39 protein-coding genes and 5 pseudogenes are annotated in these 42,132 nt (G+C 71.3%); 27 read left to right on the forward strand and 17 right to left on the reverse strand.

The features are described from left to right. Nucleotides 1-125: 125 nt before the first annotated feature. Nucleotides 126-785, forward strand: a complete 660-nt coding sequence (locus CR470_RS09750; RefSeq protein WP_257138535.1) for a sigma factor-like helix-turn-helix DNA-binding protein — start codon at nt 126-128, stop codon at nt 783-785. 76 nt (nt 786-861) lie between these two features. On the opposite strand, the gene CR470_RS09755 is transcribed toward CR470_RS09750, so the two are convergent. Together CR470_RS09755 and CR470_RS09760 are read right to left on the reverse strand one after the other, a co-directional pair. Then, on the reverse strand, nt 862-1,077 hold the full coding sequence (locus CR470_RS09755) for a DUF4287 domain-containing protein (RefSeq protein WP_018489599.1): 216 nt from the start codon (nt 1,075-1,077) through the stop codon (nt 862-864). A gap of 57 nt (nt 1,078-1,134) precedes the next feature. Next, nucleotides 1,135-1,803 carry a DUF998 domain-containing protein gene (locus CR470_RS09760; protein WP_097867174.1) on the reverse strand — a complete coding sequence of 223 codons (669 nt, stop codon included), beginning with the start codon at nt 1,801-1,803 and terminating at the stop codon, nt 1,135-1,137. A 156-nt stretch (nt 1,804-1,959) separates the two neighbouring features. Here CR470_RS09760 and CR470_RS09765 point away from each other — a divergent pair, with 156 nt between their 5' ends. From CR470_RS09765 to CR470_RS40410, 4 genes and pseudogenes are all read left to right on the forward strand, one after another. After that, on the forward strand, nt 1,960-2,208 hold the full coding sequence (locus tag CR470_RS09765; protein ID WP_097867175.1) for a type II toxin-antitoxin system CcdA family antitoxin: 249 nt from the start codon (nt 1,960-1,962) through the stop codon (nt 2,206-2,208). Next, nucleotides 2,205-2,363: pseudogene (locus CR470_RS41460) on the forward strand (DNA-binding protein); the annotation flags it as partial. The gene CR470_RS09765 and the pseudogene CR470_RS41460, both read left to right, overlap by 4 nt. Beyond that, nucleotides 2,364-2,711, forward strand: coding sequence for a transcriptional regulator (locus CR470_RS09775; protein WP_097867202.1), 348 nt, complete (start codon nt 2,364-2,366; stop codon nt 2,709-2,711). Next, nucleotides 2,708-3,321: pseudogene (locus CR470_RS40410) on the forward strand (nucleotidyl transferase AbiEii/AbiGii toxin family protein); the annotation flags it as partial. The gene CR470_RS09775 and the pseudogene CR470_RS40410, both read left to right, overlap by 4 nt. A gap of 63 nt (nt 3,322-3,384) precedes the next feature. Here the strand turns inward: CR470_RS40410 and CR470_RS41465 are convergent. Then, a pseudogene (locus tag CR470_RS41465) lies at nt 3,385-3,681 on the reverse strand (hypothetical protein); the annotation flags it as partial. Between the two features lie 139 nt (nt 3,682-3,820). Here CR470_RS41465 and CR470_RS09785 point away from each other — a divergent pair. Beyond that, nucleotides 3,821-4,471: a hypothetical protein gene (locus tag CR470_RS09785; RefSeq protein WP_257138537.1), complete on the forward strand. Its 651-nt coding sequence runs from the start codon at nt 3,821-3,823 to the stop codon at nt 4,469-4,471. An 803-nt stretch (nt 4,472-5,274) separates the two neighbouring features. Next, nucleotides 5,275-6,654: an FAD-binding oxidoreductase gene (locus tag CR470_RS09790; protein WP_218923760.1), complete on the forward strand. Its 1,380-nt coding sequence runs from the start codon at nt 5,275-5,277 to the stop codon at nt 6,652-6,654. A 201-nt stretch (nt 6,655-6,855) separates the two neighbouring features. Here the strand turns inward: CR470_RS09790 and CR470_RS39465 are convergent, their stop codons facing one another. From CR470_RS39465 to CR470_RS09810, 5 genes are all read right to left on the reverse strand, one after another. After that, a complete protein-coding gene (locus CR470_RS39465; RefSeq protein WP_179892197.1) occupies nt 6,856-7,029 on the reverse strand; it encodes a hypothetical protein in 174 nt (57 codons plus the stop codon). 316 nt (nt 7,030-7,345) lie between these two features. Continuing rightward, nucleotides 7,346-8,902, reverse strand: coding sequence for a PQQ-dependent sugar dehydrogenase (locus tag CR470_RS09795; protein ID WP_097867177.1), 1,557 nt, complete (start codon nt 8,900-8,902; stop codon nt 7,346-7,348). A gap of 122 nt (nt 8,903-9,024) precedes the next feature. Then, nucleotides 9,025-9,696: a lytic polysaccharide monooxygenase auxiliary activity family 9 protein gene (locus CR470_RS09800; protein WP_097867178.1), complete on the reverse strand. Its 672-nt coding sequence runs from the start codon at nt 9,694-9,696 to the stop codon at nt 9,025-9,027. 363 nt (nt 9,697-10,059) lie between these two features. Then, nucleotides 10,060-11,178 carry a fatty acid desaturase family protein gene (locus tag CR470_RS09805; RefSeq protein ID WP_097867179.1) on the reverse strand — a complete coding sequence of 373 codons (1,119 nt, stop codon included), beginning with the start codon at nt 11,176-11,178 and terminating at the stop codon, nt 10,060-10,062. A 7-nt stretch (nt 11,179-11,185) separates the two neighbouring features. Beyond that, entirely contained in the window at nt 11,186-12,196 is a 1,011-nt protein-coding gene (locus CR470_RS09810; RefSeq protein ID WP_097867180.1) for a ferredoxin reductase, read from the reverse strand. 131 nt (nt 12,197-12,327) lie between these two features. Here CR470_RS09810 and CR470_RS09815 point away from each other — a divergent pair, with 131 nt between their 5' ends. Beyond that, nucleotides 12,328-13,467: a PucR family transcriptional regulator gene (locus CR470_RS09815; RefSeq protein ID WP_097867181.1), complete on the forward strand. Its 1,140-nt coding sequence runs from the start codon at nt 12,328-12,330 to the stop codon at nt 13,465-13,467. Nucleotides 13,468-13,646: 179 nt separating this feature from the next. Continuing rightward, nucleotides 13,647-13,985, forward strand: a complete 339-nt coding sequence (locus CR470_RS09820; protein WP_097867182.1) for a thioredoxin family protein — start codon at nt 13,647-13,649, stop codon at nt 13,983-13,985. Here the strand turns inward: CR470_RS09820 and CR470_RS39470 are convergent. Both CR470_RS39470 and CR470_RS09830 read right to left on the reverse strand, forming a co-directional pair. Beyond that, nucleotides 13,976-14,794, reverse strand: coding sequence for a hypothetical protein (locus CR470_RS39470; protein ID WP_097867183.1), 819 nt, complete (start codon nt 14,792-14,794; stop codon nt 13,976-13,978). The genes CR470_RS09820 and CR470_RS39470 overlap by 10 nt on opposite strands. Beyond that, entirely contained in the window at nt 14,791-15,387 is a 597-nt protein-coding gene (locus CR470_RS09830; RefSeq protein ID WP_097867184.1) for an RNA polymerase sigma factor, read from the reverse strand. The genes CR470_RS39470 and CR470_RS09830 overlap by 4 nt, the downstream gene beginning before the upstream one ends. Before the next feature lie 235 nt (nt 15,388-15,622). Between CR470_RS09830 and CR470_RS09835 the strand changes: the two genes are divergently transcribed. The 4 genes and pseudogenes from CR470_RS09835 to CR470_RS09850 all read left to right on the forward strand — a co-directional run bounded on the left by CR470_RS09835 (nt 15,623) and on the right by CR470_RS09850 (nt 19,330). Then, entirely contained in the window at nt 15,623-16,186 is a 564-nt protein-coding gene (locus tag CR470_RS09835; RefSeq protein WP_097867185.1) for a hypothetical protein, read from the forward strand. 108 nt (nt 16,187-16,294) lie between these two features. After that, complete coding sequence (locus CR470_RS09840; protein WP_097867186.1) at nt 16,295-16,879, forward strand: TetR/AcrR family transcriptional regulator; 585 nt, start codon at nt 16,295-16,297, stop codon at nt 16,877-16,879. A 149-nt stretch (nt 16,880-17,028) separates the two neighbouring features. Then, on the forward strand, nt 17,029-18,429 hold the full coding sequence (locus CR470_RS09845; protein WP_257138541.1) for an MFS transporter: 1,401 nt from the start codon (nt 17,029-17,031) through the stop codon (nt 18,427-18,429). Nucleotides 18,430-18,600: 171 nt separating this feature from the next. Continuing rightward, a pseudogene (locus CR470_RS09850) lies at nt 18,601-19,330 on the forward strand (SDR family NAD(P)-dependent oxidoreductase). A gap of 90 nt (nt 19,331-19,420) precedes the next feature. Here the strand turns inward: CR470_RS09850 and CR470_RS09855 are convergent. Then, the gene (locus CR470_RS09855; RefSeq protein ID WP_097867187.1) at nt 19,421-19,903 is read right to left on the reverse strand and encodes a hypothetical protein; all 483 of its coding nucleotides are present in this window, start codon (nt 19,901-19,903) and stop codon (nt 19,421-19,423) included. Between the two features lie 207 nt (nt 19,904-20,110). Here CR470_RS09855 and CR470_RS09860 point away from each other — a divergent pair, with 207 nt between their 5' ends. Both CR470_RS09860 and CR470_RS09865 read left to right on the forward strand, forming a co-directional pair. Continuing rightward, on the forward strand, nt 20,111-23,092 hold the full coding sequence (locus tag CR470_RS09860; RefSeq protein ID WP_179892198.1) for an AfsR/SARP family transcriptional regulator: 2,982 nt from the start codon (nt 20,111-20,113) through the stop codon (nt 23,090-23,092). Nucleotides 23,093-23,278: 186 nt separating this feature from the next. After that, nucleotides 23,279-23,935, forward strand: coding sequence for a hypothetical protein (locus CR470_RS09865; protein WP_097867189.1), 657 nt, complete (start codon nt 23,279-23,281; stop codon nt 23,933-23,935). Nucleotides 23,936-23,980: 45 nt separating this feature from the next. Here the strand turns inward: CR470_RS09865 and CR470_RS09870 are convergent, their stop codons facing one another. Continuing rightward, complete coding sequence (locus CR470_RS09870) at nt 23,981-24,754, reverse strand: polysaccharide deacetylase family protein (protein ID WP_097867190.1); 774 nt, start codon at nt 24,752-24,754, stop codon at nt 23,981-23,983. A 397-nt stretch (nt 24,755-25,151) separates the two neighbouring features. Between CR470_RS09870 and CR470_RS09875 the strand changes: the two genes are divergently transcribed. After that, the gene (locus CR470_RS09875) at nt 25,152-26,309 is read left to right on the forward strand and encodes an NADH:flavin oxidoreductase (RefSeq protein WP_257138545.1); all 1,158 of its coding nucleotides are present in this window, start codon (nt 25,152-25,154) and stop codon (nt 26,307-26,309) included. Here the strand turns inward: CR470_RS09875 and CR470_RS09880 are convergent. From CR470_RS09880 to CR470_RS09900, 5 genes are all read right to left on the reverse strand, one after another. Then, complete coding sequence (locus CR470_RS09880) at nt 26,278-27,423, reverse strand: D-alanyl-D-alanine carboxypeptidase family protein (RefSeq protein ID WP_373561397.1); 1,146 nt, start codon at nt 27,421-27,423, stop codon at nt 26,278-26,280. The two genes, CR470_RS09875 and CR470_RS09880, sit on opposite strands and share 32 nt — an antisense overlap. Nucleotides 27,424-27,538: 115 nt before the next feature. Then, nucleotides 27,539-28,792: a sensor histidine kinase gene (locus CR470_RS09885; RefSeq protein WP_097867191.1), complete on the reverse strand. Its 1,254-nt coding sequence runs from the start codon at nt 28,790-28,792 to the stop codon at nt 27,539-27,541. Nucleotides 28,793-28,808: 16 nt separating this feature from the next. Further along, nucleotides 28,809-29,561 carry a two-component system response regulator CseB gene (gene cseB / locus CR470_RS09890; protein WP_097867192.1) on the reverse strand — a complete coding sequence of 251 codons (753 nt, stop codon included), beginning with the start codon at nt 29,559-29,561 and terminating at the stop codon, nt 28,809-28,811. A 64-nt stretch (nt 29,562-29,625) separates the two neighbouring features. Next, nucleotides 29,626-30,660, reverse strand: coding sequence for an endonuclease/exonuclease/phosphatase family protein (locus CR470_RS09895; RefSeq protein WP_097867207.1), 1,035 nt, complete (start codon nt 30,658-30,660; stop codon nt 29,626-29,628). A 205-nt stretch (nt 30,661-30,865) separates the two neighbouring features. Beyond that, entirely contained in the window at nt 30,866-31,810 is a 945-nt protein-coding gene (locus CR470_RS09900; RefSeq protein WP_097867193.1) for a carbon-nitrogen hydrolase, read from the reverse strand. A 197-nt stretch (nt 31,811-32,007) separates the two neighbouring features. Between CR470_RS09900 and CR470_RS09905 the strand changes: the two genes are divergently transcribed. The 11 genes and pseudogenes from CR470_RS09905 (at nt 32,008) to CR470_RS09955 (ending at nt 42,036) form a co-directional block, all read left to right on the forward strand. Then, entirely contained in the window at nt 32,008-33,039 is a 1,032-nt protein-coding gene (locus CR470_RS09905; protein WP_097867194.1) for a LacI family DNA-binding transcriptional regulator, read from the forward strand. A gap of 474 nt (nt 33,040-33,513) precedes the next feature. Next, a complete protein-coding gene (locus tag CR470_RS09910) occupies nt 33,514-34,761 on the forward strand; it encodes an ATP-binding protein (RefSeq protein WP_097867195.1) in 1,248 nt (415 codons plus the stop codon). Beyond that, the gene (locus CR470_RS09915; RefSeq protein ID WP_097867196.1) at nt 34,758-35,162 is read left to right on the forward strand and encodes a roadblock/LC7 domain-containing protein; all 405 of its coding nucleotides are present in this window, start codon (nt 34,758-34,760) and stop codon (nt 35,160-35,162) included. The genes CR470_RS09910 and CR470_RS09915 overlap by 4 nt, the downstream gene beginning before the upstream one ends. Beyond that, nucleotides 35,159-35,533 carry a DUF742 domain-containing protein gene (locus tag CR470_RS09920; protein ID WP_050358393.1) on the forward strand — a complete coding sequence of 125 codons (375 nt, stop codon included), beginning with the start codon at nt 35,159-35,161 and terminating at the stop codon, nt 35,531-35,533. Before CR470_RS09915 ends, CR470_RS09920 begins: the two co-directional genes overlap by 4 nt. Beyond that, nucleotides 35,508-36,098: a GTP-binding protein gene (locus tag CR470_RS09925; RefSeq protein ID WP_097867197.1), complete on the forward strand. Its 591-nt coding sequence runs from the start codon at nt 35,508-35,510 to the stop codon at nt 36,096-36,098. The genes CR470_RS09920 and CR470_RS09925 overlap by 26 nt, the downstream gene beginning before the upstream one ends. A gap of 65 nt (nt 36,099-36,163) precedes the next feature. Then, nucleotides 36,164-37,573 carry a cytochrome P450 gene (locus CR470_RS09930; RefSeq protein ID WP_097867198.1) on the forward strand — a complete coding sequence of 470 codons (1,410 nt, stop codon included), beginning with the start codon at nt 36,164-36,166 and terminating at the stop codon, nt 37,571-37,573. A gap of 270 nt (nt 37,574-37,843) precedes the next feature. Next, on the forward strand, nt 37,844-38,971 hold the full coding sequence (locus tag CR470_RS09935; protein ID WP_097867208.1) for a cytochrome P450: 1,128 nt from the start codon (nt 37,844-37,846) through the stop codon (nt 38,969-38,971). Next, nucleotides 38,968-39,783 carry an enoyl-CoA hydratase/isomerase family protein gene (locus CR470_RS09940; protein ID WP_097867199.1) on the forward strand — a complete coding sequence of 272 codons (816 nt, stop codon included), beginning with the start codon at nt 38,968-38,970 and terminating at the stop codon, nt 39,781-39,783. Before CR470_RS09935 ends, CR470_RS09940 begins: the two co-directional genes overlap by 4 nt. Nucleotides 39,784-39,807: 24 nt before the next feature. Beyond that, nucleotides 39,808-40,782 (forward strand): TerC family protein, encoded by a 975-nt coding sequence (locus CR470_RS09945; RefSeq protein WP_097867200.1) that lies wholly within the window; start codon nt 39,808-39,810, stop codon nt 40,780-40,782. An 81-nt stretch (nt 40,783-40,863) separates the two neighbouring features. Further along, a complete protein-coding gene (locus CR470_RS09950; RefSeq protein WP_097867201.1) occupies nt 40,864-41,067 on the forward strand; it encodes a hypothetical protein in 204 nt (67 codons plus the stop codon). Between the two features lie 165 nt (nt 41,068-41,232). Continuing rightward, a pseudogene (locus CR470_RS09955) lies at nt 41,233-42,036 on the forward strand (VOC family protein). Nucleotides 42,037-42,132 lie beyond the last annotated feature (96 nt).

Here is a 42,132-nt window from a genome sequence, read left to right on the forward strand (position 1 = left end):
GATCGCCACCCGGTACGACAAGACCGCCGAGTCCTATGAAGCAGCCGTCACCCTCGCATCACTCCTGATGTGGGCGTGACATTTGACGACAGAACCTAGCTGCCGGGAGGCGGCGGGCGCTGCCGATGGACCTGTCCGAGCCGTCGGACGGCGCCGCGCCTCCAGGCGCGCCGGCTGACAGCGCGCTGTGGATCGGCCCCCTGCCCGGTGGCGATCCGGCGGCTTCCGCGATGACCGGCGAGTCGGTGCGGCTGGCCTTCGTCGCGGCGCTCCAGCACCTGCCGCCCAAGCAGCGAGCCACGTTGCTCCTGCGGGATGTCCTCGGCTTCTCAGCCCGCGAGGTCGCCGACCTGCACGGCTGCACCCTCGCCTTCGCCAACAGCGCTCTCCAGCGGGCCCACGCCACTCTGGCCGACCGCCGGGACAGGGCCGGCGAACTCGGCCTCCCGGCGCCGGGTGGCACCCAGCAGGTCCTGGCCGACCGGTACGCCACGGCGTTCTCCCGGTACGACATGGAGGAGCTGGGATTGCTGATCCACGTCGACGCCACACTGTCCCTTCCGCCGTACGCGCAGTGGATGCACGGAGTGGCCGACATCGCATCGTGGCTGACCGGGCCAGCCATCGGCTGCCGCGGATCACGACTCGTCCCGACCGTGGCGAACGGCCCCCCCCGCCTTCGGCCAGCACCGGCCCCGTACGGACGGGACCGGCTACGAGCCCTGAGCTCTCCAAGTCCTCGAGTTCTCCGGCGACCGCATCGCGAGCATCACGGCATTCCGTGACACCGCGCTCCTCCTTCCTCTGTCCGGCCTGCCGGGATACCTGAGCGGTGAAGCATGCCTCGGCGTCCCGACCTGATCACTTGGCGCTGTCCTCGGCGAGAGTGTGGGCGACGAGGGCATTGGCATGGCCGTGGCCGAGTCCGTGCTCGGACTTGAGCCAGCCGACCAGCTCCATGTGCTTGGTGAGCGAGGAGGAACGAATGAGCCCCTTCCACTCGGCGATCGGACGGCCGTACTTCTTCTCGATGGACGGGAAGTAGCTGGCAGGGCCCTTCACGGCGTTGTCGGTCATGCATGCTCCGTTTCGTATCGTGATCATGTTGGTGATACCGGCGAGAACGGCGTTTGGCTAGTGGTCGCCCGGAGCGCCGGCCAGCCGCGCCATCACCGCGCTCAGCCACAACAGACCGAGGCCGGCACTGGCGGTAAACGCCAGAACCGACGCGGCAGAGGCCATGAACCCGGCGAGGACAGCCACAGGCATGACACGCGACGCCACGCCCCAGCCCCGGAGGCCCTGGGTGGCGAGCGGACGAGCCAGAACAACGAACGCGGCACACAGAGCGACGTAGCCGATCATCCCGGCGACCATGTGGGCTACACCGTGCCCGCTCATCACCGTCGCGTCCGGGGAGCCTGCGGGGAAACCCGCACCGGCATCGGCCGGGAAGGCGGCTGCGGCCCAGAAGGAGAGGCCGAACACACCGACCAGGGCCGGTGCCCACCTCTTGGCGGGGACTCTGTGCAGAGTTCGCCGTAGCCCGGCCGCGCCGACAACCAGCAGCGCTCCGGTGAACACGAAACTCAGCGTCTGAACCCAGCCGGACCCGCCCAGAGCGAGTTGGCTGATCGCGTTCCGGGTGAAGTCAAAGCCGTCGCGCGTGAGGCCCTGGGCGAGCCCGGCCGCGAGGAACAGTGGACCTGCCACGACACCACCGAATATGAGCGACCGCGCCGTGGATCGCTGAATGGTGGCTACCGAGTGGATGCGGCCAGGTGTGGTGAACGTGCCGGTCATGGCGTGCCTTCCTCGTTGCGACGGTGTCACCCATAAGACCGACGACGAGCGGCAAGATGATCGCCCTCCGGAGTGTGCCCTAGCTCACATAACGGCGGGTTGAGTTCCCTCAAGGGCAAGCCCGCCACCCCGCGCATACTCCAGCATGCTGGACTCATGTCCTCCACGACTCGCATCACCGTCACCCTCCCCAGCGACCAGGCGGCGGAGCTCCGCAAGCTCACGGACAACGTCTCCGGCTACGTGGCACAAGCCGTAGCCCGCCAGATCCGGCACCAGCTCCTGGGCGACGACCTCCGCCGCCACGAGGAGGAGCACGGACCCTTCACCGACGAGGAACTCGCCGAGGCGCACGGGAAGATCTTCGACCCGACCAGCCCCTCCACGGACGCGGACGCCGCGTGAGCAAGCGCATCGAAACCGTCGTCCTGGACTCGCAAGGGCTCTCCGCCTGGGTCGCGCAGGACCGCAAGCTCCTCTCGATGCTGCGGATCTTCCACGGCATGGGAGCCGTCCTGGCGATCGGGGCCAAAGCCATCGCGAAAATGGATGATCGACGTATGGCATCACAGCCCAGTCCTTCCGATCTCCGCCGTGCCAAGTTCGCCCGGCGAACGCCCGCAGCACTCTCCGAGCTTGTCGGCCCCGAGCACGGCACGGTGCGCCTGCCACTTCACCTGGCATGGTCGGGGCTGACCATGTTCGACCTCGACCAGCCACGGCTGCGGATGAGCTATTACCGCATCGTGTTGGCCGAGGGTCAGCATGACGACCTGGTCCGGTACCTCAACCGCGGCCTCCTCGTCAGCTTGTGGCCCACACTGCGCACGCTGACCAGCCGTGATGTCCGTGAAGTCTGGGAACACTCCTTCGAGGAGCTGGCTCACAGCGCCCAGACTGCTGCGTGAAACTCACGGACCTGCACCGTCCCCCTGCTGGCTGATGTACTCGCCGTGGGCGGTGCCTACCCTCTGGCGCTTACCGGCGGCTACGCAGTTCAGGCGCACGGCCTGGTCGACCGGCTCAGCCAGGACCTCGACGTAGCGACCGAGAACCCCGATCGCATGGAGGACATTGCTGCTGCCGTGCGCGCCGGCCTGGAACAACACGGGTGGCGGGTCAGCGCTCTGGAAACAGACCCGCTCTCCGCACGCCTCATCGTCACCGATCCCGTCAGTCACGAGAAGTGCGAGGTCGACATCCTCAAGGAAGCGCTCTGGCCACCGCCCGTACAACACCGAGCACGGGTTGGTGCTGTCCCTCGAAGATGTCGTCGGAACCAAAGTTCGCGCACTCTTCGACCTCGGACTCGCCAGGGGCCTGATCGACGTACGGGCTGCCGCGAACCGCTGGAGCCATATCGAACCCGAAGATCTCGGTCGACGCCACGCCCGCGACTCCTTCGACCTGAGCGAGCTCCAAGCGCGGCTGATGGGAGCCGACTGGATCGACGACACGGAATTCGCCGCCTACGGACTCGACGAACAAGCGATCACCGGACTGCGACAGTGGGCACAGGGCGCGAGTCGCGGTGATTGCGTCGATTCCGCCGTCGTACGGGTCGACAAGCCGCCCGAGGCCCCTCGGCGCGATAAGGACCCCCGCAGCCTCGAAGTCCGCGGCCTCTCGCAGCAGTGGGTCGAGCGGCGCCGGCAGGTTCGTGAGCGGCCCCACGTAGAGGTGCGTATACGTGCCGATCCTCGGTCTCGTTCTTAAGGACGGTCCGCCCGTGTTCTCCAGGGGCGACACGCTCCAGGTCCGGTTCACGTCCGCGCGGAGATGGATCAACGCTCCATCCACAGGTGATCGCGATGAGTTCCTGCGCCGCACCCAGTGAACCTGGTCGCTCGGACGAGTCGTCCTCCGGTGACCCGTCATCCCCGAGGCGGAGCGTCCGGATTCGTGCTCGCCCGCCCGGCGGAGGACGTTCGGGCTGCGGAGCGATCCTGACGGGCCTCGGCTGCTGCGAGTCTCGAAGCGCACGGGCCGATCCGGCCCGTGGACGTGAGGAGCGCATATGTTCCAGGCCAGGCCGACCACGACCACCGACGAAGCAGCAAACACGCCTCGCAGCGAGGGCCGTCTGCCTCGGACGTGGCGTGCGGCGCACGAGCCCGTCGCAGGGGTCCCGCGCTGGGCCCGCCGAGTCGCCTACGCAGTGCCGCTGGTGGTGCTCCCGTCCGGGATCTGGCGCCTGGGCGTGCTGTTCACCGCGGACAAGCGTGGCGGGTCGATCGCGGACTGGGCGATGAACGGCTACGTCGTCCTCCTCACCCTCATCTCCGAGGTCCTTGCCTTCACGGCCGTCGGGCTGGTCGCCCGCTGGGGCGAGGTGTTCCCGCGCTGGATGCCGGGATTGGGCGGGCGGCGGGTACCGACGGCCGCCGCGGTCGTCCCGGCCACGATCGGGGCGACGATCCTGACCCTGGTCTTCACGGTCATCGCGATCATCACCACGGTCACCCAGTCCAAGACCAACGGCGATCCGCTGCCGGCCAACTTCCCGAGTAAGGCCGGCGGCTGGGAGACCGTCTACTTCTATGCCTCCTACGTCCCTCTGGTCCTGTGGGGCCCCATGCTCGGCATCCTGACGTACGCGTACTGGCGCCGACGCAGGTCGGCGACGGCCGGGCCGCTGATGCCGTCGACAGTCGGCAGCGCGTGCTAGGCGACCGCCCCAACGTCCCGGTGTCGACGGACAAGGGCGCCATCACGTGATCCCTTGCCAATCAAGCCAGTCGCCGCAGGTCAGCTCGCGGGGGACGACTGGTTTCGTTGGCCGAGGACAGTGACACCGTTCCGGAGTCGACCGCGCGATCGTCTTCTCCCGGACACGTCGCCGGGAAGCACCCGGGGGGCGTTCGTGAGGACACCGCCACGGGCCGGCAGCCGGCGTTTATGAGAGAGGTAACAGCGGGACGCTGCACGGGGCAGAATTCGCCGTCGGCCGGCTGGACGCACGTCATGGTGGCAGGGTCGGCCCCCCGCGGGCGAGAGCCGGGCGCCTCCGGACGTGGCGTCCGATCTCTCCAGGCCAACCGGGCCCGTGGCGCACGGCTGTCCGGCGGATCCCCTGCACTGCTCCCGGTGGCTCCGCGGCATCGCCCCAGCCTCGCCCCTCAGGGCGAGTACACAGCCGCGGGCCCTCAGCGATCACGCTCAACTCCGGCCACGGGCGCCGCAGGAGGGCGGATCGCTCACTGACCTCTGATCCCGGACATACAAGACCGGCCACCGGGGGTGCCGGGCGGCGAGACCCTCCGAGTCGCCCAATGCCGCCGACCTGGTCCTTACCGTTGGTGCCGCGTGGATGTTCCCGAGGCTGTCGAGTTGAGCATCCGACTCATGGGCGTAGCGTGGAAGGGAACCAGGCCAGGCGCAGCCGGGTCGGAGAGTGGCCCGGGGAGCATGGGCCGATATCGGTGCTGAGGGCTGGGTATCTCGGGAGCTCGCGGCAACGACGCGCAAGGAGTGAGGTTGGTGAACAACTCATCGATCGAACGGTTGCGGGAACGCGTACGGGGGCCGGTAGTCACTCCTGACAGCGATGGCTACGACGAGGCGCGCACGGTCTACAACGCCATGATCGACAGGCGACCGGCTGCCGTCGTGCAGTGTGCCCATGCGGGCGATGTCATGGCTGCGGTCGATTTCGCACGTGACAACGAGCTGGACCTCGCGGTGCGTGGTGGTGGGCACAGTGTGCCCGGCTTCGGGACCTGCGACGACGGTGTGGTGGCCGATCTGTCCGGCATGCGAGGCGTCCGCGTCGATCCCGAGCGACGGACCGCGCGTGTGGACGGCGGAGCGACCTGGGGCGACTTCGACGCGGCGACGCACGCGTTCGGTCTGGCGACCACGGGCGGGATCGTCTCCACCACCGGCGTCGCGGGGCTCACCCTCGGTGGCGGCATCGGATACCTCACCCGCAGCCTGGGCCTGAGCTGCGACAACCTGATCTCGGCCGATGTGGTGACTGCGGAGGGCAAGCTACTCGTCGCGAGCGAGCAAGAACACGACGACCTCTTCTGGGCCATTCGCGGCGGCGGCGGCAACTTCGGCGCGGTGACATCGTTCGAGTTCCGGCTCAGTCCGGTCAAGGACATCTATGGCGGGCCCATCCTGTACGAGTTGGAAGATGCCGGCACGGTTCTGCGTGCGTTCCGCGAACTCATCGCTGACGCCCCGGAGGAACTCGGCGGCTTCCCCGCCTTCCAGATCGCCCCACCTCTGCCGTTCATACCTGAGAACCGGCACGGCGACACCTTCATCCTGATCGTCGCGTGCTGGGCCGGCCCCATGGATGAGGGAGAGCGCGCCGTCCAGCGGTTCCGCGACATCGCACCGGTGGTTGCCGAGCACGTAGGCCCGATGCCGTACTCCGCGCTCAACAGCGCGTTCGACGCGCTGGTGCCGCCCGGCCTGCAGCATTACTGGAAGGCCAACTTCGTGACAGAACTCAGCGATGCGGCGATCACAGCACACCTCGATCACGGGCCTCGGCTGCCCGCCATGAATTCGACGGTGCACATCTACCCGATCAACGGTGCCTGCCACCGCGTGGCACCGCAGGACACGGCCTTCGCCTACCGGGATGCCACGTTCGCCACCGTCATCGCCGGAATGTGGCCGGACCCTGCCGACAACAAGGCCAACACCGCCTGGGTGCGTGACTACTACCAGGCCACCGCTCCGCACTCGGAGGAAGGCGGGTACATCAACTTCATGGCCGAGGACGACCAGGACCGGATCAGGGCCAACTACCGGGGCAACTACGAACGCCTCGTAGAGGTCAAGAGGGCCTACGACCCCAGCAACCTGTTCCACGTGAACCAGAACATCAAGCCGTAGGGGTGACCGGCGTCCGCATGGGACAGGGGAATGGACGTACCTGAGCGGCTGGGCTCACCCGAGGCACCGTCCAAGGGAGTGTCGCGTGCTGCACCCGTGCCAGCCGCCTGCGTTTCCGCCGCCGTGCACCGCCGTGCCCGTACGAGCTGATCGAGGCCGGCGGCCACCTCCGCTGCCGGTCGGTGTCGGAGTGCCGGTAGGTCAGCGCGGCCCGTTCGGTCGGACCCCGGGCGCGGTGATCTGGTCGAGGTCCTGGCCGTCGGAGGTGGGCAGGATGTGCAGCCGCAGGAGGCGGTGGTAGCGCTCCTCCCTGCTCCGGGTGAGGCGGCGTTCCTTCGCCCGGAGCAGGGAGCAGGAGCAGGCAGCAGGGAGCATTCGCGGAAGCCGACCGTCCCGGCGTCCGGATCCTGCCGGGCGCCACGCCGGATCCTGGCGCCCTGGAGGCGTTCACGACGTCCCGCGACGCGGACGACCGCGGTCGCCGAGAAGCGGGGTCGCCATCGTGACGTCCTCGTCCTCAGCGGACATGGTCCGCAGCCGTGACGACGTCCGCACCGAGCTGTTCGCACCGAGACGGCTCCACCTATCGCTTCAGGACGAAGCCATAGGCCCTGGAGTCCCTGGGCTCGAAGCCGAGTCGCTCATGATCCTCCAGGGCCGCGCTGACGAAATCCGGTCGCAGCAGCTGATCTCAGCGGCCGACCGCACAGGCGTCCCCGTTGAGCGTGAACCGCGGCGGTGACGACGAGTCGCCGGTGTGGGTGGCGAGATAGCCGAGGGTGATGCTCGCGCCGGGAGCGATCGTGGCGTTGTGCGAAGTGTTGGCGGCCGTGATCGTGTTGCTTCCCTGGGTGAGGTCGGTGTTCCAGTCGGAGGTGACGGTCTGCCCGAGGGCCAGCGGGAACTTCAGTGTCCAGCCGTTCACCGGAGTGCTGCCGGTGTTGGTGACCGTCAGGTCGACCGTCGTACCGGTGCCCCAGGCCCGCACGGTGCTGTGCACTCGGCAGGTGGGTTCCTCCTGGGCGAAGGACACGCGGTGCAGGCCGCCCGGCAGGTCGTTGACCACGTAGAACTCGCCGTCGACGGTCGTGCCGATCGCCGTCACCTGGGTGGGCATCTCCCCTATCTCGGCCTGCTCGTAGCCGCCTTCGCCATCGGGGCGCAGCGCCCAGACGGTGGACGAGCAGTAGTCGGTGGCGATGTACGTGCCCCCGACGAGGTCGGCGTGCTGTCGGCCCCGGTAGGCGTGACCGCCGATGACCGAACAGCCGCCGGTGTACGGGGAGTAGGTGAAGACCGGCGGGGTGTACGTTTCGCCGGGGTCGCAGTCGCCGCCGCTGAACTTCTCCAGTCCCTCGTAGCAGGACCAGCCGAGGTTCAGGCCTCCCTGTCCGGGGCTGATGTGATCGACCTCCTCCCACCGGCCCTGGCCGACGTCGCCGATCCACATCGAGCCGTCGACGCTGTCGAAGGAGAATCGCCACGGGTTGCGCAGCCCGTACAGCCAGATCTCCTCGCGGGCGCCGGGGGTGTCCACGAAGGGGTTGTCCGCGGGAACGCAGTAGGGGAGCCGGCCGCAACTGCGGCTCACGTCGATGCGCACGATCTTGCCCAGCAGGGTGTCCAGTCGCTGCCCGGCACGGAGGGGGTCCGCGGAACCGCCGCCGTCACCGATGCTCCAGTACAGGTGGCCGTCCGGGCCGAACGCCAGCTGGCCACCGTTGTGGTTGCTGAACTCGGCGTGCGGCTGGGAGAGCAGCACCTCCAGGCGGGAATCGCCGAGCCGGTAGCGGGCGACGGTCACCGCACCGTCGGGCAGTGCCGTGTACGCCAGGTACACGCTGCGGCTGTCGGCGAAGTCGGGCGGAACGGCGATGCCGAGCAGGCCGCGCTCGTTGCCCGATTCGTCCACGGCCGACGTGATGTCGATGAGCGGCTCCGGGGCCAGGCCGGTACGGGGGTGGTAGGCCCGTACGGTTCCGGACTTCTCGGTGATGAACAGGCGGTCCGTGCCGTCATCGGGTGCGACGACGGCGGTCGGCCGTCTCAGTCCGTGCGCGACCTGGGTGGTGGTCGCGCGGAGCGACGGAAGGGGGACGGTGGAGGAGTCCGTCGCCGCGTCGGCCGGTGTGGTGGCCGCCGTCGCGGGAGGGGCTGTCGCGAGGGGCTGGGCGGCGGCGGGCCATGCGGTGATAGCGGTCAACAGGAGGGCCAGCAGGAGCTGCCCGGTCCAGCGGTGTCGCGACATGTCGGCTCCGGAGTCGAGGACGCTTGCGCGGCGGTGGCGTCGGCACATGAAGGGGTGTCGGGATTACGGGGAGTCCCGCCGGGCGTGTGCCGTCCGGCGGGATCCCCCGGTGAGCGGTGAGGTCAGCCGAAGTTCACATCGCTGCACAGGAAGTACGTCTGGTCCATGTGCGATGCCTGCCAGATCGTGTAGACGACGTGGTGGCCGGTGTAGCCGGACGTGCTCACGGGGATCGAGTAGTTCTGGCTGGGCCCGTACCTGCCGGTCTCCGCGACCAGTTCGAGGTCACTCCAGCCCAGCGCCTGGGTGGTGGGGTCGAAGCCCTGCCGGCTGACGTAGACCTTGAAGTAGTCCGCGCCGTGGCTGGCCTGGTCGTACAGCTCGACGGTGAAGTCATCGGTGATGTCGGTGGTCTTCCACGCGCCCACGGTGTCCAGCGCGTTGTAGCGACCGCCCTCGGTCCGACCGCCGCTGCACAGCTGTCCGTCCGGTACGACCGCCTGGAAGTTGCCGCCGGAGCCGTTGCGGTACAGGCCGTTCCAGTTCCACATGGCGTTCGGGTTGGCCTGCCACGCCTGCCAGCACATCGGGTCCTGCTGTGCCATGTCCGGGTTCTGGAAATCGCTGCCCCAGCGCTGCCAGCAGTCGTAGGCGCGAGATGCCGGGTCGACGACCGACCCGTGCGCCACGGCTGTGCCGCTCCAGGCGGTCATGCTGAGAAGCACCGCTGCGACGGTGGTCAGGACGAGCGTGGGAATGCGCCACATTCTAGTGTCGCGTACATGACAATGCATGATCTCTTCCTTCGGTGGGGGGGCCGGGGAACCCGGCGGGATCGAGGTGTGGGAGCGCTCCCGCGCTTCCACAGTGCGCAGGGCGGGGCGGGACGGGCAATATCTGTTCACGCCACTTCAACGCCGCATGGCGCAAAGCGTCCGCCGCGTGGTCGGGGACCTGACCGACCGGTGGCGATCAGTGGCGCGAGGAAGGCGGGCATCCTCGTGTTCACGACGCCGGCGACGACGCCCCGCTCACGGCTTGCCTCCTTGGCGGCCTGCCCGTCGAGCCGCGGCGTCGGCTGTGATCGGGCCGGGCGATGCGCAAGCCCGTGCCCTCCCCGTGGATCTGTCGAAGAGAGTCCGAACCGGTGCCGGGATTCAGGCGGGGACGAGATCCCGCTCGCGGTCCGGCGTTTCGACCCTGGGCTGCTTGTTCGGCAGTGCGAGCCGGAAGACCTTGTGCCACGCGGAGAACACCTGCTTGGGCAGCGGGCCGGTGACGTACTCCAGCTCGTACTTTTCGAACAGCGCGCGCACCTTCACCGCGACCTCGGCGTACCGGTTGCTCGGCAGGTCCGGGAACAGGTGGTGCTCGATCTGGTGCGACAGGTTGCCGGTCATGAAGTGCATGGCCTTGCTGCCGCTGATGTTCGCCGATCCCATCATCTGGCGCAGGTACCACTGGCCGCGTGTCTCGCCCTCGATCGACCGGCGCTCGAAGACCTGTACGCCCTCGGGGAAGTGTCCGCACATGATCACCGAGTGGGTCCAGACGTTGCGGACCAGGTTCGCGGTGAACGTGGCGGCGAGTGTGGGGAGGAACGACGGGCCCGACAGCAGCGGGTGGATCACGTAGTCCTTGAGCACCTGCTTGCGGATCTTGCGTCCCACAGCCTTGGCCCGGGCGCGGAATTCCGGGCTCCTGCGGCGGTGCTTGGGGAGGTTCTTGCCGAGTTCCAGGTCGTACGCCGCGATGCCGTACTCGAAGAAGCAGGCGTTGAGGAAGTTCCACAGCGGCTGGCCCAGGTGCAAGGGGTGCCACTTCTGGTCCTCGTCGACGCGCATGATGCCGTAGCCGAGGTCGTTGTCCTTGCCGATCACGTTGGTGTACGTGTGGTGCAGCTCGTTGTGCGAGTGCTTCCACTGATCGGACGGCGAGACGTGATCCCACTCCCAGGTGGTGGAGTGAATCTTCGGGTCCCGCATCCAGTCCCACTGACCGTGCAGGACGTTGTGGCCGATCTCCATGTTGTCCATGATCTTCGCCACGGACAGCCCGGCGGTGCCGAGAACCCACGCGGGCGGGAAGATCGAGAACAGCAGCACACCCCTGCTGACCAGCTCAAGCTTGCGCTGCGCCGAGATGACCCTACGGATGTAGGCGGCGTCCTTCTCGCCGCGGCCGGCGATCACCTCGTCACGGATCGCGTCCAGCTCGCGGCCCAGCTCCTCGATCTGCTCCGCGGTCAGGTGGGCGGTGGGGTCGATGGCGGTCAAGGTGCTCCTACCGTTCGATGTCACAGGGGCCCGCCGCGGCGGACACGCAGGTCTGGATGAGGACGCCGGGCTCGGCCTCGGTGATCTCGCCGGTGCGCAGGTCGCGGACGGCGCCCGCCTTGAGCGGCGTGACGCAGCCGAAGCAGATGCCCATGCGGCACCCGGAGGGCATGAGCACGCCGGCCTCCTCGCCGATGTCCAGCAACGGCGTGGCGCCGTCCGCGTCGACGGTCTTGCCGGTGGCGCTGAACGTGACCTCACCGCCGTCACCGGCGACGACGATGCTGGGGCGGAACCGCTCGGTGTGCAGGCGTTCTTGGACGCCGTGCTCGGCCCAGTGCTCTTCGGCGGCGTCGAGCAGACCCGCGGGCCCGCAGGCCCAGGTCTCGCGCTCGGCCCAGTCGGGCACGAGTTCGTCGAGACGCGCGATGTCGAGCATGCCGTCGGTGTCGGTGTGCACCTCGGTGAGCCGAAGCTTCTCGTCCGCGACCAGGCCGTGCAGTTCGGCGCGGAAGATCACGTCTTGAGGCTGTGGCGCACAGTGGACCATGACGACGTCGTCGAGCTCGACGTCACGCAGCATGCCCATCACGGGCGTGATGCCGCTGCCGGCCGTCAGGTAGAGCACCTTGGCGGGCTTGGCCTGCGGCAGTACGAAGTCACCGGTCGGCTGGTCGAGCTGGACCAGCGTGCCCGGTTTCGCCCTGCGGACCAGGTGGTTGCTGACCTTGCCGTCCGGGATCGCCTTCACGGTGATCGTGACACGGCCGTCCCGGCGGTCCGTCGGCGAGGTGATCGAGTAGGCACGCCACAGGCGCACTCCGTCGACGTCGACCCCGATCCTCACGTACTGACCGGCTGTGTGGCCGCGCCAGCCCCGCCCCGGCCTGATCACGACAGTCGCGGCGTCACCCGTCTCGGAGTGCACGGCCTCGATGCGCCCGCACAGGTCAGCACCCGCACGCAGCGGGCTGACCAGGTCGAGGTAGTCCGACGGCAGCAGCGGCGTCGTGACCATCTCCAGCAGTTTCCACGCCCTGCTACGGAGGGCTGCGCTCGTCATGACTCCAGCTTGCTGCGCCTCACGGCGTAAAGTCCTGACCACAGGACGTAAAACTGGTCGACCGAATTGTTCGCAGGGAACAAAAAATGAGCTATGCAATCCGGAGGGCCAGCGAACTGGCTCTGGATGAAGCAACGGTCACCGCACTCCGGGCCGCACTGAGGACCACCGCCGACGAAGTCGTCCAGGCGATCATCGACGAGGTCCCTCCCTACGCCAATGCCCTTTCGGGTCGCATGGGCGCCACCATCCGCAGAGCCGTCCGCACCGCCCTGGGGCACTACCTGGACCTCGCGAGCGGGGACGCCACGGGGGGTGACGCCGGTGACGCCGCCTACGAGCTGGGCCGCGGCGAGGTACGCGACGGCCGTTCGATGGACGCCCTGCTCAGCGCCTACCGCGTCGGCGCCCGCGTCGCCTGGCGATGCCTCGCAGCGGGTGCCGTACCCGCGGGTCTGCCCGCCGCCGAGGTCGCCAAGTTCGCCGAGCTGACCTTCGCCTACATCGACGAGCTCTCCGCCGCGAGCGCCGCAGGCCACGCCGACGGGCTGGCCGCCCGGGGCAGAGCCCACGAGCGCCATCTGGAGCACCTGGCCCGTGACCTCCTCGCCGGCGCGAACCCGGACGTACTGCTGGCCTCCGGTCAACGGGCCAGGTGGCAGCCTCCGGTTTCGCTGACCGCCGTCCTGTTGCCCGCCGACCAGGCCCGGCCGGCCTACCGGACACTCGACCCGAGCACCCTCGTCCTCGACGATCTGCCGGATGCCACCGGTGTGCTCCTCGTCCCCGATGCCGACCGATCGCGCCTCCTGCGGCAGCTGACCGACCGCGCCGCCGTGGTCGGCCCGGCCCGACCATGGACGCGTGCGTCCGCCTCGTACGCGCGAGCCGTACGCGCGCGCTCGCTCTCCTCCGACATTCGGGACACCGAGGACCACCTGCCCGACCTGGTGCTCAGCGCCGACGCGGACGCGTTCGCAGACCTGCGGGCCCGAGCCCTCGCACCGTTGCAGACCTTGCCTGCCGCAACCGCACGACGGCTGGAGGAGACCTTGCGGGCGTGGCTGCTGCACCAGGGCAGGCGGGACGCGGTGGCGGCGGCATTGTTCGTCCATCCCCAGACCGTCCGGTACCGGATGTCGCAGCTGCGGGAGCTGTTTCCCGATCTCGCATCACCGAACCGGGTCCTTGAACTGACGCTGGCGGTCGGTCTCCGGGTCAGCTGACCCGTCACCCCTCACGCGTCACCCGTCACCCCTCACCCGTCTACCGCCGCGTCCGCGAGCGTCCAGAATCGTGCCTCCCTCCCGACCGGTCAGCCGGACGACCGACCGGGGCCGACCGACCTGGCACACCGCGCGAGGGATGATGGGATGCCGTACGAAACGTGAGGTCAGGAGCTTCCATGGCACAGCTGGTTCACCGACCTCGTGAGGACGCGGAGTTCGATTTCATCCTCGGGAGAAGCAGGGTCCCGGTCCTCGCGTACTTCACCGGGGCATGGCCCAAGGCCATCGAGCCCTGTCGGGTGATGGACCTCGTCATGGGCGACATCGCCGACGACTGCACGGGCCGCCTGACGGTCGTCCGCACCGACATCACGCGTTGTCCGGCGGCGACCGAGCGATACGAGATCATCGGAGCCCCGTCCTGCCTCCTGCTGAAGGAAGGAGAGGCGGTGGCGCACGGCACGGGGCCCATGACCATCGACGAGGTACGGAAGTTCCTGGACGGTCACCTCTGAGCGGCCGCTGCGGCGCCCGAACCGCGTTGAGGGCCGCGTGCTGCGCCCGGGCCCTGCGGTTCCGGCCGGTCCTTCAGCTCCGGTTCTCCGGGCAGCTCCGGTTCTCCGGGCAGCTCTGGCTCTCCGGGGCGTTCCGGGCTCTTCTCCGTCCGGTTCGCCCCGTTCTTGTTCGCCCCGTTCTTCTCCCGCGGCTCGGGCGCCAACAGCCGCTCGCAGTGGCCCGGTACGGCCTCCCGGCCGCCCGCTGCCTCCTCAAGCAGGCGGGTCGCCGCGTCCCCGGGCGCCTTGCCCCGCCCCTCTCCTGCCGCCAGGTAGGCGCGGCAGTGCGCGACGGTGTCCCGCGCAGTGCCCGGACGCTTCCCGGGCGACGTGTGGGAGGCCGACGGGGAGGGCTTCGGCGAACGCTGTGGCGCCCGGTCCAAACGCCCGTCACCAGGCGATTCCTCGGCCGTGCCGGGTATCGAGGGCGCGCTCCGCCCGGGCTTCGGCTCCACGCCGCCGCCACCGAACGGCAACGGGATGGCGCCGTCCCCCGCCGCCACCGCGACCCCGCCAAGCGCCGCCGCCGTGACGACAGCCGCCAGCAGCGCCTTGAGCGAACGCGCCCGGCGGCGTTCGTCGGCCGGCCGCCAGTCGTCCCGTCTGCGCCGCCACCGCGGCGGCGCCGCGTGCGCGCCTTCCTCATGCGCTGCGCGGAACGCGCGGAGCGCCTTCTCCTCGGCGGCCGGACTGAGGGCGCCGGGGCGGCTCGCCACGTCGAACAGCGTCTCCAGCTCCGGGGGAAGGGGATCTGCCCGTTCGGGATTCATGCCTCATCCTTCAGCGTGCGCTGTGCCCCGGGTGTCGCCCCGCGTGCTCCGGCCCGGGTGAGCTTCCCCGCCAGTCCCTTCAGACCCCGGTGTGCCGCGGTGCGAACGGCCCCGGGGCGTTTGCCCAGCACCCGCGCGCTCGCCGGCCCGTCGAGCCCGACGACCACGCGCAGCAGAACCGCCTCCGCCTGGTCGCGCGGCAGGCTGCCGATCAGTTCGAGAGCCTGCTCCGTGGAGAGCTTCTCCAGGACCGCGGCGGCCGTGTCGTGTCCGCCCGGCATTTCCAGCATGTCCTGTTCCAGCAGTGAGGTACGCGGGCGCCGTTTCTGCCTGCGGAGATGGTCCAGGGCACGGTGACGGGCGATGGTTGCCGTCCAGCCCCGGAAACCCGCGCCGTCGCCACGGAACCGGCCCAGGTCACGCGCGATCTCCAGCCAGGCTTCGGAGGCCACGTCCTCGGCATCGTCGCCGACCAGCCCCCGGACGTAACCGATCAGGCCCGGTTGCACCAGCCTGTACGCGATCGCGAACCCTTCGCCGTCCCCTTGTTGAGCTCGCTCAACAGCAGCGCCGAGCTCCGCGTCGCACACCACCGCACTTCCCTCTCCGTACCAACGCCCCGCCCGATCCGCCCCATCATCTCTGCGTTCGGAGGCGGAGAAACGTCACCTTCGAAGCGGTCCGCCTTCGAAGCGATCGGAGCCATCGAGGCGATCGGACATCTTGGAAGCACCATGATGCGGCTCGACCGGATCGGTGCGGCTCGACCGGATCGGCCGGGCTCGACCGGATCGGCCGCGTAGTCCGAGATAGGGTGCATCACCGCACATGCTGCACACCAGCGACAGCCTCGCCGCCGAGCTCCAGCGGTTCCGGGGCGGCCCGAGCGCCGACGACGCGCCGCCCGTTCTCTCGCTTCTCGTCGTTGACGTCTCCGGGGACGCCGCAGCGTACGAACGGCGCCTGCGGTCGGTGCTCTCAGCCGCCGTGCGGCTGGGCGGCACCGCGGACTTCGAGCACGAGAGCCTGCCGGTCGACGGTGTTCCGGACTGGTTCGTCGCGGTGAGTTCCGGGAACGAGGAGCGGGCCCCGCAGTTCGCGCGGGCCGGCCGCGACGGGTACGTGGAGCACACCGGGGGCGGCCGGCCGTGGGAACTGCGGGACTGGCTGCACCGCTTCGACCCCGACGAGGACGCCCGGGGCTGGGAGTGGTGGGACGCCACACGGATCGGACCGTCCCGCGTCCACATCTGGGTGGACAGCTGGGGGGAGCCCTTCTTCGGCTGCGGTGATCTGCTCTGGGCCGCTCATGCGGCGGGTGCGGTCCACGTCGAGGGTCCTGCGGTTCACCGGTCCGCCGTGTGGTCGGCGGAGCGGAACGCCACGCGCTGACGCGGCCCATCCGCGAGCTGTCCGCTCCGCTCCCCCTCCGCCGGGTACCGACCGCCACCACCGAGACGGTATTTGACCGATCGTTTCACTATCGCCTAGGATTCGACCGTGGCCAGAACCAAGGAATTCGACCCGGAAGCCGCGCTGCAGTCAGCCCTTGAGCTGTTCTGGCGGCGCGGCTACGAGGCGACCTCGATGGCGGACCTCGTCGAACACCTCGGCATCGGGCGCGCCAGCATCTACGCCACCTTCGGCAACAAACACGAGCTGTACCTGAAGGCGCTGGACCGGTACAGCGAGAACGGCGACTCGGACCTGCTGCGCGAACTGTCCCAACCGGGACCCGCGCTGCCCGCCGTGCGTACGGCAGTGCGGCGATTCGCGGCCGAGGCGAACGCCGACGACCATCGCGCCAAAGGGTGCTTCATCACCAACACGGCCGCCGAGCTGGGCCCGCACGACCCGGCGGCGGCCCGCCGGGTCGAGGCGAGCTGGGACCACTTCGAGACGCTGCTGCACTCGGCGCTGACCCGGGCCCAGGCGCAGGGCGAGCTGCCCGCGGACCGCGATCCGCGCGCGCTGGCACGAATGCTCCTGGTGCTGATGCAGGGCCTGCGGGTCGTCGGCAAGGCGTCGACAGGACCCGGCCGGGCACGGGACGCCGCCGAGCAGGCACTGAGTCTGCTCGACTGAACACCGCCTCCCGCGGGAGGAAGGTTGAGCAACACGTCCGGACAGCACCTCCTGGCAGCACCTCCGGACAGCACCTCCGGACAACACCCCCTGCGGGAGGTGTTTTCACGGCCTCATAACAGAACGTTCAGTCAAGTATCAGGGGAGAAGTGGCCGGACCGCAGAGCTGCAACACCACGATCGCGACCGCCTCGGCCGGGGCCGCACCCGGGGCCGGGGCCGCGCCCCCACCCGGGCCCGCACCCGGCCCTGCCTTCGCGCTGCTCGGCGTCGTCCAGATGTCGCTGCTCTTCACGCTCACCTCGCTCGTCGTGCCGCTGCCCCGGATAGGCCGCGATTTCTCGCTCGACCGGACCGACTTGATCCTCCTCACCTCCGCCTACGGGCTGGCCTTCTCCGGGCTTCTGCTCTTCGGCGGCCGCGTCGCCGACCGTTTCGGCGGGCGTCGCGCCCTCACCGCCGGGCTGTTCGTGTTCGCCGCCGCGTCCCTCGCCGCGCTGCTCGCCCCGGGGCCGGAGCCTCTGCTCGCCGCCCGCTTCGCGCAGGGTGCGGGCGCCGCCCTCGCCGCACCCGCGGCCATGGCCGTACTGCGCGCGGCCTTCCCCCAACCCGCCGCGTACGGGCGGGCGATGGCCACCTGGGGCGGGCTTTCGGTCATCGGCGCCACAGCGGGGAACCTGCTCTCCGGAGTCATCTCGGCGCTCGCATCCTGGCGGCTGGCCCTGGCCGTCCCCGTCGTGGTCGCCGCACTCGCCCTCGTCCTCGCGCCGCGGCTGCTGCCGGCGACCCCGGCCGGCACGGGGCGCTCCCTGGATCTGCCGGGCGCACTCCTCTCGACCGCCGGGATCACCCTGGCCAGTTACGGCCTCGTCCTCACCGAGGCCCGCCCCTGGGGATCGGCGGCCGTCCTGGTTCCCCTGCTCGCCGGGGCCGCACTGTTCATGGCCTTCCTGACCGTCGAGTGCCGTCGGCGCGACCCGCTGCTGCCCCCCGCGTTCCTCCGCGACCGCCGCCGCGCCCTCGCGCTCGCCGCCATCGGCCTGACGGCCGCCGGGACCGCCACCACGTTCACCGTCCTCTCGCTCCATCTTCAGCAGGACCGCGGCTGGTCGGCCCTGGCGACCTCCATCGGCTTCGTCCCCTTCGCGGTGGCGCTGCTCGTATCGAGCCGTACGGCGCGCCCGCTCATCGCCAGGTACGGGGCACCGGCCATGACCACCGCCGGACTGGCGGTGGCCGCGACGGGTCTCGCGCTGATCGCGTTCACGGGCCTGGAACCCCACCACTCCTACGCGTACGGGCTTCTTCCCGGCCTGCTCCTGCTGCCGGCCGGCGCGGCCGCCGGCTTCGCGGCGGCCTCTGTCCTCGCGACGGACGGGGTGGAGCCGCGACGGACCGGGCTCGCGGGCGGCGTCATGAACACCGCGATGGAACTGGGCCCCACCGTCGTCCTCGCCGCCCTGCTCACGCTCGGCTCCGACAGCACCTCACTCGCCGCGACGGCAGTCCTTCTCACCGCCGCCGCGGTCATCAGCCTCCGCACCGAGTAGCCGAGCAACAGAGCCACCCCGTTGCCGAGCGGCCGAGCGACCCCGCTGCCAAGCCACCCCGTTGCCGAGCGACCGAGCCACCCCGCTGCCAAGCCACCCCGTTACCCAGTGACCACGTTGCCAAGTGGCCACGTAACCGCGCACCACGCGCCGTCCAAGGGAGTCATCACCATGTCTGCACGCTTCACCGGAAAAGCCGTCCTCGTCACCGGCGCGGGATCCGGCATCGGCCGGGCCGTCGCGCTCGCCTTCGCCGCCGAAGGGGCCTCGGTGGTCGCGGCCGGCCGTACCGCCGCGTCGCTCGACGAGACGGTCGCCCTGATCGGGAAGGAGGGTGGATCGGCGGTCTCGGTCACCGCGGACGTGTCCCGCGCCGAGGACGTCAGGACGCTGGTCCACCGCACCGTCGAACACTTCGGGAGCCTCGATGTCGCCGTCAACAACGCGGGCGTCTTCCGGGGTGGCGCTGCCATGGCCGACCTCTCCGAGGAGGACTGGCGCACCCTGCTCGACATCAACGTCACCGGGGTGTTCCTCAGCCTCCAGGCCGAGATCGCCCGGATGCGCGACCAGCCCAACGGCGGCGCGATCGTCAACATCGCCTCCAACCTCGGCGCGCACAGCCGTATCCCGGGCGTGGCCGGCTACATCGCCACCAAGGCGGCCGTCTCCGCCCTGACCCGGGCCGCCGCCCTGGACCACATCGCCGACGGGATACGGATCAACGTCGTCAGCCCCGGCGCGACCGCCACCACCATGTCGCTGCAGCCGGGCGAGACCGAAGCCGACCGGGCCGCCCGGATGAAGGGCGCGTCGCCGCTGGGCCGGGTCTCCTCCACCGCCGAGGTCGCGGCGGGTGGTCGGCAGCGACCTGGTCATCGACGGCGGCTCCTCCGCCTGACCGCGCTCCCGGGCCGGTGCCGCCGGCACCGGCCCACCGGAGGGCGGGCCCGTCACTGCCGGCCGACGCCCCGCGCGGGCCGGATGCCGGTCAGCCGTGCATCGCGGAGCTGTACGCGAACAGGGCGATCACGGCGGCGACGCACACGAGGATCACCCATGAGCTGAAACTCGTGTGCCTGCCGCCGCCGTTCCGCCGCGCGGACCGACGGGACTTCCGGGACTTCCGGGACTCCCGGGGCCGCCCGGTGTCCGCCCGGTCCGGCGCGGGCCGCGACGCATCGGCGGCCGCGTCGGCCAGCAGGCGCCGGCAGGTCGTGGCGAGCACGCCCGTACCGGCGGAGAGGGGCACCACGGCCTCCGAACGCGCCGGCGCGGTGGTGCCGCCGTCCAGGATGCGCCCCGCGCGTACGAGGATCTCGTCCCGGCCGCCCGCCGGGGCGAGGCTGATCCACCGCCGCACGTGCTCGCCCCGGATGACCATCCCCCCGGACCGCTCCCGGTACACGGTGTGCTCCCGCCACAACACCGCCGCCAACTCCTCTGCGGTGTCTCTCAGTTGTGCGCCCACCATCCGTCCCCCCACCTCGCATCGAATCGAACAAGCATCGAACTCTACTGGCGGGCGCGGATCCCGGAGCATCAGCCCCACCCACACCGGCCGGCCCGTACCGCCCGCCGGATCCGCACGCGCTACCGCCCGCCCGTACCGCCCGGCGCCTCCGTCCGGCCGGTCGCGGCCGGTGGCCGTTACAGTGGCCGTCGAAGGCGGGGGGCAGCTGTGGACTTCGGGGTACTGGGTCCGCTGACCGTGCGGCGGGCCGGCCTGCCACTGGAACTGGGCACGCCGAAAGGGCGGGTGCTCCTGGCGGTCCTCCTGAGCCGGCCGGGCCGGCCGGTCTCCGACGACGCGCTGGTGGAAGCGGTCTGGGGCGAGGACCGGCCGAAGAGCGCCGCCAAGAACGTGCAGACCTACGTCCACCGGCTCCGGCAGCGCCTGGGCGACCCGGGACGCATCGCCCGTGAGGGCCGTGGCTACGTGCTGCGGGCCGACCGTGCCGAGGTCGACGCGGCACGCTTCGAGGACCTGGCGGTCGCGGCCCGGGCGGCGCTGGCTGCCGGTGAACGCGATCGGTCGCGGCGGCTCTTCACTGAGGCCCTCGGCCTCTGGCGGGGGCCCGCGTTCGCCGGGATCGCCGATCTCCCGGCGCTGGGCCCGGAAGCCACACGCCTCGATGAACTGCGGCTCGGCGTGCTTGAGGAGCGCATCGACGTCGATCTCCGGCTCGGCCGGCACGGCGAGCTTCTCGGAGAGCTGACAGCGCTGACGATGGAGCACCCGTTCCGCGAGCGGATGTGGGCCCAGCTCATGCTCGCGCTGTATCGCTGCGGCCGGCGGGCGGACGCGCTGCTGGCCTACCTCCAGGCCCGTCGGGTCCTGGCCGAGGAGACCGGTCTGGAACCCGGGCGTCCGTTGCGGGACCTCCACCGGGCCGTTCTCGGCGAGGACCCCGCGCTGGACCGGGGGGCCGGGGACGGGGAACAGGACCGGCGGAGCGCCGCGGTCGCCCGGATGCTGCCTCCGGCGCTCGGCGACTTCAGCGGGCAGCAAGCGGAGTTGGCGGAGATCGAGGCCCGGCTCCGCGCGGACCGCGCCGCTGACGAACCGGCCGCGACGGTGACGATCTCGGGCCCCGGCGGGGTCGGCAAGACGGCCCTCGCGGTGCAGGCCTCGCACCGGCTGAGGTCCGCGTACCCCGACGGTCAGCTGTTCGCGGCGCTGGACGGCGCGCGGACGCAGCGGGTCTCACCGGCCACGGTGCTCGGCCGCTTCCTGCGTGCGCTGGGTGTGCCCGCCACCGCGGTGCCGGACGATCCACAGGAACGCACGGACCTCTACCGGGGCTTGCTCGCGGAGCGGCGGATCCTGGTGGTGCTCGACGACGCGTACGACGAGGAGCAGTTGGCGCCTCTGCTGCCGACGAGCGGTACGTGTGGCGTGATCGCCACCGGCCGCGTGCGGCTGGCCGGCCTCGGCGGCGCGCACCGGGTCGAGCTCCGCGAGATGTCCGAGGCCGACAGTCTGTCCATGCTGCGCGGCAGCACGGGCGGCCGGCTGGCCTCGGCCGCCCCGGCGGACCTGTCCGAACTGGTACGGCTGTGTGCACGGCTGCCGCTCGCGCTGCGGATCGCCGGGGCGCTCCTGGTGTCCCGGCCGCACTGGCGTCCGGCGGATCTCGTGTCACGGCTGGCCGACGAGCAGCACCGGCTGGACGCCCTGCGCTACCGCGATCTCGAAGTACGGGCCAGTTTCGGGCTGAGCTACGAGGGGCTCCGGCCCGGGGCACGGCGACTGTTCCGGCTCCTCGGGCTGCTGGAGGCGCCCGATTTCCCGCTCTGGGCGGCGGCGGCCGCTCTCGACACCGGGCTGCGGGCGGCCCAGGAGCTCCTCGACGAGCTGGTCGACGTCCACCTGCTCGACGTCACCGGGACGCCGAACGGCCAGGCGCGTTACGGGTTCCACGACCTGATCCGCGCGTACGCCCGGGAACGCGCGGAGACGGAGGAGCCGGTGGAGGCCCGGGACGGGTCCGTCGTCCGCGTCCTCAGCGCGCTCCTGGCCTTCACGGACATCGCCGACCGCGACCACATGGGGCAGAACATGTTCCAGCGGGACGCCGACCGGTGGCAGCCGGCGCTGGTGGAGGCGAGCCTGCCACCCTCCGTACCGCCGATGGAACTTCTGGACGCGGAACGCGTCCCCCTGGTGGCAGGCGTGCGGCAGGCCGCCGAACTGGGCAGGGACGAGCTCTGCTGGGAACTGGCCGTGGGCGGGCACGCGCTGTTCGAGACGGAGCGGTACTTCGACGACTGGCAGGAGTGCTACGGGACGGCGATGGGCCTGGCCAGGGCCGCGGGCAACCTGCGGGGCCGGGCCAGACTGCTCATCTCGATGGCCGGACTGCTCTACACCCGGCGCCGGTACGGGCCGGCCGAGGAGTCCAACACCGAGGCCATGGACCTGTTCGAGCGGATCGGGGACCGGCGGGGCTATCTGGAGGCCCTGAGCAACGCGCCGTTCTTCCTCGTGCCGAACGGCCGGCTGACCGAGGCGATCACCGCCGGCCGCGAGGCTTTTGAGCGCCTCGACGCGGGCGGGCAGCCGGCGGCGGCCCTGCACGCGTACTCACAGGTCGGCCTCGCCCATCTGCAGGCGGGCAGACCGGAACGCGCGGTGGCGGTCCTCACGGAGATCATCGACGGGGCGAGGAAGCAGGGCATCCGGACCCTGATCGCACGCGACACCTACTGGCTCGGCCAGGCGCAGCTCGCACTCGGCCGGCCGGCGGAGGCCGAGGGGTCGTTCACCGAGCTGAACGAGTGCGCCCGGAGCATCGGGTCGTCCGGGACGTTCTACACCGCCCACGCCTGGGGCTGCCTCCACCTGGCCCGGGGCGAGTACACCGAGGCGCGCCACCGTCTCCTCGAAGGCGTCGAGATCGCGCGCGCACTCCACGACCCCATGTTCGAGACCCGTGTCCTCATCGACCTGCTCGATGCCCGCCTGTACGGTCCCCACGATCTGCCGGCCGCGATCGGCCGGGGGGAACGCGCGGTCGAGGTGGCCCGCGGAATCGACTATCCGTACCTGCTCGCGGGCGTACTGGAAAAGCTCGCCCGCCTGTGGGCCGCCGCGGGGGACGCCGCCGCCGCACGACGACTCGCCGACGAGGCGGCCGCCGCGCGGGACCGGATCCGCTGAGCCGCACGGCTCGTGTTCCGGGCGTGTACCCGCCGTATTCCGGGATGTGACATCGTGCGCGTCAACGACGGAACGCCGTCGGGAAGCCGCTCCGGCGTGTTCAGCCCGGCGTCGGTCTCTCTCGCCACAATCGAACGTTCGAAGCCGCCGTATCGGGCGGCTCTCGTAACCAGTGAGGTAGTAGTAGTGCACAAGCGACGTATCGTTTCCGCGGCCGCTGTGGTTGCCCTGGGTCTCGGGCTCTCGGCCTGCAACGGCGACGACAGCGACCCCGCGGCGAAGGATTCACCTCCGGCGTCGGCCCCTGCCCCGTCCGAGCCCAGTGAGCCGAGCAGCGAGAGCCCCGCTGCCGACGGCGGCGCCGACAGTGACGCTCCGGCCGGGGGCGAGGGGGACGCCACCGCCCCGGGCACGAAGCTCAAGGTCGGCGACAAGGCCACTCTGCCGTTCGCGTACACGAGCGACAAGAAGGGCACCATCGCCGTGACCGTCACGGCGATCGAAAAGGGCGCCGAGGCCGATATGGCCGCCTTCGGTGACAAGGCGAAGGGAATGACGCCCTACTTCATCAAGATGAAGGTGGAGAACGTCGGCGGCACCGACCTGTCGTACGCGTCGCTGAAGCTGGACGGTGTGCTGGAAGGGGGCGCGGGCACGGGCGTCGTGCTGATCGGCGACATCCCGGGCAAGTGCGACAGGGAGACCGCGCCTCGCGAGTTCACCACCAAGGGCGCGTCGTACGAGACCTGCTCGCTCACCGCCACGAAGGGCGCGCCGGTCACGGCCGCCCAGTTCGACGAGGGTGACGCGTACAGCGACAGTCCGGTCGTCTGGTCCAACTGAGGTCCGGTTCAGCGGCCTTGACGCCGGTGGGGGGGCGAGCCTCGCTCAGCGCACGGGGAATCCGAAGGAGTGGCCCTGCTCCTTCAGCCAGGGCAGGACCTCGCGCAGAGCGGCCAAGGTCTGGGATCGTTCCCCTCCCGCGTCGTGGAAGAGGATGGTCGGCCCGTTGGAGATCTCACGCTTGACGGTGGCGACCATGGTGTCCGCGCCGGGGTGCTCGAAGTCCTTGGTGTCGACGTTCCAGCCCAGCGGTCGCATCCCGTGGGACGCGGCCAGCTGACGGCTGTACGGGGTGAAGGCGCCGCCCGGGGCCCGGTAGTACTGCGACCGGACGCCTCCGGACGCCTTGGTGATCATGCGTTCGGCGTCCAGGATCTGCTGGGACTGGTAGGCCTCGGACTTGGTGTCCATGGTGGTGTCGTGCGAGACGGTGTGGTTGCACAGCCGGTGGCCGTCCGCCACGACCGCCTTGACCAGGTCGGGGTACGCCTGGGCCTGGGTGCCCACCATGCAGAACGTGGCCTTCACACCGCGGTCCTTCAGCAGGCGCAGCACCTGCGGCGTCCAGACCGGGTCCGGTCCGTCGTCGATGGTGATGTTGACGCCCCGGGCCCCCCGGTCCGAGGCGTGCGCGATGCCCGCCGCCACCTTGGCCGCGGGCCGCTCCCGCGCGTCCGGCGACGCGACGCCCCCCGACGGCCGGCCCCCGGTCGTGTCGGCCTGCGCGGTCCACACCGAGGTGGCGGCGGCCAGGGCCGTCACGCCGAGCGCCGCCGCGAGGAGCCGGCTGTGCCATGCCCTTCCCTTGTGCTTGCCCATGTCCGCCCGCCCCTTTTGCCGTCTCCGCCGATGCCGTGCACCCCTCCAGACGGGCGAACGTTCCGGCGGGATGCCTCGGTTACCGATCGCGGACATTTCTGCAGGCAGCCGGCGACAATCGGGAGCCGTCGAGCGATCGGGTCAGCGGGCGATCGGGTCAGCGGGCACGGTCCTCGGGGAGGCCGCGCTCGGGGAGGCCGCGCTCTTCCCCCGCGGGTCTGACAGTGGCCCCTCGTCCGGCTGATGCGGGAATGCCGCGCGGAGCACCGGAGGCACACTCCGTTCTTTGCCCACTCTTTACCGCTATCGGGACCGATGCCGGGATGGCAACGCGGCGCGAGCGCGTTCAGGCCGGGTGGACCACCCCCGCGACGAACAGGAACCCGACGTGACAGACGTGACAGACACGGCAGCCCCGGCAGGCGTGACGGCCCCGGCGGAAGCGGGCACCGCGTCCCGCGCGGCGGACACCCTCTCCCGCCCGTTCACCGTCCGCGGGCTCACCGCCCGGAACCGGATCGCGATGGCGCCCATGACCCGGCAGTTCTCCCCGGACGGCGTTCCGGGACAGGACGTGGCGGACTACTACACCCGCCGGGCCGCCGGTGACGTCGGGCTGATCATCACCGAGGGCACCTACGTCGACCACGCATCCGCGGGGACCAGCGACCGGGTCCCGCGCTTCCACGGCGAGGCGGCGCTCGCGGGCTGGGCGCATGTCGCGGAGTCCGTGCACCGCGCGGGCGGCACGATCATCCCGCAGCTGTGGCACGTGGGCGTGACCCGCACCGAAGGCGCCGGGCCCGTGCCGGAGGCCGAGCCCGTCGGCCCCTCGGGCCTGTCCCTGAGCGGCGAGCCCAAGGGGCGCGCCATGACGCAGCAGGACCTCGACGACGTCATCGCCGCCTTCGCCGACGCGGCGGCGGCGGCCGAGCGCCTCGGCTTCGACGGTGCCGAACTGCACGGCGCCCACGGCTACCTGATCGACCAGTTCCTGTGGTCCGGCAGCAACCGGCGTACCGACGCCTACGGCGGTGACCTGGTCGCCCGGACCCGCTTCGCGGCCGAGATCGTGGCGGCCTGCCGCGCCGCCGTGTCCGACGCCTTCCCGCTCTTCTTCCGGATGTCCCAGTGGAAGGCGGACGCCTACGAGGCGAAGCTCGCCGAGACACCGGAGGAGCTGGACGCCCTGATCACACCGCTGGCCGAGGCCGGTGTCGACGTCTTCCACGCGTCCACCCGCCGCTACTGGCTGCCGGAGTTCGAGGGCAGCGACCTGAACCTGGCCGGCTGGGTGAAGAAGATCAGCGGCAGGCCGACCCTCACCGTCGGCTCGGTCGGCCTGGACGGCGACTTCTTCGGCGCCTTCCAGGGCAACGACTCCCCGGTCACCGGAATCGAGCAGCTGCTGGACCGGATGGAGCGCGACGAGTTCGACATGGTCGCCGTCGGGCGGGCGCTGATCTCCGATCCCGAGTGGGCGGCGAAGACCCTGCGCGGGCGCACCGCGGACATCACCCCGTTCACCGCGGAGATGCTGACGACCCTGCACTGACCCGCGCGTCCCCCCGGCCCTGCGGTCCACGCCCCGCGCTCTGTACCTTGTTCGCCGCCGCCGGGAGGCCCGCTCGGATCGCGGTGATCAGGGCGCGGCTGGCCTCGTGGGCGGCGGCGCTGCCCTCGGCGGGGGTGGTGCCGGCGCGCTGGTGCAGCACGACCCCGAGGACCAGGCGGGAGACGCCGGCGACCTCCTGCGTGGTGGCCCAGACGAGGTTGCCGCCCGCCGGGGTGGAGGAGCCGGTCTTCAGGCCGATCACCCCGTCGTGCCCCAGCAGCTTGTTGGTGTTGCGGAAGGTCACCCCGGCGCCGGGGGCCGTGACGGAGGCGGTCGCCACGATCTGCCGGAAGGCCGGGTCCTTCATGGCGGCGCGGGCCAGCAGCAGTTGGTCCGCCGCCGTGCTCCTCGTACTCGCCTCCATGCCGCTCACCCCGGTGTACGTGGTGGCGCGCATGCCGAGCCCGGCGGCGGCCCGGTTCATCTTCGCGACGAACGCCTTCTCGTCACCCGCGTCCCAGCGGGCCAGCAGACGCGCCACGTTGTTGCCCGACGGCACCATCATCAGCTCCAGCAGCCGGCGTTGGGTGTACTCCCGCCCGGCGAGCACGGGGGCGGTCGTCTCGACGGAGGAGTACGACTCGTCGGCCGCCTGCCGGTCGGCGACCACGGTCGCGCCGGGGGCGCCGGCCCGCATCGGGTGGCCCGTGAGGATCACGTAGGCCGTCATGACCTTGGTGACGCTGGCGATCGGGACCGGCTTCTGCTCGCCCCGGGTGCCGAGGCTGCCGACGCCCTCGACCGTCACGCTCGCCTGGCCCTCGCGCGGCCAGGGCAGGTGCATCGACCTGGCGAGCGGCACCACCTCCTCCCCCGGGCTCTCGGCGGCCGGCCCGACCGTGGACCTGTCGCCGCCGGCCGCGTACCACCCGCCCGTACCCGCCACGAGCACCACGGCCGCCGTCAGCGGTACGAGGACCGAGCGGCGGAGCCGGAAGCGGAAGCAGGAGCGGACGCGGAAGCCGCTCCCGGCGGCGGGGGCAGGGGCAGAGGTGAGGCCGGGAGCGGGAACGGGAACGGGGAGAACAGGGGGAACGGTGGGGGCGTCGGGCATGGGCTCCTCCAGGTGACAGCGCGGTTTCCCGTACCTCTGTCACCTTCGGGGAGTCGTTCTTCCGCACCCGTTCAGCACGGTTTCCGCCCCCGCGAGAGTGCGTTTCGGTTCCGTATCAGGCCGGACGCGGGGCCAGATCGAGGGTGGCAAGCGCTCCGCCGTCCGGGGCGTTCGCGAAGGTCAGCCGGGCTCCGAGCACCTCGGACTGGCCCTGGGCGACGGTCAGGCCGAGACCGTGCCCCCGGCCGCGTTCGCTCGCGCCGGTGCGGAAGCGCTGCGGGCCCCGCTCCAGCAGATCGGGCGGGAAGCCCGGCCCGTGGTCGCGTACGACGATCCGTGCCCCGGTCACGGTCACCTCGACGGGGGCCGCGCCGTGCCGGTGGGCGTTGGTGACGAGGTTGACCACGATCCGCTCCACCCGGCGCGGATCGGTCTCCACCACCTCGGCGGCCCCGACGGCGACCCGGGTGTCCGTGCCCGTACGCCGCACCACGTCGGCGACCAGTTCGCCCAGCGGCACCGGGTCGGGGCGGGACCGTTCGGCGCCCGCGTCGAGGCGGGAGATCTCCAGCAGGTCCTCGACCAGCGCGTTCAGGGCCCGTAGCCGGTCCCGTACGAGACCGGTCGCCTCGTCGCCGTCGGGCAGCAGCCCGGCGGCGGTGACCAGGCCCATGAGCGGGGTGCGCAGTTCGTGCGCGACGTCGGCGGTGAAGCGCCGCTCGTTCTCCAGCTTGCGCTGGAGGGCGGCGGCCATGTCGTCGACGGCCGCCGCCATCTCGGTGATCTCGTCGCGGGCCCGCCCGGCGGGGCCGATGCGGGCGTCCAGGTCGCCGTCGGCGATACGGCGGGCGGTACGGGCTCCGTGGCGCAGCCGTCGGTTGATCGGTTCGGTGGCGAGGGCGGCGAGCGGGACGACGAACAGGAGGGCGACGAGGACGGATTTCACGATGCTGCGGTCCAGCAGCTGGAGGCTGCGGACCTCGGCGCTCATGTCGTCCCGGACGACGAGGAACTGATCGTCGCCGACGGCCGCCGCGCCCCACATCCAGTACCAGTTGGGCGGCTTGACGTCGTACCAGGTGGCGTACCCGCCCTCGCTGTCCGGCCGGCCGGCGAAGTCGCGTGCCAGCGCCTCGGGCAGCTCCGCCGTGGACCGTACGTCGATGTCGGCCGGCGCCTTCCCCGTACGGGAGAACTCCCGGTCGGCGGCGATCAGCCGGGTGAGGGTCCGGTCGGTGCCGACGCGCAGCCCGCGCTCCCGGGTCGCGTCGTGCACCAGGAACCCGACCACGGTCGCGACCGCGCAGCACGCGACGGCGGCCAGTGCGGCGATCTTCCAGCGCAGGGCCCGGGGGTTGAGGAAGTCCACGGCGTCCGCCGGCCGCTCAGCCGCGGACGAGCTTGTAGCCGAAGCCGCGGACGGTCTCGATCCGCCCGCTGCCGATCTTCTTGCGCAGCCGGAGCACACACAGGTCCACCACCCGGGTGTCGCCCTCCCAGCCGTAGTCCCACACGTCGCGCAGCAGCCGGCGGCGGTCGAGCACCGAGCCGGGCGCGGCGGCGAACTCCAGCAGCAGCCGCAGTTCGGTGGGGGTCAGTGACACGGTCTCACCGGCCCGGCGCACCTCCATGCCGAGGGTGTCCACGCTGAGGTCCCCGAAGACCAGGATGTGATCGGCGGCTCGGCCGGACTTCGGGGTCGCGGGGCCCTCAGCGTCCGGGCGGAAGGTGGCGCGGCGCAGCAGGGCGCGGATCCGGGCGACCATGACGGCGGTGTCGACGGGCTTGATCACGTAGTCGTCGGCCCCCGCCTCCAGGCCCGCGACCACGTCGAGGGCGTCGCCGCGCGCGGACATCATGAGGACCGGGACGGAGCTCTCCTCGCGGATCCGGTGGCACAGGCCGATGCCGTCCAGCTCGGGCAGCATCACATCGAGGATCAGCAGGTCGTGCGCGCCCGCGCGGAAGGCCTCCAGGCCGCTGAGCCCGTCGGCGGCCACGGCGACCCGGTAGCCGTAGCGCTCCAGGGCCAGTTGGACGGCGCGGCGGATCGTGGCGTCGTCCTCGACCACGAGCACGCTGACGGGGGCCGGGCCCCGGGCTTCGGACACGCTGCCTACCTGGGCGTTCGAGGTCATCGGTCGCTCGCATCGTAGTCGGGGGAGGGCGGCGGGCCGGGTCACCCGGGCCGCCGCGGGAAGGTCACCGGCTCAGCGCGGCCGCCACCGGAAGATGGTCGCTGCCGGTGGCGGGCAGGGTCCAGGCGGCGCGCGGGGTCATCCCCCGCACCAGCACGTCGTCGATGCGGACCACGGGGAACGCGGCGGGCCAGGTGAATCCGAGGCCGTCGCCCGCCTCCCGTTGCGCGGAACGCAGCGGCGAGGTCACCGGGGCCAGCGCCCTGTCCTGGTACGTCCCGTTGAAGTCGCCCAGCACCACGACCCGGGTCGCGGGCTCCGCCCGGAGCGCGGCGGCCAGCTCGCGGGCCGCCTCGTTGCGCCGGCCCGTCGTGAATCCGGCCGCCGAGACCCGTACCGACGCCAGATGGACCGCGTACACGGCGACGGGCCCGTCCGGGGTCCGGGCCGTGGCGCGCAGCGCGCGGGTCCACGGCATGATCGGCACCGCCTTCACGTCCGCCAGCGGGTACCTGCTCCAGATGCCGACCCCGCCGAGCACCGCGTGATGCGGATAGGCGGCGGCCAGTTCGCGGGAGTAGACGGCCGCCGACGCGTCGGACAGCTCTTCGAGCGCCAGCACGTCCGCGCCCGCCCCGGCGAGCACGCGCGCGGTGCCGGCCGGGTCGGGGTTCCCCTCGCTCACGTTGTGGCTGACCACCGTCAGGTCGCCGCCGCCCGAGCGCTTGTCGGTGAGCGCGCCGCCGAAGAGCGCGACCCAGACGACGGCGGGCGCGAGCACCGCCACGGCGGCGGTACGGGACCGGCGTACGGCGGCGAGCCCGAGCAGGACCGGCACGCCGAGGCCCGTCCAGGGCAGCAGCGTCTGGAAGAGACTGCCCGCGTTGACGCCCGCGTTCGGGATCCACGCGTGCAGCGCCATCGCCGCGGCCCAGACGACCGCCGCGGCGGCGAGCCACCGGCCGGCGCCACGGCCGGCACGCCCGGGGGTAGCGGGCCCGGTGGGAGCCGCCCCGGAGGGAGCCGCTCCGAGGGCAGGCTTCGCGTCACTGGCAGGTGTCGCGTCAGTGGCAGGCGCTGCGGCCTCCGGTGGGCTCAGCACGGCACTGGTCTCCTGACGTTCGCGTGCACCGGGGATCCGGGTACGCCGACAGCCTCCGGGAACACCGCTTCCGGCTGGTCAGGGGCGTGCTTCGAGCACCGCACGGCTCTGTATCGGGTAGGTATCGGTGCGCGGCGCGGGTGCCGGAGTCGAGCCGACGCCGACGCCGCTGCCGCTGCCCCTGCCCCTGCCCCTGCCGGGCTCAGCGGGTCTCGGTGAGCGGGCCGTACGCGTCCGGGCGGCGGGTGGTCAGGAACGGGAACAGCTCCAGCCAGTCGCGGCGGGCGTCCAGATCGAGATCGGCGACCAGCACGGCGGGCTCGTCGCGCGGGGCCTGGGCCAGGACGCGGCCGTACGGGTCCACGATGAAGGAACTGCCGTAGAAGGTGAGGCCGTTCTCGGCACCGATACGGTTCGGCACGATCATGAAGGTGGCGTTGGCGATGGCGTTCCCGGCGATCACCTTCTGCCAGAGCGGCTGGGAGTCGAAGCCGGGGAAGCCCGGCTCGGAGCCGATGGCGGTCGGGTAGACGAGGACGTCGGCCCCGGCGAGCGAGTAGGCGCGCGCCAGCTCCGGGAACCACTGGTCCCAGCAGGTCGGCAGGCCGAAACGGGCCTCGTCGACCGTGACCAGCGGGAAGGCGTCGTCGCCCGCCGGGCCGGGGCGGAACCAGTCGTCCTCGTAATACCCCTCGGTGACCGGGATGTGGGTCTTACGGGTGCGCTGGGCGAGGGTGCCGTCGGGTGCGACGAGGATCGCGGTGTTGTAGCCGAGGCCGTCGTCCTCGCCGCCGGGCGCCGGGGCCTTCTCGTACAGCGAGGCGTGCACGTACACGCCGTGCTCGCGGGCGGCCTCGGCCGCGAACGTGAAGGTGGGGCCGGTCAGCAGCTCCTCCGGTCCGGCGGGCTCGGGGTGGTCGGCCCTGCGCACGACGGCGAAGTACGGCGACAGCGTCAGCTCCTGGAGGCAGACCACGCGGGCGCCCTCGGCCGCGGCGAGCCGGACGCCTTCCAGCAGGGCGGCCCGGTGCTCGGCGGGGTCCCGGTGCCAGCGCTGCTGGACCGCCGCCACGCGCAGGGGGGCGCGCTCGGCGGGGCGGGTCCGGGTGGGGGACGCGGGCGGGTCGTAAGCGGTGATCAGACGCATGGCGGGTTCCTGGGGAAGGAGAGAGCGGGAAGGGAGGGAGGAGCCGGCGGGGCGGGCACGAGGAGAACGGACACGAGGCAGGCCGTACGAGGCAGGTCGCGTGCCGGAACGTTCCGGCACGCGACAGAACCTAACCCTGCCGGAACGTTCCGGCAACCCTTCGCCGGCCCGTCGGCGACCGTCTAGACTTCACCCCCGTGACCTCCCGGACCGTGACCCTGCTCGATGTCGCCCGCGCCGCCGGGGTCTCCAAGAGCACCGTCTCCGACGCGCTCCAGGGTTCGGGACGGGTCGCGGAAGCCACCCGGGACCGGGTCCGCACGGTCGCGGAGGAGCTCGGCTACCGCCCCAACAGCGCCGCCCGGCATCTGCGCCGCGCCAGCACCGGAGCCGTCGGGCTGCACCTGCCGGCGACCGCGACCCGGCTGGACTACTACATGAACCTCGCCTTCGGTGTGGTGGAGCGCGCCCAGGAGGACGGGCTCGACATGGTGCTGCTCGCCCCCTCGGGGACATCGGGCGGGCGGATCGCCTCGCGCGTCGACGGCCTGCTGGTGATCGACCCCGAGGCCGGCGACAGCGCGGTGCCGGGGCTGCTCGACGCGGGCGTCCCGGTGGTGACCGGCGAGCGCTACCTGGGCCCGGCCAACGGCCCCAGCGGTGCCGTGGTCTGCGACAACGCCGCCTCCCTGACCGCCCTCCTCGACCATGTCACCGAGCGCGGCGCCCGCCGCCCCGCGCTCCTGGCCCCGTCCGGCTCCTCCGCCTGGGCGACCGCCCTGCGCACGACGGCCGGATCCTGGGGGCGGGCCCACGGGGTGGCGGTGACCCTGCGCACGGTGCCGTTCGCGGCGACCCCGGCCGAGGCCGAGGCGGCCACCCGGGCGCTGCTCACCGACGACCCCGCCGTGGACGCCGTGATCTGCGCCCCCGACGGCTCCGCCCCGGGCGTCCTGCGCGCGGCGGCGGCCCTCGGCCGGGAGGTCGGCAGGGCCGAGGAGGCGGACCTGCGTGCGGGCGTCGCCCTCCTCGTCGCCTCCTGCGTGGACGGCCCCGCGACCCGGGGCGCCGAACCGCCCGTCACCGCGGTCGACCTGCGCCCCGCCGCGTACGGGCGCGCCTGCGCCGAGCTGCTCTGCGACATCCTCGCGGACCGCGCGGCCCCCGACACCGTCCGCCGCCACGCCTGGTCCCTGGAGACCCGCGCCTCCACCGGGTCGCCGGGCTGACCCGTACCTCAACCGGGTCACGGGCTGACCCACGCCCCACCCAGGCAGCCGACCTCACCCGCGCCCCAACCGGGCAACCGGGCCGAATCGGGCCGCCGAATCACCCACCGGGGCATCAACGGACGCGAGCCCGCCAACGACGGCCGGAGGCCCCCGGGCGGCCCGGCCTGCCACCCAACCCCCGGGAAACGGGGGCCGGTTGCCGTCCTCCGCGTCTCCGCAATGTGAACGTTGTGCGTCGACTGGCAACTGGCGTGGCGGCCTTGACATTTCACGGTGCGGCCGGTGATAAGATCATCTTACTTCCAGTGGGCTGATGGCGTGTGGGGGCATTCCGGAAGGGATGAAATCCTCGGCCCCACCTTCGGAGGGGCACCTCCCGAAGCGGCGCACGGTCGTGGCGAACGAGCCCTGACTGCGTGCCGCATGACGGGGTGTCAAGCCGTTTCCGCCATGGCACTTGAAGTGAGTCTCATGACATTTCCGCAGGGCCCCGTCATCTGGGCGCTGGTTGTCGTAGCACTGGTCGCCGTGGGAGCCGTTCTGCGGGCTCGCGCGACCAACGTCAAGCTCCGCAGACACCATGCCGAGCTGCGTCAGGAGCGCGACGCGCTCCTGCACCAACGGGACGAGCTCCACGTCGTCCACAACGGCCTGCTCCAGCGTCAGTCCACCGAACTGGCGGAGGTCCGCAAGGACGCCGAGGAGGAGACCAAGGCCGTCCTCAAGGCCGCCGTCCGCACGCTCCAGGGCCTCGCGGACGAGCAGCAGGTCGTGATCGAGAAGGCCCAGCGCAAGTACGGCGACGACCCCGGGATCCTCGCCGACCTGATGGCCATGGACCACGCCAACAGCCAGTTCGGCCGGCGCGCCCAGGGCATCGCCGTGCTCTGCGGCGGCTGGCTCGGCCGGCGCGAGACCGTGGCCTCCGTCTTCGACGTGGCCCGCAGCGCCCAGGGCCGTATCCGGCACTTCGACCGGGTCCGGGTCAACGGCCAGGTGAACTTCTCCGTCGTCAGCCGGGCGGTCGAACCCGTCGCCGTGGTCCTCGCCGAGCTGCTCGCCAACGCCACGAACTACTCCGCCCCCGGCACCCCGGTCGAGATCAACATCCAGGCCGTGCCGACGGGCGTCTGCCTCATCGTCGACGACGCCGGTCTCGGCATGGGCCAGGAGGAGAAGGACCGCGCGGCGGCTCTCCTCTCCCCCCAGGCCGCGATCAGCGTCTCCAGCCTCGGCATCCCGCCGCAGTTCGGGTTCGCCGTCTCCGGGATGCTCGCCGCCCGCTACGGCTTCCGGGTCTCGGTGGACTCCGTTTCCCCCTATGGAGGCGTACGCGCGGTGGTCCTCATCCCCGACGAACTGCTCACCACCGAGGCGCCGCCGGCCGCGGCGCCCGTAGAAGCACCCGAAGCGGCCGCTCCCCAAGCGCCGCAGGTGCGGCAGGCCGACCAGTGGCAGGCCGCCCCGGCCCCGGCGCCCACCCCGCTCTTCCCGCCCACCCCGCAGCCCGACACCGTCACCCAGCCGCTGGCCCAGATCACCACCACCGCCGGGGGGCTGCCGAAGCGTCGTCGTAAGAGCCCGGTCTCCGCCGTGCCCTCGGCGGTACCGGAGCCCGTGCGCAGCAACGAGGAGACCGCCTCCCGACTCGGGGCGTTCCAGCGCGGCACCCGGTCCGGACGCGACACGACGACGACGGAAGGACCCGAGTTCCAGTGAATCCCGATCTGTCCTGGGTGCTCAACGACCTGCTCCAGGTGCCCGGCGCCCGGCACGCGATCCTGGTGTCCGCCGACGGCCTGCTGCTCGCCAACTCCAGCGAGATCGGCCGGGACGACGCGGAGACCGTCGCCGCGGCGATGAGCTCCATGCAGTCCCTCAGCCGGGCCGTCGCCCCCTTCATCGGAACCCGTGAGCCGGGCCGCTGGCGGCAGACGCTCCTGGAGTACGAGGACGGCTGGATCTTCCTGATCGCCGCCGGCACCGGCGCCTACCTGGCCGCCACCGCCGCCGCCGACGTGGACATGGAGGCGATGTCGTTCCGGATGCAGCAGCAGGTCACCGCGCTGGGGAAGGCGATGACCACGCCTCCCCGCCAGAACGCGGGCAGCGACATATGACCGCGCCGGGCGAGGAGCAGCAGGTCAGCAGCGGGTTCGTCCGGTCCTATGTCATCACCGGCGGGCGGGGGCTGCCCGACGCGGAGGACCTCTCCCTCGTCACCCTGGTCACCCTCGCCCCCGACCGCCAGCCGCCGCCGAACCCGAGCCCCGAGGTCAAGGCGATCTGGGAGCTGTGCTCCGGCGGCTATCTGTCGGTGGCCGAGGTCGCCGGTCACCTCGGCCTGCCGGTCGGGGTGGCCCGTCTCCTGCTCCAGGATTTAAACCAGCAGGGACACCTGCTGCGCCGTAAGGCGCCGCCGCCGGCCCAGCTCGTTGACAGAAAGATCCTCGAAGAGGTGTTGCATGGACTCCAAGTCCGGTTCGGCTGAGAGCATCTATGTGCCGGACGCGGTGCAGCACGCGGCGAAGATCCTCGTCGTCGGGCACTTCGCCGTGGGCAAGACGACGCTGATCGGCACGCTGTCCGAGATCACGCCGCTGCGCACCGAGGAGCGGATGACCCAGGCCGCGGCCCAGGTCGACGATCTGCGCGGCGCTCCCGACAAGACGACGACGACGGTCGCCCTGGACTTCGGGCGCCTCACGCTCAGCGACGAACTGGTGCTGTACCTGTTCGGGACGCCGGGCCAGCAGCGGTTCGTGGAGCTGTGGGAGGACATGGCGCGCGGTTCGCTGGGCGCGCTGCTCCTGGTCGACCCGGCGCGGCTCGCCGACACGTTCCCCGTCATCGACCTGGTCGAGACGTACGGGCTGGAGTACGCGGTCGCCGTCAACAGCTTCGACCCGTACTCGCAGCACGCGGAGAACGAACTGCGCGAGGCGCTCGACCTGCTGCCCGACACTCCGGTCGTCTACTGCGACGCCCGGGACCAGAACTCCTCCGCGCAGGCCCTGATCACGCTGGTCCGCCACCTTCTGGCGCACACGGCCTGACGCACCCCCAGACGTATCCCGAGCCGGGGCCGACCGGGCCCCGCGATCACACCGAGGAAGCCGACATGGACCCGCAGCCGGGAGCCACCCCGTACAGCGCCCCCGCCGGGTGCCCCATGCACCAGCAGCAGACGTCGCTGTACGGACCGGAGTTCGCCGCCGATCCGCACCGCTTCTACGACGCGGCCCGGACGCACGGCCCCGCCGCGCCCATCGAGCTGGCCCCGGGGGTGGAGGCCACACTGATCGTGCAGCACGAGGCGGCACTGCGGGTGCTCCAGAACCCGGCGCTGTTCGCCCGGGACTCGCGGCACTGGGCCGCGCTGCGCGAGGGCGCCGTCCCCATGGACAGCCCCGTCCTGCCGATGATGGTGTACCGGCCCAACTGCCTGTTCACCGACGGCGCGGAGCACCTGCGGCTACGCAAGGCGGTCACCGAGTCGCTGTCCCGGCTCAACAGCTCCAGGCTGAGCAGGGACGTCGAGCGGATCGCCGACTACCTGATCGACCAGTTCATCGAGCGCGGCACCGCCGACCTGCTCAACGAGTACGCCAAGCTCCTGCCGCTGCTGCTGTTCAACCAGCTCTTCGGCTGCCCCGGCGACATCGGCGACCGGCTGACCCGCTCGATGTCCGCCATCTTCGACGGCGAGGACGTGCTCCGCGCCAACGCCGAGCTGACCGAGTGCCTGATGGAGCTGGTCGCGATCAAGCGCCGCCAGCCCGGCGAGGACATCACCTCCTGGCTGATCCAGCACCCGGCGGGGCTGCGGGACGAGGAACTGAAGGACCAGCTGGTGATGCTGATGGGCGCGGGCGTGGAGCCGGAGCGCAACCTGATCGGCAACGCGCTGCTGCTGATGCTCGCGGGCGACCAGCCGGGCACGCCCGAGCGGCGCGGTTCGGGGCTGCTCGTCGAGGACGCGCTGGACGACGTCCTGTGGAACAACCCGCCGATCGCCAACTACGCGACGCACTACCCGGTGCGGGACATCGAGCTGGACGGGGTGACGCTGAAGGCGGAGACCCCCGTGCTGATCAGCTTCGCCGCCGCGAACAGCGACCCGGGGCTCACCGACGCCCGCCAGACCCTGAGCAAGGGCGCCCACCTGGCCTGGGGCGCGGGTCCGCACGTGTGCCCGGCCAAGTCGCCCGCGACGCTGATCGCGCTCACCGCGATCGAGAAGATCCTCAACACCGTCCCGGATCTCGCGCTGGCCGTACCCGCCTCGGGTGTGGCCTGGCGGCCGGGCCCGTTCCACCGGGCGCTGGTCGCGCTGCCCGTACGGTTCACCCCAACGGCCGCGCGGCGTGCGGGGACCGGGGCGCAGCCCCCGGCCCCGACCTCGGCCCAGCTGCCCGACCCGTTCCGGAACGCGCCCGCCGCACCCTCGGTGACACCCCGTCACGCCCAGGAGCCGGCCAAGAAGCAGAAGGGCTGGTGGAGTTCGTTCCTCGACGTGTTCCGCGTATGACCCACGCGCCGACAATGCGCCGATAACAACGGGCATTTAGTGACGATTACATGTGACGGGGGCAACAAAGAACGATGCTTGGCGCCGATATCCGGAGGGGTAGGTTCAGTGCGGTAACCACGGGCCTAGGTCGAGGAACTCTGCGTGAGCATCACTGGCGGTACATCCAGGGCGCCCGACGGACGGCGTGCGGTCATCGGTCTGCTCCGCAGACTCAATTCCCCGGAAGGGCAGGCCGAGCCGTACGGAATACTCGCGGAGCTGCGGACGATGGGTGACGTCGTCCGCGCTCCGTGGAACGGCTATTTCGTCACCGGCTTCGACGCCTGCAGCCAGGTGCTCCGGGGCCGCAACTGGCTCGCCCCGGATCTCGCCTGGCAGGAGCGGCAGGACGACGCCAAGCAGTGGGACGCGATCGCGACCCGGGAGATGACCACCACCCTCTCCCGGCTCAACGCCCCCGAGCACACCTGCCAGCGCCGCTCGCTGGGCAATCTCTTCGACCGTTCCACCATCGAACGCCTCACCCCCGACGTCGAGCGCGACGCCGACCGGCTGCTGGACGAGCTGGCGGAGAAGCTCCGCTGGGGCGAGGCCGACTTCGTCTCCACCGTCAGCGAGCAGCTGCCGATCGGCACCGTCGGCGGCTGGCTGGGGATACCGCCCGAGGACTACCCGGACATCCTGGAGATCACGCACAACCAGGTGTTCGCCCAGGAACTGCTCCCCACCAAGTCGCAGCTCGCCGTCTCCGCGGAGGCGACCCTGCGGCTGCGGGCCTACTTCACCGATCTGGTCGCCCGCCGCCGGGCGGAGCCCCGCCACGACGTGCTGACCGGCTGGATCCACACCTGGGACGCCATGGAGCCGGACCGGGAGCGGGCGGACGAGATCCTCTACCGGCTCACGATGTTCGTCACCATCGCCTCGCTGGAGACCACGGCGACGCTGCTCAGCTCGATGATCTCCCTGCTGACCGAGCCCGGCCGGTGGGCGTGGCTGCGGAAGTACCCGGAACACATCGACGCGGCCGTCGACGAGGTGCTGCGCCACGATCCGCCCATCCACATCAACACCCGGATCGCCGCCGAGGACACCGTCCTGGCCGGGGTCCCGATCAAGAAGGACAGCATGATCCACGTCCTGTACGGCGCGGCCAACCACGATCCGCGGCGGAACCCGGACCCGGGCGCCTTCGACATCCTGCGCGGCGGCAGCCACCTCACGTTCGGCGGCGGGGTGCACTACTGCCTGGGCGCGGCGCTGGCCAAACTGGAGGCGCGGACGCTGCTGGCACGGATGCTGGATCGTTTCCCCACCCTGCACACCGTCTCGCGGCCGGTGTACGCCCCCCGGATGGTCTTCAGACGGATCACCTCCCTGGGCGTGGCCCTGTGAAGCTCTCGCTCCCCGACTTCCTGACCGCGGGCGACCGCTCGACGACGGTACGCAGCAGGCGCGAGGGGGCCGTCCTGCATGTGGAGCTGCACGCGCCCACGAGCGGCAACGCGGTGACCGAGGCGATGCTCGACGAGCTGCTGGCCATCGTCGTCGCCCCGGACCCCGAGGTGCGGGTGCTGGTCCTCAGCGGCGCGGGCGACGACTTCTGCCTGGGCGGCGACCGCACCGAGTTCGGTCAGTGGCTGGAGGAGGACCCCGCCGGCCGGGGCATCCGGATCGCCGGGGAGAAGGCCCGCCGGGTCTGCGAGGCGATCTCCGGCAGCCGGGCGGTGACCATCGCCCGGGTGCAGGGCAAGGCGGTCGGCGCGGGGTTCGCGCTGGCCCTCGCCTGCGATCTGCGGGTCGGCGCGGACACCGCCGCCTTCCGGCTGCCGGAGCTGGCGCTCGGGCTGCCGACCGCCTGGGGCGGTCTGCTGCCCCGGCTGATCCACGAGGTGGGCGCGGCCAGGGTCCGCGAGCTGATCCTCACCGGCCGGGCCTTCGACGCCGCCGAGGCCCGCGAGCTGTCGGTGCTCCAGCGGGTGGTGCCCGAGGCGGAGCTGGACGCCGCGGTCGCCGCCTGGGCGAAGCCGGTGGTCCGCCGCCCGGAGGCCGCCCTGCGGGTCACCAAGGCCCTGCTGAACTCCTACGCCGCCGCCACCCGGCTGGCCGACCCCTCGTTCCTCGACGCGGAGCTGATGGCCTCGGTCGCGGCCGCCACCCGGCGTTCCCCGGCGGGCGGCGACGGATCGGTCGGGTCACACTCGTAAGAACCCGAGTGGGAGGACTCCGGCGTGGACGTACCGGTGTGGCTCTGGATCGTGTTCGCCGTGACCGTCGTCGTCTCGCTGACGGTCGACCTCCTGGCGCACCGCAAGGCGCATGTGATCGGCTTCAAGGAGGCCGGGCTGTGGAGCGCGCTGTGGGTGAGCCTCGCGCTGGTCTTCGGCGCGGTCGTCTTCCTGACCCTCGGAACCACCGCCGGAACGGAGTACACGACCGCCTGGCTGCTGGAGAAGAGCCTCTCGGTCGACAACCTCTTCGTCTTCGCGCTGATCTTCGCGTATTTCAAGGTGCCCCGGGAGTATCAGCACCGGGTGCTCTTCTTCGGGGTCATCGGCGCACTGGTGTTCCGTGCGGTGTTCCTGACGCTCGGCGTCGCGGTGGTCAACCGCTTCACCTTCGTCCTGTTCCTCTTCGCCGCGATCCTTTTCTACAGCAGCTATAAAATCCTCAGCGGCCAGGAGGAGAATTTCGACCCGGGCAAGAGCTTCGCGGTGCGGCTGCTGCGGAAAGTGATGCCGGTCCAGGACCACTATTCCGGTACGCACTTCGTCGTCCGGGAGGAGGGGCGGCGGGTAGCCACCCCGCTGCTGGCGGTGGTCGCCGCGATCGAGGCGGCCGACCTGATCTTCGCGGTCGACAGCGTGCCCGCGGTGCTCGCGGTCAGCGACGACCTGTTCATCGTCTACACCAGCAACGCCTTCGCGATCCTGGGACTGCGGGCCCTGTACTTCCTGCTGGCGGGTCTGCTGGACCGGTTCCACTACCTGAGCCACGGGCTGGCGATCATCCTCGCCTTCATCGCGGTCAAGCTCATCCTCCAGGCCTCCCACAAAATGATCAGCACCTCGATCCCGGAGATTCCGTCGCCGGTGAGCCTCGCGGTGATCGTCGTCATTCTGGGGATTTCGGTGACCCTGAGCATGCGCCGTCCGGCGAGAAGTCCGGGCTCCATGAACGCGTCCGACACCGATACGGACGAGTAGGGTCACGGAAAGCGAAGCCATTTCCCGGCAACGTAAAGGGAAAGACTTTCCAAAATCTCCCGTCCCGCCTATCGTGAGTAAATGGCCAGCAAAGAGCGTGACACCCGGCAGCGGGCCGCTTTCGCGTGCCCGACCTGCAAGCAGCCCGTCCCTTCCGAGATCCACCGCCACAAGTCCCTCGGGATCTTCGTCCCCGTCTGGCGCGCGGGCCCCTGCGAGAACCCCGACTGCTCGGATTACGCCGCCGAGGAGCGACCCACCCGGCACCGAGCCGGCTCCTCCTGAGAGCTGCCCGGGATCCCTGGCGCCTTCCCTCCCTGACTCCCCCGGGCTCCTCCCGGACTCCTCCCGACGCGCGCACCGGCCCCGGGCTGACTAGCGTTGCCGGTGCGGGTGGGGGCCCGTACGGGCGGGGCCGAAAATCAGGGACTCCAGGGAAGGACCGGCACCATGGCTGTACAACCCGAGGGCCCCGTGCTGGGCGGACGCCATGTTCGCCGACGTCGAGGGCGCCAAGAGCTTCTACGGTGACGTGCTCGGCTGGACGTTCGGCGAGAGTTCGTCGGAGTTCGGCAACTACACGCAGGCGTACGCGGACGGCAGGGCGGCGGCGGCCGTGGTCCCGCCGATGCCGGGCGCGGAGGGCCATTCGGCGTGGTGCCTGTATCTCGCGTCGCCGGACGCGGCCGCGACCGCGGAGAAGGTCCGCGCGAGCGGCGGCGAGGTGCTGATGGAGCCGATGCGGGTCGACGAGTTCGGCACGATGGCCCTGGCCCGCGACCCGGGCGGAGCCGTCTTCGGCATCTGGCAGGCCGGCAGCCACGAGGGGTTCGAGACGGAGATGGGCACACCCGGCGGGTACTGCTGGGGCGAGGTCTTCACCCGGGACCCGAAGAAGGCGGACTCGTTCTACTCATCGGTCTTCCCCTACACCGTGCGGAGGCTCGACGACGAGTCGATGGACTTCTCCGTGTTCGACGTACGGGGGGAGACGGTCCTCGGCAGGATGGCGATGGGCGACGACTTCCCGCCGGAGGCGCCCGCGCATCTGAACGTGTACTTCGCCGTGCCGGACTGCGACGCCGCCGTGGCGAAGGCGACCGAGCGCGGCGGAGTGCTGAGGGACGGGCCGGTGGACAGCCCGTTCGGCCGGTTCGCGGGGCTCAGCGACCCGCAGGGCGCCTCCTTCACTGTGATCGACGTGACCACCACCACACCAAGGGGGAGATGCCGTCGATGAGCCCCGCGACCTGATCCGGGACCGTCACACGTGCGGGCCGCGACCGGAGACCCGGTGCGGCCCGCACGCACGCCCGGCGCGGTTCGGGGCGCGCGTGCCCGGCGCGGCTA

The sequence above is a fragment of the Streptomyces sp. rh34 genome (assembly GCF_002551245.1).
In the GTDB taxonomy this organism is placed as follows: domain Bacteria; phylum Actinomycetota; class Actinomycetes; order Streptomycetales; family Streptomycetaceae; genus Streptomyces.

Coding starts and splice junctions, on each gene's coding strand:
- cseB (WP_097867192.1), bottom strand. CDS start 29,561: ATGACCTCGAACGCCCAGGTAGGCAGCGTGTCCGAAGCCCGGGGCCCG.
- CR470_RS09835 (WP_097867185.1), top strand. CDS start 15,623: ATGCTGCACACCAGCGACAGCCTCGCCGCCGAGCTCCAGCGGTTCCGG.
- CR470_RS09925 (WP_097867197.1), top strand. CDS start 35,508: ATGGACTCCAAGTCCGGTTCGGCTGAGAGCATCTATGTGCCGGACGCG.
- CR470_RS09775 (WP_097867202.1), top strand. CDS start 2,364: ATGGCATCACAGCCCAGTCCTTCCGATCTCCGCCGTGCCAAGTTCGCC.
- CR470_RS09820 (WP_097867182.1), top strand. CDS start 13,647: ATGGCACAGCTGGTTCACCGACCTCGTGAGGACGCGGAGTTCGATTTC.
- CR470_RS09935 (WP_097867208.1), top strand. CDS start 37,844: ATGGGTGACGTCGTCCGCGCTCCGTGGAACGGCTATTTCGTCACCGGC.
- CR470_RS09930 (WP_097867198.1), top strand. CDS start 36,164: ATGGACCCGCAGCCGGGAGCCACCCCGTACAGCGCCCCCGCCGGGTGC.
- CR470_RS39470 (WP_097867183.1), bottom strand. CDS start 14,794: ATGAATCCCGAACGGGCAGATCCCCTTCCCCCGGAGCTGGAGACGCTG.
- CR470_RS09910 (WP_097867195.1), top strand. CDS start 33,514: ATGACATTTCCGCAGGGCCCCGTCATCTGGGCGCTGGTTGTCGTAGCA.
- CR470_RS09870 (WP_097867190.1), bottom strand. CDS start 24,754: ATGGGCAAGCACAAGGGAAGGGCATGGCACAGCCGGCTCCTCGCGGCG.
- CR470_RS09785 (WP_257138537.1), top strand. CDS start 3,821: ATGTTCCAGGCCAGGCCGACCACGACCACCGACGAAGCAGCAAACACG.
- CR470_RS09765 (WP_097867175.1), top strand. CDS start 1,960: ATGTCCTCCACGACTCGCATCACCGTCACCCTCCCCAGCGACCAGGCG.
- CR470_RS09880 (WP_373561397.1), bottom strand. CDS start 27,423: ATGCCCGACGCCCCCACCGTTCCCCCTGTTCTCCCCGTTCCCGTTCCC.
- CR470_RS09950 (WP_097867201.1), top strand. CDS start 40,864: ATGGCCAGCAAAGAGCGTGACACCCGGCAGCGGGCCGCTTTCGCGTGC.
- CR470_RS09750 (WP_257138535.1), top strand. CDS start 126: ATGGACCTGTCCGAGCCGTCGGACGGCGCCGCGCCTCCAGGCGCGCCG.
- CR470_RS09800 (WP_097867178.1), bottom strand. CDS start 9,696: ATGCATTGTCATGTACGCGACACTAGAATGTGGCGCATTCCCACGCTC.
- CR470_RS09855 (WP_097867187.1), bottom strand. CDS start 19,903: ATGGTGGGCGCACAACTGAGAGACACCGCAGAGGAGTTGGCGGCGGTG.
- CR470_RS09815 (WP_097867181.1), top strand. CDS start 12,328: ATGAGCTATGCAATCCGGAGGGCCAGCGAACTGGCTCTGGATGAAGCA.
- CR470_RS09900 (WP_097867193.1), bottom strand. CDS start 31,810: ATGCGTCTGATCACCGCTTACGACCCGCCCGCGTCCCCCACCCGGACC.
- CR470_RS39465 (WP_179892197.1), bottom strand. CDS start 7,029: ATGCTCCCTGCTGCCTGCTCCTGCTCCCTGCTCCGGGCGAAGGAACGC.
- CR470_RS09760 (WP_097867174.1), bottom strand. CDS start 1,803: ATGACCGGCACGTTCACCACACCTGGCCGCATCCACTCGGTAGCCACC.
- CR470_RS09755 (WP_018489599.1), bottom strand. CDS start 1,077: ATGACCGACAACGCCGTGAAGGGCCCTGCCAGCTACTTCCCGTCCATC.
- CR470_RS09795 (WP_097867177.1), bottom strand. CDS start 8,902: ATGTCGCGACACCGCTGGACCGGGCAGCTCCTGCTGGCCCTCCTGTTG.
- CR470_RS09810 (WP_097867180.1), bottom strand. CDS start 12,196: ATGGTCACGACGCCGCTGCTGCCGTCGGACTACCTCGACCTGGTCAGC.
- CR470_RS09920 (WP_050358393.1), top strand. CDS start 35,159: ATGACCGCGCCGGGCGAGGAGCAGCAGGTCAGCAGCGGGTTCGTCCGG.